The sequence below is a fragment of the Oceaniovalibus sp. ACAM 378 genome (genome assembly GCF_008085915.1).
Taxonomy (GTDB): domain Bacteria; phylum Pseudomonadota; class Alphaproteobacteria; order Rhodobacterales; family Rhodobacteraceae; genus Oceaniglobus.
Genome location: NZ_VSJK01000019.1, coordinates 1 through 57461, shown reverse-complemented (window position 1 = coordinate 57461; position 57461 = coordinate 1). Strand labels below are relative to the sequence as shown.

Here is a 57461-nt window from a genome sequence, read left to right as displayed (position 1 = left end):
TATCAGAATGACATTCCGGGTGATGTTTTGCAGCGATACTTTGCATCCGTCTATTATCATTGAGAAAAACAACGTGCAGAGACTTGATGCCCCGGTTTTGGGACGCCGTCACCAAGCGGGAAAAAAGCGTGCTCCCAATCCCTTTGCCTTGCCAATCCGGCTCAACCGACACTGCAAGTTCCGCGCCGTGTTTCCAGGCTTGAGAAAGACCTCGCAATTCGCCAATCGCGCGGATCTGACCATCAATAAACGCTCCAAAAACCAATGTATCGGCATCAATGGCGCGTTCAGCGTAACCTTTTATGAAGTCGTCTTTGACGTAAATGCCAAAGCGTGAGTGGCGGGTTCCGGTGTCGAGGCGCAGCAGATGCTGGGTAATATCAGGTATATCTCGTTTCCAGAGTTTGCGGATTTCTGGCGTGGTATCGTGAGAATACTCTGTCATTGTCTTAGGCTCCTCGACGGCACCGGATTAGGTAGATGCTAAAATAGCCTCCCAGCCATGAGATAATGCTGCATCGCAGCAAAAGCCATGCGAGTGATGGACAAGTTGAAACTTACGTCACGACAGTTTGGTCCGCCAAGTCGCCATCCTCGCCATCAACAGAGCCGCCTGCATCACCGGGCGGCCCACCGCCGCACTTGGGATTTTCCCCGGGTCACGCCGGTTTCAAAACGGTCTTGGTGACGGGTGGCGAGCATCGGGACGGGCAGTTCGAAAACACGCAGCCGAGGCCTCGGCGGGCTGCGCATCAATGGCTTGGATCCTCGCCACCCCGAAGGCATCATCGCCGTAAATCAACAGTTTGCACGCCAATTCCGGCCGTTTTGCCCGCCTCAGCCACATGACCGGGCGGGCAAGCAAGGTTCAGGCGGCAGGCAGCCTTTGGCGCACGAGGGTCGTCCAGTAAGAACAGCCCCAACCAATGACATCGTCGTTGAAGTCGTATTCCGGATGATGCAGCCCGGCAGATCGACCATTGCCGATGTTGATCATCGCACCCGGTACCATGTTCAGCATGAACGAGAAATCCTCGCCGCCCAGCACCGGCGGCATCTCGAGGTCTACACGTTCGATGCCGGCGACTTCCTGCGCGGCACGTGCGGCCAGTTCAGTTTCGCGCTCGTGGTTCACCGTCACCGGATAGTGGCGGATATACTCCAGATGCCCCTTGGCGCCAAAGCCCGCCGCCACGTTTTTTACAAGGCTGTTCAGTTGACCTTCGACATGGGTGCGGACCTCTTCGCGCAGGGTGCGCACGGTGCCGGTCATCCGCACATCTTGCGCAATCACATTGAACGCATTGCCCGCTTCAATGGTGCAAAGCGAGATCACCGCGCTGTCCAGCGGGTCGATGGTGCGCGAGGTGATGGTCTGGATCGCCTGAATCAGCGCCGCAGCAATAGGGAGCGGATCGACCGTCTGATCTGGACGTGCCGCGTGGCCGCCGCGCCCTTCGATGCGGATCTTCACCTCGTCCACCGATCCCATGATCGGCCCCGGTGCGATGGTGAATTCACCCACTGGCAGGTTTGGCCGGTTGTGCATGCCGTAAACCTCATCGCAGGGCCAGCGGTCGAACAACCCGTCGTCGATCATCGCCTTGGCCCCTGCCCCGCCTTCTTCGGCAGGCTGGAAGATCACGATGACTGTACCGTCAAACGCGCGGCTTTGCGCCAGATGCCGTGCGGCGCCCAGAAGCATTGTCGTGTGACCGTCATGGCCGCAGGCGTGCATCTTGCCGGGCACCAGTGAGGCCCAGGGCTTGCCCGTTGCCTCTTCGATGGGCAGCGCGTCCATGTCCGCGCGCAAGCCGATCGTGCGACCGCTGTTATTGCTCTGGCCGCGGATGACACCGACGACGCCCGAGCGGCCAATCCCCTCGGTCACCTCATCAACGCCGGCCGCACGCAGCGCCTCGGCGACGGTGGCGGCAGTGCGCAGGGTATCATAGAGCAGTTCAGGGTGTTGATGCAGATCGCGGCGGAAGGCGGTCAGGCTTTCGACCTGGTCGCCGACCCAATTCTCAATGGCCATGCTCAGGCGTCCTTTTTCATGCGGTAGCGGAAATCGCAGTGGCTGGCGCCCTGCATGATCGTCTGGGTGCGGGTCAGCTCGATCTCGGGATTGTAGCCGATGCAGAAATCGCCGTCGCGGTTGCACGACAGAAGGTGGCCGATGTCGCCCAGCCCCATTTCCTTGTACATCTCGGAATAGCGGCAGCGGGTGACGTTGAAATCCATCTTTTCCGCAGTCATCTCAACCGGTTCGATGCGCAGGGCGTCTTCGCGGGTCCAGTTCGGCTGAATCGCTGCGAAATCGGTCAGATCGGGGGCGCGGCCCAATGCCTCGGCCAGTTGCTGGCCCTGTTCGATGGCCGAGCGCGAGCAGGTCTCGCCGATCACGGCCTCGCCTTCCTCGCGGCTGGTCCGTTCGGTTATCACATCCAGCACATGCTTGAGGATCATCGCCTCGATCCGGCGACGCAGCAGGATTGGGATGTCGTTCAGGCCCATGCCTTCGGTGGTTTCAGCAGCGTCAGTCATGTCGTCAGTCCTTACAGCTTGGGTTCGATCTGGTCATTGCGCTTGAGCCAGGCGAGATAGGTGGGGGCCACGCGGCGCAGCAGGCCCTGTATTGGAAACGGCTTGGGTTCGGTCACAGGAAGGGCCAGTTCGCGCGGATCGGTGCCGGTCACGGCGCGGGCCAGTTCACGGCCCATGGCCGTGCCAAAAGCCACGCCGCGCCCGTTGCACGCCATCCACGCCCAGCCGTCCGGGCCAAGCTGGTGAACACGCGGAAAACGGTCCCAGTTCATGCCGATATAGCCCGACCAGACATGGGTCATTTCGGGCGTTCCAAGCGCGGGAAAGGCTTCGGCCAGACTACGCGCGGCCTTTCGACGCACGCGGTTCGCCACGTCATGCGGCCCGACGACAGCCCCACCGGTGATCAGCCGGTTGCGCGCATCATAGCGGAAGAATCGCAGATCGCCGCGCGTGTCCGAAACCGCCTGACGCCCCGGCAGGATCGTCTTGCGCAGGTTGTCACCCAGCGGCTCCGTCGCCATCTGCCAGCTCAGGACCGGGATCAGCGATTTCGCCAGACGCGGTGCCAGTTGCGGCACCAGTTCGCCGGTATAGGCGTTGGTCGCAAGGATCATCGCGCGGGCGTTGATGGTGGCATCAGCGGTGCGCAATGCCCACCCTGCCCCTTGGCGCTCAAAGCTGTGCACCGGGCTGTTTTCATGGATTGTGACGCCCAGCCCTTCGGCAGCCTTGGCCATGCCCCGCGCCAGGGCCAGCGGATTGATATGCCCGCCCGTCGGATTGAACATCCCGCCATGCCAGAATTCGGTTCCCAACATCTCGGCGGCCTCTTGCGCCGTGCGCAGTTCTGCCGGGAAGCCATATCGCTGCCATGCCTCGACCCGACGCTGTGACAGGATCATGCGGCCGGGGCTGTGAGCGGGTTGAAACCATCCAGTCTGCTCGGCCTCGGCCTGCATGTCGAATTCGCGGACCAGATCGAACAGGATGCTCGCCGAGTTTCCGATCAGATCGACGACCCGCCTGCCTGTCTCGCCATAGCGCTGAACCCAGGCGTCCGGTTCGGCCGAGGTGAGAACCGGGATCACCTGACCGTTGTTGCGCCCCGAAGCACCCCAGCCGACGGCCTTGCCCTCGAACACGGTGACGGTGTGGCCGCGCCGCGCCGCCTCGATCGCCGCCGACAGGCCGGTAAAGCCCGCGCCGATGATCGCGACATCCGTTTCAATCGGCCCTTTGGCGGCGGAGTTCATCGCGCGCGGTGGCGCGGTATCCGCCCAGAGCGATGGCGGGAACTGAACTTGCATATTCACGATGCGGCCTTGACGGACTGGGGTTTGACAGCCTCGTCGGGCATCCAGAACCAGCGCAGAGCCTCTTGCTCGGCAGTCATCGACAGCGGGTCGGCGTTACCCGGAACGCTGCGCACCACGGCGTTGGCCTCGGCCATTGCTTCGTCAAAATCAGGCGCGGACGGGGCCTTGTCAGCCGTCAGGTTCCACAGGTCCGACAGATGGCGCGGTGGCGCGTCATCGACCGCACGCTGGGCGCGCCAGACACCTTCGGCCAGATCCAGCCGGTAAAGCGGCAAAAGGTCCAGCCCATGCTTGGCGATGAACGCCACCGCCTGCGCGATCCGATCGACGTCACCGTCCTCGAAGAACCAGTTCACGCCAAGCCGCGCCCAACCGGGACGAAACGCGGAATAGCCCAGTTGAACCTGCTTTTCATGCCGCTCTGTGGTTTCGCGGTCGATCGACAGAAGGCTGTGACCATAAGGCCCAGCGCAAGAGCAGCCGCCGCGCGCCTGAATCCCGAACAGATCGTTCAGCAATGCCACGACATAATTGTGGTGCAGCATCCGCCCGCCAACCCGCAGGTTGAACGAGAAGATGCCGACCTTCGGCGCACCCTGCGGCCCCAGAAGCTCCACCCCGGGAATAGCCCGCAAGGCGTGGTCCATACGTTCGGTCATGACGGCTTCGCGGCGCTCGACCTCGTCCTCATCCATGTCACGCTTGAGTTGCAGCACCATACCGGCGCGGATGTTCTCGATGATCGCGGGCGTGCCGCCTTCTTCGCGGCGTTCGGGGTTGGTGACATAGGCGTGCGACGTCTCGGTCACATAAGACACGGTGCCGCCGCCCGTCATGGTGGGCCGCGTGGTGTCCAGAATACGCCGGTCAGCGATCAACAGCCCCGAAGCCCCCGGCCCGCCTGCGTATTTGTGCGGCGACAAAAATGCCGCGTCGATCCTGTCATTCGCCCCGGGGGCAGATTCGCTGAGGTTCACGCGCAGATAGGGACCGGCGGCGGCGTAATCGGCAATGCACCAGCCGTCATGTTCATGCATCAGGCAGGCAATCGCGCGCAGATCGGACAGCACGCCGGTCACGTTCGAGGCAGCCGAGAAGGCGCCGATCTTGATGGGCGCATCCGGGTGTGCCGCCAGCCGCGCTTTCAGCGTGCGCAGGCAGATCGCACCGGTGTCATCCAGCGGAATCCGCTCAACCGTGGCACCACATTCGCGCCAAGGCAGATCGTTGGAGTGGTGTTCGTAAGGGCCGACAAAAATCACCGATCGCGCGCACAGCCCGCCCAACACAAAGGCGCGCATCAGCTTGTCCGCCGCCGAGGTCGCGCCCGAACCGGTAAAGATCACCGCATGGCCATCGTCAGCGCCCACAGCCCGCCGCACGGCGGCCCGCGCCATTTCGCGCAGTTGCGTCGTGCGCCGCCCGGTGAACGAGGTTTCGGTGTGCGTATTGCCATAAAATGGCATCACATGGCTGCGGATCGCATCCTCGATGAACGCCAGCGACCGCCCCGAGGCCACGTAATCGCTGTAGATCAGACGGCGAGGGCCGAAGGGGCCGGGAATGGTCGCCCCTTCACCAATCAGGGCCTTGCGGATGTCAGAGATGGCGATGGTCATACGGATTGCCTCATGCAGCGTTCGTTGCGGATTTGGGCGGCGTCCAGTCCCGTCCGGGGATCGAGGACAGGAGATTGCGGGTATATTCGTGCTGCGGATCGGCAAAGATGGCGGCTGTTTCGCCGGCCTCTACGATCTCGCCGTGCTGCATGACGATGATGCGGTCGCACAGTTGGGCGGCGACGCGCAGGTCATGGGTGACGAACAGCAGCGACAAATTCATCTGATCGCGCAGATCCGCCAGCAGACGCAGAACCTGTGCCTGCACGCTGACATCCAGCGCCGATACCGGTTCGTCGGCGACGATCACCTTGGGCCGCAGAGCCAATGCGCGGGCAATGCCGATACGCTGACGCTGGCCCCCTGAAAATTCGTGCGGGAACCGGTTGGCGGCGGCAGGCGACAGTTCGACCAGTTCCAGCAGTTCGCGGGCCTGTGCGCGCGCCTTCTTGCGATTTTCGCCGTGCACGATCGGCCCCTGTGCAATCAGATCGACAACCCGCTTGCGTGGATTGAGCGAGGCCATGGGATCTTGAAACACCATCTGGATATGTTTGCGCATCGCGCGCATTTCACGTGGGCTGCAGGCCAGAAGGTCGGTGCCGTCCAGTTCAACGGCGCCGGAATCGGCCTCAAGCAGGCGCGTTACGATCCGCGATACCGTCGTCTTGCCGGACCCGCTTTCGCCCACCACGCCCAGCGTTTCGCCCCTGCGCAGCTCGAACGTCAGATTGTCCACCGCCGTGACGGATTTACGCCGTCCGCTGAACAAACCGCCGCGTGCGGCAAAGGTCTTGGTCAGGCCGGTGCCTTTCAAAACCACCGGCGCGGCATCGAAGCATTTGGCAGGGGGCGGTGTCAGCGACGGGACCGATGCGATCAACGCTTGCGTATAGGGATGCTGGGGCGCGTTCAGAACCTGACTGGCCGGGCCGGATTCGACCATCTCGCCTTGCTTCAGAACGACGACATGGTCGGCAATCTGCGCCACAACACCAAAGTCGTGGGTGATGAACAGGACGCCAGCGCCTTCCTGCTCCTGCAATTCGCGGATCAGCTTGAGGATCTGAAGCTGCGTCGTCACGTCCAGCGCGGTCGTCGGCTCATCGGCGATGATCAGGCCGGGCGACAGGCACAGGGCCATGGCGATCATCACGCGCTGGCGCTGCCCGCCCGATACCTGATGCGGATAGGCGTGATAGGCAGAGGCCGGATCGGGGATGTGCACCCGCTCCAGCATCTCGATCACGCGCGCCTTGCGTCCGGCGCGTGACAGATCGGTATGCAGGCGCAGCACCTCGTCGATCTGCCAGCCAACGGTCTTTTGCGGGTTCAGCGCGGTCATCGGCTCTTGGAAGATCATCGAGACACGCTCGCCGCGCATCGCTTTCATCTCTTTATCGCTCTTGGCCAGAATATCCTCGCCCTGAACAAAGATGGCGCCGCCCGCGACGTGTACGTGCGGTTCGGGCAAGAGCCGCATGATCGCACCAGCCGTAAGCGATTTGCCCGATCCGGATTCCCCGACAAGACAGACGACTTCGCCGCGTTTGACCTCAAGACTCAACCCATCCAGCGCAAAGGGCCGGTCCGACCCCTTGGGCAAGGCGATCCTGAGGTTCTCGATCTTCAGGGCTGGTGTAGGTGCGGCTTCGGTCATTTCTTTTGCCTCGGGTTCAGCGCATCGTTCAGGCCTTCGCCCAACAGCGAAAAGGAAAGAACGGTCAGGACGATGGCGACGCCGGGAATGGCCGCGCAGTACCACGCGCTGCGCAGCACCGCCCGCCCCTGCCCGATCATGTTGCCCCAGCTTGCATAGTTGGGATCGCCCAGCGCGAGGAATGCCAGCGCGCTTTCCAGCAGGATCGACAGGGCCATGACGACCGAGGCGTAAACGATGATCGGCGGGATGGCGTTTGGCATGATCTCCTTGAAGATCATCGCCGTGTTCGACACCCCGAGATTGCGCGCGGCATCGACAAATTCGCGGTCGCGCAGGGACATGAACTCGGCCCTGACCATCCGGGCCGGGGCGGTCCAGCTAACGACGCCGATGGCAAGGGCAATCCATTCGATCTTCGAGCCAAGGATCGCCACCAGCGTCAGCAACAAGACAAAGCTGGGGATCGTCTGAAAGGCTTCGGTGATGCGCATCAGCACATCATCCACCCAGCCGCCGAAATAGCCCGACAGCGCCCCGATCACGATACCGATCCCGATTGAAATCAGCGTCGCCACCACCCCCACCAAAAGCGATATCCGTGCACCGTAAAACAGCATCGCCAGAATATCGCGGCCAAGCTGGTCAGTGCCCAGCGGCGTATCCCAGTTGATGAACGGGGCGGTCAGCGGGACACCCGCGCGGCGCAGGGAATCGTCGGGTTCAATAAACCCGGCAGTCAGCGCCATGATAACGACGATCGCGAACAGGAACAGCCCCAGGAGTGCGGCGCGGTTACGACGGAAGCGGCGCCAGAGGATCACCGGGCGTGACGGCTCGGGCGGGGGAAGGTCGGTTGCGGCCATGGTCATTTCAATTGGATCCTGCTGTCGAGACGGGCGTAAAGAAGGTCGGTCAGGAAGTTCACCACGACGACGATGATCGAACACAGAAAGATGATCCCCATCAGCGTGTTCATGTCGCGCTGGATCACTGACTGATAGGCCAGCTGGCCAAGACCGGGCAGCGTAAAGATCGTCTCAACGACCACCGACCCGCCGAGAACGGTAGAGAATTGCAGCCCCAGCAGCGTGACGACGGGCAAAAGCGCGTTGCGCATGATGTGATGAACCATCAGCCGTGTCTCGCCCGCCCCCTTGGCCCGCGCGGTGCGCACATAGTCCAGTTCGGCCACTTCAAGCACCGAGGCGCGCATCAGCCGAAGGTAGAACGACAGATAGATCAGCGACAGTGCAGCGGTCGGCATGATGAGATGGCGCGCCACGTCAGCGACGTGGTCCCAGCCGGTATAAAAACCGGTGATCGTCTTGATCCCGCCCACCGGCAACCAGCCCAGTTTGACCGAAAACAGCAGGATCATCATCAGTGACAGGAAAAAGCTGGGCGTGGCGTAAAAGATCAGGCCCAGCGTCGAGATCAGGTTGTCGGTCAACGAATAGGCCCGGCGCGCAGCGATGGCCCCAAGGACGATTCCGATGGTGAAGGCCATGCTCAGCGACGTGGCCATCAGCAGAAGTGTCGTGCCCAACCGATCAAGCAATATCCGCGATACCGGCTGTTCATAAACGAAGGACCAGCCAAAATCGAACATCGCAAGCTTTGCCATATAGCGCCAGAGCTGCACCCAGACCGACTGATCAAGGCCGTATTCCGCGCGCAGCCGTTCGATAAAGGCGGCATCCGCGCCACCCATGTCACCGACCAAAGCATCGACGGTGTCACCGGGCGCGAGTTTCAACAACAGGAACGTGCCGATCATGATGAGAATGATCACCGGCACAGCCTGAAACAACCGCCTCAGCGCATAGGACAGGATCGGGGGAATGGGCAACGACATTGATGGACTTTCCGTTGGCCCGCCAATTGGGGAGGGCCGGTCTGAACCTGGATCGAAGAGGAATGTGGGCGAAGCCATTGCTGGCCCCGCCCACAAGGCGAATGGTTACTCGTCCAGCCAGAGATCATACCAGCTGCTGGAGTTCCAGCGTGGCGTGTTGTGGTGGTTCTTGAGCTTTTTGTTGGTCACCGAGATGAACGGATGTTCAATCGCGAAGATCACCGGCAGTTCTTCCATCGCACGGCGCTGGATCTCGTGGTACATCTCGGCGCGTTTTTCCACATCCAATTCGGATGCGGCCGCGTCGATCAACTCGTCGATCTCTTCGTTCTTCCAGCCGAACTGGTTGGTCCAGGGCGACCCCTCGGGCAGACCGGAACGCAGCCAGACCATCGTGGAAACCGCAGGGTCGGACCGGAACTGGTGCCAGCCGTTGGCGGTGTCGAAATCATGGTCGCGGTAAACACCGTTCAGGAAACCGGGCGCATCGTTGTTCAGAAGCTCGACATCGATCTCGATCACCCGCATCGCCTGTGCGAAATACTCACCCCAAAGCTGGGTGTATTCGCCCCAAGGCGCGGGGCGATGGCGCAGTTTGAACCGGAAACCGTCGTCCTTGACAGGATATCCGGCATCATCCAGCATCTTCTTGGCCAGTTCGACGTCATAGGGATAGGTCCGCACGTCGTCGGTATAGTTTGCACCACCCACCGACGGCACCGGTCCGCGACCCGGCTTGGCAAAGCCTCGCATGATCGTCTTGATCGCAAAATCGATGTCCAACCCGTGATGAATTGCGCGGCGCACATTCACGTCGGCAAGGATCGGGTTGCGATGGTTGAATTCAACAGTCGAGTGGGCGACGTTGTTCTCATAGCCCTTGGTGCCGACATCAAAGCGGTCATCTGTCGAAAGACGCTCGACGTCCGCCATTGAAACGCCGATGAAGCCGGATTCATGCACTTCCCCGGCTTCCAAAGCCGCGCCTGCGGCCGATTTGTCGGCGATGAAACGCCAGACGATCCGATCGAGATAGGGGTATCCGTCGCGCCAGTAATCCTCGTTCCGCTCGGCCATGACATACTGCCCGCGTTCGTATTCGACGAATTTGAACGGGCCGGTTCCGACGGGGGCGGTGTTGTATTCGTTCTTGAGGATGTCGGTGCCTTCATAAAGGTGCTTGGGCACAGGATGACCCAGATCGGGCATCGCGGCCACGAACAGTTCCAGCGGCATCGGCTCGGAATAGTTGAAGACCGCCGTGTGGGGATCGGGGCAATCGACCGACTCAAGATTTGCCTGAAGCGCCGATGAATAGTTCAGCAGCCCTTTCCACATCTCGATCGCGGTAAATGCCACATCGTCACAGGCGAATGCCTCGCCATCGTGCCATTTGACGCCTTCGCGCAGTTTCAGGGTGATTTTCTTGCCATCTTCGGACGTCGCCCATTCGGTCGCAAGAACCGGCACATAGCCATCATAGCTTTTGTCGATTAGCGGCTCGATGATCTTGCCCGAGATTTCGTAAACTCCGGTCGAAGCCCGCAGCGCGGGGTTCAGGATCCGTTGCTCACTCACCATATGGATTATAGCGGTTCCGCCCTTCTTGACCTCTTCCTGCGCCAGCAGCGGATTTGCGGCAAGGCCCAATCCGATGCAGCCCGCAGCAGCGGCGTACAGTATGCTAAGAGTTTTCGTCATCCACTTCTCTCCCTGCTGTTCATCTTGTCTCCGGGCGTTGTACGCGCCCCTGGATCAAAGTTTGATCTAAAGCTTGACATGACGTCAAGAAATATCTTCACATTTACATCAGAGATTAATCCTATGCTAAGTTTCGCACAATCTCTGCAAAATAATGGCGTCGATTATATGATCAGGAGAATCAAATGTCTAAAACGGTCTGGATCACCGGCGCAGGGTCAGGCATCGGCGCGGCGATGGCGCGGGCGTTTGCCGCCGCAGGCTTCCGAACGGCGCTGACGGCCCGGACCGAGCAGTCGCTGAAGGCCGTGCGGGATGAGCTTCCAGCCGATGCCGACTGCCTGATCCTGCCGGGCGATGTGACCGATCGTGAAGGGATGGCCGCCGCTGCGCAAAGCATCGCAGAATGGGGCAACGGGCTGCATATACTGTGCAATAACGCCGGGCTCAACATCCCGAAACGCAGTTGGGCCGAACTCGATTGGGCAAGCTGGGACCGGGTTTTTCAGGTCAACGTGACCGGTGCGCTGAACGTCATCGCCGCCTGCCTTCCGGCGATGCGCGCGCAGCAGGATGGGGTGATGATCCACACCTCCAGTTGGGCGGGCCGGTTTCATTCACCTGATTCGGGTGTGCCCTATGGCGCATCGAAACACGCCCTTTCGGACATGTCGGCCAGCCTTAACGATCAGGAAGGGCGCAACGGCATCCGCTCTACCGCGCTTTGCCCCGCCGAGGTGGCGACGCCCCTGCTGGCAAAGCGGCCCGGGTTCGACACCGACAAGCTGTCGCAGATGATTCAAGCCGAAGACATGGCGCGAATCGCGCTGTTTGTCGCGCAGACCCAACCCGGCATTGTACTGAACGAAATCGTGGTCGCGCCTGTCCGCCACTGACCGCCACCCCAGAAAAGGAAACCCTTCCATGACTCATCCCGTCAAAGGTATCGACCATTGCTTCAGTCTTGTTGCCGATCTTGATGCGGCCGCCGCAAAATTTGCCGCGCTCGGGTTTACCATTTCACCGCGCGGCATGCACTCCGAGGCGAAAGGTTCAGCGAACCACACGATCATGTTTCCCGATGACTATTATGAAATTCTGGGCCTTCTGCGGCCAACGCCACTGAACGCGCCACGCTATCAAATGCTGGAAGAACGGGGCGAAGGCCTGCACGCCATCGCCTGCCGCATTGACGACGCCCGCGCCGCGGAAGACGCGCTTGGCAAACTGGGCATCGCCACCCATAGCCTGAGCGATTTTGATCGCCCGGTGGACCTCCCCGGCGGCGGTCAGGGTATCGCGGCATTCTCTACCCTCAGCTTTGCACCTGACGAGGTGCCCTTTGGCATGGTGTTCATGTGCCAGCACTGCAGCCGCGACACCGTCTGGCTGCCCGACCTTCTGAAACACGCAAACACGGCCTGCGGACTGGCCGGAATTGTCGCGCAAAGCGACGCCCCCGAGGCGGACGCACAGGCCTTTGCCCGTCTCTGGGCGGACGGAACCGTCGAACCGACCGAAGGCGGCTCTATTGTGTTGACCGGTGCAAATTCAGCCCCGCTGACGTTGCTGACGCCCGACGCGTTGACCCATCGATACGCGGGGATCGACACGGGCGGGTTGCCACGCGGGGCCTTCGCGGTGTTGCAGGTGAAAATCCGCGATGAAAATGCCCTGATGACGGTCCTTGAACGCGCGAACCTGCCGGGCATCCGAACCCCGCGCGGAATCGCCGTTGGCCCGGCACATGCGGCCGGTACAATCGTCGAGTTCATTCCCGCATGACGACCCCGAAACCCCGCCGCAACGGCACCAAATCGACCGAGCAGATGAGCTTTGACAAGGTCGATCGCCAGATCCTGAAGATCATTCAGGAAAACAGCGATATGCCGATCAGCGCAATCGCGGATGCCGTCGGACTGACCGCGACGCCTTGCTGGCGACGGATCAAACGGATGGAGGAATCGGGCCTGATCTCCAAGCGCGTTGCGCTCGTGGATCAGGCGATGGCGAATGTGCCGATGACGATCTTCATCGGCCTGAGCGCCCCCCGCCACGAGAAAGACTGGATCGACAGGTTCCGCGCACTAATCGACGACATTCCCGAGATCATCGAGGCCTATCGCCTCACCGGCACCGTCGATTACATCCTGAAGGTCGTGGTTCCCGATGTCGCTGCCTATGACACCGTCTACAAGCGCATGATCGAAAAACTCGACTTCACCCGGGTCAACGGAATGATCTCGATGGAGGAGATGAAATTCACCACAGCGATTCCAACGGATTATCTATGACACCGCTGGCCACTTGCGTTACGGCGGCAGACCGCTCCAATCCGACCATCCCTGATGAACAGATGTTGGAAACCCAGTCATGCGCTTGTTTCAGGAAAGGACCGGCCGTTCGACACGGGCCTGTTGATCGCAATCCTCGCCAAAGGCGATTTAATTAAGAGTAAAATCGCCAATGCCGCAGATCAAGAACACGCCGTATCCGACTGACAGTATACGAGATTTTCGACGGGACCCACATCTAGGCAGGCCGGTCGGAAAGCTATTTTCCGACCGGGAATCCCAAAGGCGTCACGTCGTCCTGACCTTGGGGTGAAGGATCACCCGCGCCCCGATCTCCACGCGCGGATAAAGGTCTTGCACATGATCGTTGGTCAGCCGCGCACAGCCGTTCGAGACTGCGGTGCCGATCGTTCCGGGGGCGTTGGTGCCGTGGATGCGCAGATAGGTATCGCGCCCGGCATCGTCGAAAAGATACAGCGCACGCGCACCCAAGGGGTTGTCCGGTCCGCCCGCCATCCCGTCTGCGTACTGTTCGTACTTGTGTGGCTCACGCTGGATCATCGCGTTCGTCGGGCGCCATCTGGGCCATTCGGCCTTGCGCTTCATCGTGAACGTTCCGGGTTCGTAAAGCCCCTTGCGTCCGACGCCGACACCGTATCGGAACGCCATAAGGTCGGTGTGCATGAAATAGAGGAAGAAGTCGTCGGGAACGACATGGACCTCGCCCGCGCGCCATGCCGGGCTCAGGGGCTTTGCCAATTGCGGCATGAATTTTTCCGGAAACGGGTTCGCGCGGGCCTGCACGGTGCCGGTGCCCAAAGCTCCTGCGGCGCTCAGGCCGATCATGAAACTGCGTCGATTGAATATACTGGTCACTGTATCATCTCTTGTCTGTTTGATCGCCACGTATTGGCGAAACGGGCCTCGGCCGCCTTTATAATACGCGAGGCGGCGTGGTATGTGAAAGGCATAGTGTGCGGCGTCAGAATAACGCGACGTTTACCCGGATCGCGTGTCGAAAGTTACACGATCGGCGGCGGCAAACATGATCGTTACGGCGGGATCGTCCGCTCCGGTGACCAGCGCCGCCCTCCGACGCCTGAATGTGGGTAACTCACAAACCTAAAGCAGCGCGGGAAGGCACCCATGCACATCATCACGAGGTTCTCGGTCAAAAACACGAATCCCAGCGGCACGATGGACGATCCGCCCACGCAGGCGCATTTCAGTTCGCGCTTTTCAATGTAGACGGCTTTGAACACCGAGAACGCACCGACCGGACCGATAAACAGCGCCACCGGACCCGAGACCCAAGGCAACGCCCCCGCAACCATCAAAATGCCCGCCAGCGCCTCCCCGAACGGAAAGACCTTGCCGTAGGGCACCCAGCGCTGCGCCAGAAAGTCGTAGTTGAGAACCATTGTCGAGAAACTCTCGATATCCGGCAATTTCTGCACCGCCAAAAAACACATCGACAGGCCGAAGAACCATTCGACGGCCCGCAGCGACAGGAAAGGGGCGAAGCTGTACCAACTCAGCCTCAGCCCCAAAAGCGCAGCGACAGCGAAAATGGTGATCACCGGCCGATAGGCTGTCGCGTCCTCATCCGGCACATCCCTGCCGAAGTATTCGCGCAACGCATTAAAACCGCCGATCCATATCCCGCCGATGAAGGTCTGCCGTCACCTGACTGCGCAACTTCCAGAGCGACCCGCCGCAAACAATGAGCGCCTTGGCAAAGTTCGCCATGTTCATCGTCTTGTTGGAATACATCGAAACCCTGTTGAACAGCATGATGATGGCCATCGTCACCCCCATCAGCACCGCGACATAGGCACGGGTTTCAGACCAGAGCAAATGGCCGGTCAGATATTTGTTGCGGGAAAACAGACCGAACAAAATCACCCTTGAGGGCGTAATCACCGCGAAGAACCGTCCGTTTCGCAAATCTCCCTCGGTCATGCTGATCTAAGGAAGCAGCGAGGTTACAGCACTTGAGGGTCCCGATCTTTTTTGCCACTCCCCGCCTATAGGAAACGCGTGACACCGTTTTCCCCTGCCCCGAAACACCAATATTAGCGCACAGCACCCCCGCCCCGATCGCCCGAAGTCGGCCAATCGGGGTGGTTGTCGCCATGGCCGGCATGCACCGGATGCGCGGCGATCAGTTGCGTTATGGGGCGCGGAGCCGCCCCTTCATCCAAAGCCAGGGCGGCACGCCGGGCGTTACTCGCACAAGGAACGACGCCAGCGCCCTCACCGCCACCGGGTCAGTGCAATGCGTCGTTGTTTGTACCGCTTGAACCGCTGCCGCTTTCGCCTGTCCCCCTCGACGCCCGGCAAGCCCGAGACGTCATGCCGCTGAAGCCACCGATGTTACACCGGCCGCGTCAAACAGGGAATCGACGGCTGACGAACACAGAGGAAATCAACCCAGCGGCAGCACACAAAGGTCCATCACACGGCGCCAGCGACGTTGCAAAGAGTAGATGGATGGAGACCGCACCGGCTAAAGCCCCCATTCCACAAATTACCCCAATTGCGGCAATCGACGGGTGCTGAACCCGGTTTCTTCTTTGATCCAAATACTCCCGCCGGAGGCACAAATTTTCCTCGAAAATTTGTTCCCCGCTTGGTTCCGTCACCGTCGTCAAAGCCACATGGACGCCCTACATATGCGCCATGCACCCAATGCCCGCCGCCTTTCACCACTGGTTCGCCACAAAGGGCTGGTCGATCCACCCGCATCAGCAAGAGATGCTCGACCGTTCCGACGCCCCCGCGCTTTTGCTGATCGCGCCCACCGGCGGGGGCAAGACCCTGGCGGGGTTTTTGCCCACTCTCGTCGATCTGGCCGTCGAACCGCGCCCGGGGCTGCACACGCTTTATGTCTCCCCGCTCAAGGCGCTGGCCGCCGACATCCGCCGCAACCTGTCCACGCCCGTGGCGGAAATGTCCCTACCGATCCGGGTCGAGGATCGCACGGGCGACACCAGCCAGACCCAAAGGAAACGCCAGCGCGCCGATCCGCCGCATATCCTGCTGACGACGCCGGAAAGTCTGGCTCTGCTGGTCAGCTATGAGGACGCGCCGCGCATGTTTGCCGGGTTGCAGCGCGTCGTGGTCGATGAAATCCACGCGCTTGCCGAAAGCAAACGCGGCGATCAGCTGATGCTGGCGCTGGCCCGGTTGCAGACATTGGTGCCGGGATTGCGCCGTGTCGGGCTGTCGGCCACGGTGGAAGACCCCAAGGCGATCGCGCGGTTTCTGGCGCATCACCCCGACCCCTGCGAAATCCTGCGCGCCGATTCCGGCCCCGACCCCGATATCGCCATGCTGACAACCGATGAACCGCCCCCCTGGTCGGGGGGTGGCGCCGCTTACGCCATCCCTGCGGTGCTGGAACAGGTACGCGCGCACAAGACGACGCTGATCTTTCACAACACCCGCGCACAGGCCGAGATTTTCTTTCACAAACTCTGGTTGGCCAACGAGGATGCACTGCCCATCGGCATTCACCACGGCAGCCTGGACAAGACACAGCGCCAGAGAGTCGAAGCGGCGATGGTCAACGGCGATCTGCGTGCCATCGTGTGCACCGGATCGCTCGACCTCGGGATCGACTGGGGCGATGTGGATCTGGTGATCCAGATCGGAGCGCCAAAGAACGTCAAACGGCTGGTACAGCGGATCGGGCGGGCCAATCACCGATACAACGCACCGTCAAAGGCGCTGTTGGTGCCTGCCAATCGGTTCGAGGTGGTGGAATGTGTCGCAGCACTTGAAGCCGTCCGCGCCCACACGCTCGACGGCGATCCGCGTGGCCCCGGCCCGCGCGATGTGTTGTGCCAGCATATTCTGATCGCCGCCTGCGCCGCACCGTTCGACGCCGACGCCCTGTTTGCCGAAGTCACCGGCGCTGGCCCCTATGCCGCCCTGACCCGCGCGGCATTCGATGCCTGTCTCGATTTCGTCGCAACGGGTGGCTATGCCCTGCGCGCCTATGATCGCTGGCAGCGGCTGAAGCTGACGGAAGGGTTGTGGCACCTGCGTGATCCCCGTGCCGCACGTCAGATCCGCATGAACATCGGCACGATTCAGGACACAGACACGCTCAAGGTGCGGCTGAAAAACCGCTTCGGCGGTCAGCCCTTGGGCGAGGTCGAAGAAGGCTTTGCCGCAACCCTGACACCCGGCGACACCTTTCTGATCGGCGGCCAGATCGTGCGATACGAGAATCTGCGAGAAATGACGGTCGAGGTGACCCGCCGCGCCGACAAACCGCCAAAGATCGCGACCTTCATGGGCACCAAGTTTGCCACATCGACGCAACTGTCGCACCGCATCCTGACCATGTTCGGGCAGGACGACTGGCCCGCCCTGCCCGACCACACGCGCGCCTGGCTGCATCTGCAGCGCGATCGTTCGCGCCTGCCCGAACCCGGTCGCCTGTTGATCGAAAGCTTTCCGTGGAAAGGCCGTGAACATGCAGTGATCTATGGGTTTGCCGGGCGCAATGCAATGCAGACGCTGGGCCTGCTGACCACCCAGCGGATGGAGGCGCTGGGCCTGCACCCCATGGGCTTTGTCGCCACTGACTATGCGGTGATGGTCTGGGGGCTGGATCCGCTGACCGATCCCGAGCCGCTGTTTGCCGCAGAAAACCTGCGCGCGGGGTTCGAGTCCTGGCTGGCGGGCAATGCGGTGATGAAACGCACGTTCAAGGCCAGCGCGATCATATCCGGCCTGATCGACCGACAGACAGCCGGGGCCCGGAAATCCGGGCGTCAGGCGGCGTTTTCGTCCGATATCCTGTATGACACCCTGCGCAAATACGACCCTGACCATGTGCTAATGCAGATCACCCGCGAAGAAGCGCTGAAAGGGCTGGTCGATTTTGGGCGGATCGAAGAAATGTTGTCCCGCACCGCCGGGCGCATCGACCTGCTGCGCCTTGATGGCATCACCCCCCTGTCGGCACCGCTGTTTCTGGAAATGGGCCGGGTTCCTGTTCAGGGGGCCGCGAATGAGCGGCTGCTTGGGGAAGAGGCCGCGCGCCTTCTGGAAGAAGCGGGGTTGGGAGCGGTCGATAAAGCCTGACAGGAGGCCAGTCAGGGGATTGCAGCCGCTTCCCGCTTCGTGCACGAACAGAGCATGAACGCGCAACCCTTCACCCTTGCGGGACACCACCTGATTGCCCGCGCCAGCGGTGCGCTGTACTGGCCTGCCCAACGGCTGCTGTGCATCTCGGACCTTCATCTGGGTAAATCCGAACGGATTGCCCGCCGGTCTGGCACATTGTTGCCACCCTATGAGGTGCACGACACCCTGACCCGGCTGGAATCCGAGATCACCGCAACCGAGGCGCGCCATGTGGTTTGCCTTGGCGACAGTTTCGATGATCTGGATTCGATGCTGTCCCTGCCAGAAGACGCGCGTCTGTGGCTGACACGGCTGATGGCCGGGCGGGACTGGACGTGGATCGAGGGCAACCACGATCCCGGGCCGGTCACCATCGGTGGCACGCACCGCGCGGCGCTCGCACTAGACGGGCTGACGTTTCGCCACATCGCATCGGCGCAAAAGGGCGAGATTTCCGGCCACTATCATCCCAAGGCAGTGTTGACGCCCAAAGGACGGCAGGTGTCACGCCCCTGCTTCCTGATCGATTCCGTGCGGGCAATTCTTCCGGCCTTTGGCACCTATACGGGTGGTTTGCGCTGGTCGGATCCGGTGTTCGGCGCGCTGATGGAACCCGGCGCGCGCGCCTACCTGACGGGCGCGGCTGTTCATGTGGTGCCGATGCCCGCGCGGCGTCCCACTTAATCCGGGACATTGTCGGGGCCTGAGGCAAACCAGCACGGGACAACGCCGGAAAAGATCCTATCGCTGTGAAATCTGTGCGTCCACCGCGCCCATTGCCGCCGTCACGCCGCGCAGGGAAAAGGCGGCCATGCCATCCCCATCGCTCGCCGGGCCATAGCCCAGCGTCACCCACGCACCCGGCCGCATCAACGTGACCAGACGGTCGGTCACATCAGCTCCGGTAATGTACAGCGAATCGATTGCATTGTCATCGGGCGTGCGGGACGGGGTCCAGTCGTCAGCGCCCACCGGGATGGCGGTGCCGTCGACACTCAAGGTGACGGCGCGCACATCGGAGTTGATCAGGCCCCGGTCCATCAATTCGACTGTCCAGCCGGAACCCGAGTCGCGGCGCAGCAGGGACAGGCGCGAATCGAAGAATGCGTCGGATCCCGGATTTTTCTGCGTCTGCACCACCCGGCAGTCCCCCGCCCCCGCGTCATTGCAAACGGCGATCCAGTCCCCGTGAAACGCACGCAACTCGCCGTATTCGTGCAGGAACCAGTCATCCGCGTGGGCCGGAGCGGCCAAGGCCAGGGCGAAAGCGGCGGCGCGAAATTTCATGGGCGGTCATCCTGTCAATATCGCCCCTTGGTGGGACGGATGCGATGGCGTGATGCGGGGCTCTGCAGTTTCTTTGCCCGTCAGGGAACCAGAATGCCGCCCGCGGGTTGGTTAGGCAACACGAGGAGTTACACGATGCGTACCGCAACACTCGCAATCCACGGCGGCCTGATATTGGGCCTCACGCTGGCAACCGCTCTTCTGATCTGACGGATTTCCCTCCCGAAAGTTTCTGAAGGTCCGAAAAGGCCGGGCATTACGCCCGGTCTTTTCACGTTTGGAGCCTTTTCACGTTTGGAGGCTTTTCGCGTGTGGGGGTCTGTCAGGTCGGGTTTCCCTGCCATTCGCGCTGATCCGGGATATGCAGGGTCAAAACATCGCCAAGCCGCAGGGTGCCCGGGCGCTCGACCCAAGCGGTCACACCGCGTTTGCCTTTGGCGGCGGATTTGAACCGCACGCCCTGGCCCGGATGCACCATGTTGATCGTCTTGGCCGGAAGCTGGCAAGGTTGGTTCAACATATCGACCGTCAGCGTAGCCCCGTCCGGCCCCTGAAGCCGGGAAGACGGCGGAATATGGGTGAAATCCTCTAACCCCGACACGACCACCGACGCGCCCAACCAAGTGGGATCTATTCGCTCAAGCGCCATTTTGGCTGCTATTTGTTCCAGTTCCTCAGCACTGACGAGTGACAGTTGGCGGGTGTTGCGGATTTCGGTATTGCGTTTGTATTGCGACACCACGCGAGAACAGGACGGGCGCGTGACGCCGCTGTGACAGTCGGGCGCATATCCCCCCCAGTCCAGCGGCATTTCGGTCAACCGGATCGTTTCGATCTCGGAGCGGTCACGGTGCGCCACATGGCCAAGCCACGTGATGCGGCCGGTCAGTCCGGTGGATATCAAGGCTGGCATGGAAACTCTCCCGAGACGGAAACGGCCGCCCGAAGCATTGGGGCGGCCGTAAAAGCTTGATGATCAAGGGATCAGGCGGTCGGTTCAGGCTCCAACCCGCCGTCGGGCGACTTCGGCCGCTTCGTCTTCGGGATCGCGGTGACCGAGGGTGAATTGCCCTGATCGGGCCGGTCATCGTTGTCGTCGCCCCGGTTCAGCGCTTCGCCGTTCACCACTTTCATGATCTCGGGCCCGGTCAGGGTTTCATACTCCAGCAAGCCCTGCGCCAGCCGCTCCAGATCTTCGGACTTTTCAGTCAGGATCCGTTTGGCCGTCTCGTATCCGGTATCGATGATCTGCTTGACCGTCTGGTCGATGATCCGCTGGGTATCTGCCGAATGGGTGGTCCCACCGCCATATGCGCCCAAATGCGATTGCTGCTCATTCGCATAGTCAACGAAGCCCAGTTCTTCGGCATAACCAAACTGGGTGACCATGGCGCGGGCAATCCGGCTGACCTGCTGAATGTCCGATGCCGCACCCGAGGTCACGTTTTCCTTACCAAAGATCAGTTCTTCGGCGACGCGCCCCCCCATCGCCATGGCGATTTTCGAGGTGTACTTGGTCCAGCTGACCGAAAGCTGGTCACGCTCGGGCAAAGACAGCACAAGCCCAAGAGCACGGCCGCGCGGGATAATCGTCGCCTTGTGGATCGGATCGTGCTGCGGAACGTTCAACCCGACGATGGCATGGCCGGCCTCGTGATAAGCGGTCAGTTTCTTCTCGTCTTCGGACATCACCATTGACCGGCGTTCGGCGCCCATCATTACCTTGTCCTTGGCGTTTTCGAAATCTTCCATCACCACAAAGCGGCGACCGATACGCGCGGCGGTCAATGCCGCCTCGTTAACCAGGTTGGCCAGATCAGCACCCGAGAAACCGGGGCAACCACGGGCAATGATTCGCAGATCCACATCGGGGCCCAGCGGCACCTTGCGAGCGTGAACGCCAAGGATCTTCTCACGGCCCTTGATGTCCGGGTTCGGAACCTGAACCTGACGGTCAAACCGGCCAGGTCGCAGCAAGGCGGGATCAAGAACGTCGGGACGGTTTGTTGCCGCAACGATGATAACACCCTCGTTCGCCTCAAACCCGTCCATTTCGACCAGAAGCTGGTTCAGCGTCTGTTCGCGTTCGTCGTTGCCGCCGCCATAACCCACGCCACGGGACCGCCCGACAGCATCGATTTCATCGATGAACACGATGCACGGGGCATTCTTTTTCGCCTGCTCGAACATGTCGCGCACCCGGGATGCACCGACACCCACAAACATTTCCACGAAATCGGAACCCGAAATGGTGAAGAACGGCACACCGGCCTCACCCGCGATTGCACGGGCCAGCAGTGTTTTACCGGTGCCCGGAGGGCCAACGAGCAGCGCACCCTTGGGGATCTTGCCACCAAGACGCGAGAACTTCTGCGGATTGCGCAGGAATTCAACGATCTCTTCAAGCTCTTCCTTGGCTTCGTCGATGCCGGCGACATCATCGAAGGTCACACGCCCATGCTTTTCCGTCAGCAGCTTGGCGCGGGATTTGCCGAATCCCATGGCACCGCCTTTGCCGCCGCCCTGCATCCGGTTCATGAAATAGATCCACACCCCAATCAGCAGAAGGAACGGCAGGAATGTCATCAGGATGGTGGTGAACCCGCTCTGTTCCTGCGCTTTGGCGTTTACGGTGACGTTTTTGTCGATCAGGCGTTCGGTCAGTTGATCACCGTTATCGGGGCGGATCGTGACATAGTCATTGCCATCGGTGCCCCGGAACAGCACCCGCTCGCCGTCGAGAGTGACCGCATTGACGTTGCCGTCATCGACCGCCTGGACGAACTCTGAATAGCTGATCGAACGGGATGAAATCGACGACTGACCGCCTGAAAACAGATTAAACAGGGCCACGACCAGAAGGATCAGGACGGCCCAGAAGGCGAGGTTTCGCGCGTTACCCAAAAGAAAGCTCTCCCAAACTGGCGGGTGTTTTTCGACCCCGGCCGGTGATTGCGTTGACCCTAAAATAGAGACGATGACGATTTCTTCAATGCGATAACAGGAAACGAGTGAAATCGTCGCGGTCTTTCGCCAGTTGTGCGGTCCAATCGCCGTTCAAACCGGCCAAAGGTGCCGCAATCAGTGTGTCATCCCGCCAGACAGCGGGACTGACAATCAAGCTGGGTTGAGGTTGACCGGTTGCGCGCCAGCCGGGACATTTCTGCAACCCTTGTGGTCCCAGTGCTGCCACATGCAGATCTGGCGCATGGGGGCCGGACAGAATCCAGCGGTTGTCCCACGGTTCGCTTGTCGGGCTGCGCAGATCTTTGACGGCGTTGTATTCGCGGCAAAGGCGAATCGTCTCGCCTTCGTGGCTCAACAGGCAACCGGCAAGCGTATCCGCCACCCCATTGCGGCCAAATCGCCGGAGCGCGTCATAGCGCGGGCGATAGCGGCCCGAGGCAATCCACATTACGGCAGCGGCCAGTAGCCGGTTCTGTAGCTCGCTCAAGGCGCTCTCGAGCCCCGCCCTGTCAAAGAGCAGGTCACCCCCGTCCTGAACGACGATACGCGTCGCAAGGGCCTGTGTGTCGTGGCGCAGAACCTCGCGCGCATTTCCCATGTGATTGGCCAAGGTCGCAAGGCGTTCAGGGGTCAGGCCGAGTTCCGACAGATGGGTCTGCATTTGCCGCGCACGCACGCGATCGAATCGCGGATCGTCATTGCTTGGATCGTCGAACCACGAAATATCATTGTCGCGCAGCCAGCCGCGCAAATCCTCACGCGACAAACGCAGCAAGGGGCGCAGCCAGACCGGAGACTGCCCCGAAACCCCGGCCATCCCCGCCAAGCCGTCCACGCCCGAACCCCGCGCAAGACGCAAAAGCACGGTTTCGGCCTGATCGTTGCGGGTGTGGCCGGTTGCCACGCAGTCGATTCCGCGATCTCTGGCCCAGCCGCCGATCAGATCTCGGCGGGCTGTGCGTGCGGCAGATTGCAAATTGCCGCGTCCGTCCCAGCCGGTCCATCGTAGGGTATCATGTGGCAGGTTCAGCGCGCCGGCCCAGATTGCAACCGTCGCAGCCTCTGCTGCCGAATCGCCACGCAAACCGTGATCGATGGTGACAACATGCAGGCGCACCTGCGCACCCTGTGCCCAGCGGGCGGCCAGATGCATCAGGGCAAGGCTGTCGCCGCCCCCCGAGACCGCCAACCCCAGATTGGCAGGCGGTTCATTTTGGAAAATCTGGTCCAGCGCCGTGTGAAACGCCTCTGCGATCACCCGCAGTTCAGACTGACCAAGGCGGTCTGTGCCTCCAGGCTGGCGGGGTCGGACGGATAGCGCGCGGTGACTTCGCCAAGGATTGCACAGGCATCGGCGGGCTGGCCCAGTTCGCCCAGCTTCTGACCAAGTTTCAGCAGGGCCAATGGCGCCTTCGCGCCGTTCGGCGAGCCGGAAAAGGATTCCAGATATGCACGTGCGGCTTCTTCGCCCTGGCCCAGTTCGGCCAAGGCTTCGCCACGGTAAAAATGCGCCTCGCCGGTCAGCGCACCGGCTGTGTAGGTTTCGGCAAAGGTCGCAAAGAGGTCAGCGGCGGCGCGAAAGTCACCTTGATCGAGCACCTCCCGGGCCCGATCAAAGTCTGTCTTTTCACCGACGGCAAGCTCGGAACCGCCCGGGTTTTCGGGCGGAGGCGGAGCGGCGACCGGGACAGCATCGCCGCCTATGGGTTTGGTTTCCCCCAACGCACCGATGTCACAGCCTTCTTCAATCTCGCACACCCGGAACTGAAGGTCGCCGATGCGATTTGTGCCATCGGTGACAACCCGGTTGACCCGGTTCTCAAGCTCTTCGGTCTTGTTGGTCAGACGGCGCAGCTCGGACTCCATCGTGTCGATCCGCTGGAGCGCACTGGTGCCCGACAGATCGACCGACGGGGTGCCGGTGGTGGACAGTTCTCGGCGCAGTTTCTGCACCTCGACCAGCAGGATCGAAAGCTCTTGCCGAATGTCTGCCAGGGTGCTGTCCTGCGCATGCAACGGCGCAGCCAACAGTGTGGTTGCCAGAAGGAAGGCGCGCAACATGGTTACGAAGTCGCCCCGGCGGCGATCACGGTGACCGCGCGGCGGTTCTTGGTGTAACACTCTTCAGTTGAACAGACCTCGATCGGGCGTTCCTTGCCATAGGTTACCGTGCGCAGCCGTCCCGAGGACACGCCCTGACTGACGAGATAATCGCGAGCCGATGAGGCACGGCGCGCGCCAAGCGCAAGGTTATATTCCCGCGTGCCCTTTTCATCGGCGTGACCTTCGATGATCGCCGTATAGGCCGGATTGTTCGACAGCCACAGCGCCTGACCGGCAAGGGTGGCCCGCCCGTCATCGTTCAGCGTGGACGTGTCGTTGGCAAACAGAACCCGGTCGCCGATGGTCTCTTTGAAATAGGCAGGGGATGCGGGATCCAGGCTGCCTTGGCCGATCATTTCGCTGCCCAAAGGCTGGCCCGAGCCGAAGCCACCGTTCGGATCGCCTGCGCCGCCGGGCCCGCCCGCGCCAAAGCGGTTCGCGTTGGTACAGGCGGAAATCGCCAGAACCGAGGTGATTAGCACCACTTTGCCGAGATGTTTCATGAACATGTCCTGTGTCTGCCCGTTCCGGGCGAGTCTAGCATTGAGTTTCCGGTTTGGAAACGGCTGGTGATAGGGGCGCGTGCGCCCATCCGCGGGCTGGCCGTGTGGGCCGGTGGAAAGGTCGGAACCGTCATGGATCATTTAAGCAGTGGCGACCATGCCGGATCGGACGCCGCGCCCTCCAGAGGCACCTTTTTCAGGTTACGACCGGAAATATCGACGGAATACAGCGATGACTCGCCGCCTGCCCCCGAACTTTCGCGCATGAACATGATGACACGTCCATTCGGCGCCCAGGTCGGACCCTCGTCCAAAAACGACGATGTCAGCAGCCGCTCTTCGGATCCGTCGGTGCGCATCACGCCGATGTGAAAACGGCCCTGATTCTGTTTGGTAAAGGCGACAAGATCGCCCCGCGGCGACCAGACCGGCGTGCCATAGCGGCCCGCACCAAAGGAAATCCGCGTCGACTCGCCGCCGTTCGCAGGCATTATGTAAAGCTGCGGTGAGCCGGAACGGTCGGATTCAAACACGATCCGGTTGCCGTCTGGGGAATAGGACGGCGCTGTTTCGATGCTGGGCGAATTGGTCAGCTGTTCAGGCGACCCGCCCGGACGCAGGCGATAGATATCAGTATTGCCGCCTTGGGACGCGGAAAACACCACCGTCTGCCCATCCGGGGCATAGCGCGGTGCAAAGGTCATGCTGTCGGCAGGCACTGGGATGGCGACACGGCTGACGTTCCCCACATCCAACTGATAAATCTGCGGAAATCCGGTCTCATAGCTGGTGTAAAGTATCCGGTCACCGGTGGGCGAGAACCGCGGCGCCAGCACAATGGACGCACTGTCGGTCAGATATTGAACGTTCGCGCCATCGTAATCCATGACCGCCAGCCGCTTTTTGCGTTCGTTCTTCGGGCCGGTTTCCGCCACATACACCACGCGGCTGTCGAAATATCCGCCCTCGCCGGTGATCCGGCTGTACACCGCATCGGCGACTTTGTGCCCCATCCGACGCCAGGCATTCGTGGTGCCCTCCAGTTGCAGCCCCTCACCCATCTGCGCCTCGGAGAACACGTCGAAAACCCGGAATTTGACCGTCAGGCGGCCATCGGGGCTGGCCGATACCGCGCCGGTGATCAGTGCCTGCGCATTGATCGCCTTCCAGCTTGGGTAATCCGCCGAGGGGGAAAAGGTGCTCACCTGAGTGATGAAGGCATCCGATGGAATCTCACGGAACAGGCCGGTGCCCGCCAGATCGGCGGCGATCAAGCGTGACAACTGCGCCGCATACTCGGCCCCGGCGGGGTTTTCTGCGATAAAATCGGGCACGGCAAAGGGCAGCGGTTCGATCACGCCTTCGGTGATGTCGATCCTCAGCGGGCCGTTCTGCGCCGTCACTGCCGTGGCAAGCGATGTGAGCGCAAGGGCCAGCGCAACGGCAAACATGCGAAGCGGAGTGATGAAGGGGGTCATGGCGATCCTCTTTCTGTCGGGATGCGATCCCGGGGCGACAGGGTAACGCCCGTTGGCGCCCTGTGGTCGCAAACAAAGTGCAGGGAATTGAATGTGTGACATCAGTGCAACCCGACGGCGGAAAATGAGAGGTAGGAAATTCAACATCACCGCATCCTCATCCCCGAGGGGTCAAACGTCATTTCGATATTCTGCCACTGGCCGTATTTTTCCGCCGGAAGCGGAAATCCCGAGGAGCCACAGCGGATCACGGCGCGGCGCGCTGCCTCATATGCCTGACGCGCGGCGGTTTCGTCGCCGCCCGAAAATGACAGCATGCGCAGCGAATTTCCCACCGGCGTGCCGTCGCGCTCCATTGACAGAGCCACGATCACCGTCGTGTTCAGCGCGGCAGAGCTGAGCGATCCGACGTTCCAGCATTTCTGCACAGAGACGCGCAGCGCATCTTTTTCGCCCGCGGTCAGCGGTGGCCCGGATGGCTCGGCGACGACAGGCGCCCGGTCGGGCTTGGCGGTGTCGCCGGTTTCGGCTTCGCGCAGCGCTGACTCGATACTGTCGGATCGGGCTTCGCTGCTGTTGCCGGGCGTGCGCGGTGTCTCGGGTTTCGCCGGAGTCTCGTTTTTCACCGGAGTCTGGGGTTTCGCCGGTGTCTGCGGTGCGGCCGGTTTTTCAGGCGTGGCGGCGGCCACCCGTTCGGGGCGCGTCCGGGGCCGTGACGACGTTGTGGGCGCAGTCGCCACTGGTGCGGCTGCGGGGGGTACGGCAGGCTCGTCTGTCGGCTTTTCTGCCTCGGTCACGATTTCAGTCGTCGCTTCCTCGGGCGCCGCGGCGGGCTGTTCCGGTTGCGGCTCCACCGGCGGTTCAGGCGTCGGCTCGGGGGTGACGTCTTCCACCACCTCGGGCGCGGTTTCCACGTCGGGGGGCGGAGCGGGCGTCGGGGTGCTGTCGACCCGCCGGGCCGGGCGGGGCGTGGATGTGGGCGCGACCGGGCGCGTCTCGGCCACCGGCGGTGCCGGAGTTGGCGGCGGTGGCGGCGCCTCGGTCACCTCGGGGTCGGGCAATGCGGCAGGTGGCGGGGTAGGTGCGGGCTCTGGTGCAGGGGCCGGCTCGGGCTCCGGTTCGGGCGCGGGCGCAGGTTCCGGCTGGGGTGTCGGTTCCGGTTCGGGTGCGGGTGTCGGTTCAGGCTCGGGTGCCGGTTCGGGCTCCGGGGCAGGTGCCGGTTCTGGTTCAGGCTCTGGCTCCGCTTCGGGCTGTGCCGGCGGATCGGGGGTGGTTTCGGGCGCTGGCTCCGGCGCCTCCGCTTCGGTTTCGGGCGGGACTGTGCCGGGCTCGCCCTCTTCGGGGCGTGTCAGGGCCGCAAATTCCTCTTCGCTCAGCATGGTGACATTCGCCACCTCGGGCGGGGGGGGCGGATTGGACGCAAACATGCCGCCGAACAACGCAAAGGCGATCAGAGCAAGGTGGGCGGCGCCCGAAATGGTCGTGCCGGTGTTCACCGCAAGCCTCTCAGTTTCCGGTCGAATCGGTGCCGTCAAGGCGCGGTCCGCCGCTCTCGGTCACAAGGCCGATGTCGGTAAACCCGCCCGCGTTCAGCGCGCCCATCACCTGCACCACCCGCGCATAGGGGATCGTCCCGTCCGCGCGCAAAAACACCTTTGGACTGGTGCGTTCGGTTGCGATCGCACGCAACTGGCCAATCAGATCTCCGCTTTCGGTCTCGTTGCTCATCAGCAGAACACGGCCATCGGCGGTCAATGTGACAGTCAGCGGTTCCTCACGCTCTGTCGGCAGCGACTGGGCACTGGTTTTCGGCAGTGCAACCGGCACACCCACGGTCAGCATCGGGGCTGCGACCATGAACACGATCAACAACACCAGCATCACGTCAACAAAGGGCGTGACGTTGATATCGCTCATCGGCTTGCGCTTGCCACCACGGCGACGCCTGCCCCTTCCACCTTCTTTTGCAACGACACCGGCCCCCATGTCAGGCGTCCAACTGGCGCGAAAGGATGGTGGCGAATTCGTCGGCAAAGCTTTCGTAACCGCGCACGATCTTTTCGGAATCGCTGCTCAGTTTGTTATAGAAGATGACGGCGGGAATGGCCGCCAGCAGACCCAGACCGGTGGCCAGCAGCGCCTCGGCGATACCGGGGGCGACGACGGCAAGATTGGTGTTCTGCTGCTCTGCGATTTCGATAAAGGCGTTCATGATGCCCCAAACGGTGCCGAACAACCCGACAAAGGGTGCGGTGGACCCGACCGTCGCCAACAGCCCCAACCCTTTTTCCAGATCCTCGGTCTCTTTCGCGATGGCGACATCCATGGACCGGTCAATGCGCGACTGCGCACCGGGAATCAGCGCACCGTCCTGCCGGTGGCTTCGCCGCCACTCGGTCATACCGGCGGCGAATACGCTTTCTGATCGCCCGGCGGGCTCGGGGCCGACCTTGTCAAACAGTTCATCCAGCGGCTCGCCCGACCAGAAAGCCGTCTCGAACCGGGTCTGTTCACGCCGCGCACGGGCAAAGATCAGGTGTTTCTGAATGATGGTTGCCCAGGCCCAGAACGACGAAATCAAAAGCAGGAGCATCACCAGCTTGACCGTCAGGGTTGAGCGGGCAAAAAGCCCCCACAGCGAAAAATCGATTTCTTGCGCGAGCGCAAGCGTTTCCGTTTCCATGTTACCTGCTCATGCTTATTCGACCGCTCTACGTCGGCCTTACAAGCTGAGGAGTCTAGACGAATGCAACAGGGAAATCCAACACCATCGCGTCACCATCCCGTCAGAACGTGGCGTTTGCGTGATCGGATGAAATGTTCCGGCCGGTTCAGCCCCTTGATCGGCGGAGTTCCGCCGGAAGCCGCACCGGACGCCCCGCCATATTCATCGCCACCAGAACCACACGGGCGGTGAACAGAACGCAGTCACCGCGCCGCACATCCTGAGCGAGAGTCAGCCGGACCCCGCCGGTTTCGGCCAATCCGGTCTCAACGGTCAGCAGATCGTCGAACCGGGCGGGTGACAGATAATCGGCCTCGATCCGGCGCACGGCAAACACAATGCCATGCTGTGCCCTCAGCGTCACCTGATCGATACCCAGAGCGCGCACCCATTCGCTGCGCGCGCGCTCGATATATTTCAGATAGTTGGCGTAATAGACGATGCCCGCCATATCGGTGTCTTCGTAATAAACCCTGACATCGAAACGGTGCGCCGTCATCGGATCAGGACGATCCCCATGGCCCGTGGAACCCCTTGCCGTCGCGATCAGTCCGCTCAAACCCATGCGCGCCAAAGAAATCACGCTGGCCCTGAATCATGTTGGCGGTGCTTCGCGCGGTGCGCATCATGTCGAACCAGTTCAGCGCAGCAGCCAGCGCGGGCACAGGCAGACCGTGCGCCATCGCCGTGGCCACGGTCTTGCGCAGCGCGGGCGTGTGAGTCTCGATCAGATCGCGAAAGAACGGCGCGAAGATGAGCGTGTCGTCGGGCGCTTCGGTCAGCGCTGATGCCATGTCGTTCAACATCGTCGAACGGATGATGCACCCCTCACGCCAGACGCGCGCCACCTCGGGCATGGGCAGCGACCAATCATAATGGGTGGATGCCGCGTGAAGCAGTTCGAACCCCTGCGCATAGCACATGATCTTACCGGCGATCATCGCGCCCTCAAGCGTGGCATCGTCCAGCGCGCCATCGGGCAGTGTCATGGGCGCGGCACCGAATACATCCTGACCCCGCGCGCGCAACGCCACGCGCGATGAAGCATTGCGTGCGAACACCGCCGCCTCGATCACCGGGATGGCGGAGGCCAGCACCTGCGCTTCGATCACTGTCCAGCGGCCCGTGCCCTTTTGACCCGCCGCATCAAGAATGATGTCGAGCATGGGTTCGCCCGTGTCCGGATCCGTGGCATGGGCCACCTTGCCGGAAATCTCCACCAGATAGGATTGCAGCACACCGTCATTCCAAGCCGCGAAAGTGTCGCCGATCTGTGCGGCCTTGTGCCCCATGCCATCACGGAAGATGCCGTAAACCTCGGCGATCATCTGCATGTCGGCGTATTCGATGCCGTTGTGCACCGCCTTGACGAAATGCCCTGCCCCGCCAGTGCCCATCCATGTGGCGCAGGGCTCACCCTTGTATTTAGCCGCGATGGCCTCAAGCATTCCCGAAACGCGGTCCCAATGTTCTTTCGGGCCACCGCCCATGATTGCGGGACCGTGGCGCGCGCCCTCTTCGCCGCCCGAGACGCCCATGCCGATGAACGGCACGCCCTGTTCCACAGCCGCCGCCGCCCGGCGGTTGGTGTCGTGGAAATTGGCGTTGCCCGCATCGATGATCAGGTCGTCGTCGTTCAACAACGGGCGCAGGGATGCGATCACCTTGTCCACCGGATCGCCCGCATCCACCATCAGGATGATCGCGCGTGGGGTGGCCAGAGCGTCAACGAAGCCTTCCAGCGTTTCGGCCGGGGTCAGGCGCTCGGCCAGTGCCGGTTCATTGGCCTTTGTGTGGGCGATGAAATCGTCGGTCTTGGCCGTGGTGCGGTTATAGACGGCCAGCGGCTCGGCGTTTTCGGCGATGTTCAGCGCCAGCGCGCGCCCCATGGTGCCAAGGCCGATCAGGCCGATACGCGGTTTGGTCATGGTTTCTGGATCCCTCGGCAGTTGAGTAAAGTGGCATAAAGGCTGGTCATTCCAAGGATGGGCAGCCGGTGTTTCGTCTGCACCCCGAAATGGTCGTTGGATACGATCTGCATATCGCGGGCCGGATAGGGGAATTGCAAGCTCATGGTCTTGTTCCGTGCTGGCCCTTGGGCATGGGTCTTGGTATCGCTGTGACGATCAAGGGTAAATGCGAAAAGGGTATATCATGGCGGACAACACTGGCTCGGGCGGAGCATTCACGGCGGGCACGACGCGGCTGACACATGCGGGAGTGCTGGCAATGCTCGCGGCTGCTGCCGACAAAGCCGAGGCGATGGGACAGCACCAGTGCATCGTGATCGTCGACGCCAGCGGCGTATCTTTGGGCGAGTTGCGGATGGACGGCGGCAAATACCTGAGCCAGAAATCCGCCCGTGCCAAGGCGCGCACCGCAGCCAGCATCCGCGCACCCAGCGCCAATGTCCCCGAGGCGATCCGCGCCGGAATTCCGGCCGCAACCGAAGGTGACGTGACCGCTCTGCCCGGTGGCCTGCCCATCGTGTTCGACGGCGTGGTGGTCGGCGGGATCGGCATCGGATCGGGCTCGGGCGTGCAGGATGTCGAAGTGGCCAACGCCGCCCTGTCCGCCATCGGTGCCGATCTGTTCGAATAAGTCATATACTCGGCGATTGTCGGGAAAGTGCAAGGCAGCGGTGAATTTCATTACCACACTGCTTTGCAATACCAAATTTGTGCAATTCCATACCGGACGAAAATGGCCAACCTCACAACCCGTCAATTCAGCGCGATCTGCACTTTCATCGCGCGACTGCGGTCACCGGCCAGATCGAATGCAGCCACAGCATCTTCCAGCGGCAGGGTGTGAGAGATCAACGGCTCGACCTTGATCAGCCCCTTTTGCATCAATGCAACACCGGTATGAAACTCCTCGTGAAAACGGAATGATCCGGTCCAGCGGATTTCCTTGGCCGTCATCGCCTGCAGAGGCAGGGTCATGTCGCCACCCATCCCGACCTGCATGATCGCCGCACCGGGGCGCAGGGCATGCACCGCGCCGGCCAGGGCAGCAGGCGAACCCGAACACTCGAACAACACGTCGAATTGCCCCTTGTCTGCATGCCAGGGGGCCAGTCCATCAGGATTTTCGCGGGTGTTCACCGTGGTGTCCGCACCGCTCAAGGATGCCATGCCAAGCGTGTAATCCGAAAGATCGGTTGCCACGATTTCTTCGGCGCCCGCCCGCCGGGCCGCCAAAAGGCACAGAATGCCGATCGGGCCGCAGCCGGTGATCAGCACCCGCTTGCCAAGCATTTCACCCACGCGCCGGACGGCATGCAGACACACAGCCAGTGGTTCGGCCATGGCCGCCTGCGCCGGAGTGAGCCCGTCAGCCGGGGCGCATTGTGCCGCATCAGCAATCAGATGTTGCCGGAACGCGCCCTGAATATGCGGAAACGGCATCGCCGAGCCGTAAAAGCGCATATTAAGACAATGGTTGTGCTGACCCCGGTCGCAGAACCGGCAGTCGTGGCAGGGGCGCGACGGCGATACGGCAACCAGTTGCCCCACCGTCAAATTCGACACACCGTCACCCAAGGCTTCGATATGGCCCGAAACCTCATGCCCCAGAACCATCGGCTCTTTCAGACGCACCGTGCCGAAACCGCCGTGCTGGTAATAATGCAGATCCGATCCGCAGATTCCTCCGACCGCCATCTTCAGCCGCACCTGCCCCGGGCCGGGTTCACCGACATTCTGCTGCTCAATGCGCAGATCCTTCGCCCCATGGGCAATAATCATCCGGGTTTCGATGGCCATACGACAGCTTCTCCGACGTGGTTGACAGGGTGTGTTACCGTTATCATAAGTGTCCCGAAACCGCATTGTCGAGATCGAAATAGGGGTGGGTCGGATGACCGAAGGTTTGGAAATGTTCGCGCTGACGGGCAAGCGCGCGCTGATCACCGGTTCGTCGCAAGGCATCGGTTTTGCATTGGCGCGCGGTCTGGCTGCCGCAGGAGCCGAAGTGGTGATAAACGGACGTGACACCGGCAAGATGAACGCGGCCGCCGAACGTTTGCGCGATGGCGGCGCAACGGTGCACACCCTTGGTTTTGACGTGACGGATGCGGCGGCGGTCGGCTCGGCCATCAACAGCTTCGAGGCCGACCACGGTGCAATTGATATCCTGGTCAACAACGCAGGCATGCAGCACCGCACCCCGCTTGAGGATTTTCCGCCCGAAGCCTTCGAGTTGCTGATGAAGACCAACGTCACCTCGGTTTTTCTGGTCGGTCAGGCGGTCGCACGGCACATGATCAAACGCGGCGCTGGCAAAATCGTGAACATCGCATCGGTCCAGACCGCGCTCGCCCGCCCCGGTATTGCACCGTATACGGCGACCAAGGGCGCGGTGGCCAACCTGACCAAGGGCATGGCAACCGACTGGGCGAAATACGGGTTGCAGTGCAACGCCATTGCGCCCGGGTATTTCGACACGCCCCTGAACAAGGCGCTGGTCGATGATCCGGCATTTACCGAATGGCTGTCCAACCGCACCCCGGCCGGACGCTGGGGCAATGTCGGCGAGCTTGTCGGCGCCTGCGTCTTTCTGTGCTCGGGCGCATCCAGCTTTGTGAACGGGCATACATTGTTCGTCGATGGCGGGATCACCGCGTCGCTTTGACCGCAGGCGCGACGCAAGCGATCGCTTGACTTTCCGCAGCGCAGCAACGATATCCCATGCAACCGCCGCCCCTGCCGCGTGAGCAGACGATTCCTGTTGGGATCACACGGGCCGCGACCATTCCAGTTTCCCACATCACGCAGGGGGGCAGCATCAGGACGGCCATAGGGCAATACGGCCCCGCTGTCAGTTCCGGATGCAACCTCGCCGACGCCGCCGGATTCCGGTGGCGCGTCCCGTTTCATGCGGCCGGGCAAAAGTCCTGTCGCGACAAAGGATATCCTATGGATTTCGACATGCTGGGCCTGTCGCCCAAGATCGTCTCTAACCTCACCTCTCTTGGCATCACCGAACCGACGCCAATTCAAAAACAAGCCATTCCCCATGCCATGAACGGGCGTGATGTGATGGGTCTGGCTCAGACCGGAACGGGCAAAACTGCTGCTTTCGGGCTGCCGCTGATCCACGCGCTCAGCTCGATCGGCGCAAAGCCAAAGCCGAAATCGGTGCACGGCCTGATCCTCGCCCCTACGCGTGAACTGGCCAACCAGATCGCCGAGAACCTGCGCAGCTATACCGGCGGATCGCATCTGTCGGTGGCTATTGTCGTCGGCGGTGTCAGCATCAACCGACAGATCAACCGACTGGAACGCGGTGTCGACCTTTTGGTTGCGACACCCGGACGTCTGATGGACCTGCTGGACCGGCGCGCGGTTTCGCTGTCGGAAGCGCGGTTTCTCGTGCTCGACGAGGCGGACCAGATGCTCGACCTTGGGTTTATCCATGCCCTGCGCAAAATCGCGCCGCTGTTGGCAAAAGAGCGCCAGACGATGCTGTTTTCCGCCACCATGCCCAAGCAGATGAACGAGATCGCATCGGCCTATCTGACCGATCCCATCCGCATCGAGGTCGCCCGCCCCGGCCAGACAGCCGACAATATTGAACAATCCGTGCATTATATCGCCCAAACTGAAAAGCAGACCCTGCTGATCGATCTGCTCAAAAAGCACCCGGGCGAACGTGCTCTGGTCTTTGGACGTACCAAACACGGCAGCGAAAAGCTGATGAAGAACCTCGATCGTGCCGGGCTGTCGACCGCATCGATTCACGGCAACAAAAGCCAGGGTCAGCGCGACCGCGCCATCGCCGCCTTCAAGGCCGGTGATATCAAGGTGCTGGTTGCAACCGACGTGGCCGCCCGTGGGATCGATATCCCCGAGGTGATGTATGTCTATAACTACGATCTGCCGAACGTGGCCGAAAACTATATTCACCGGATTGGCCGCACGGCCCGGGCCGGAGCCAGCGGACAGGCAATCGCATTCTGCGCGCCGGACGAGATGTCATACCTGAAAGACATCGAAAAAGTGGTGAAACAGAAGATCGACGTGGCCTCCGGCCGCCCGTGGGAGGTTCCCGCCGGCATGAAACCTGCAGGCAGCCAGCGTCGTGGCGGCGGTGGTGGCGGCGGTGGCAAGCCGCAACATGGCGGCGGGCGCAAACCGATGGGCGCAAAACCGGCGGTCAGCGGCGCACCAAAGCGGCGCCGTCGTCGCGCGGCCTGACCGCGTCTCGCGGTCACTTCACCGCATTACAACAGTATTGGCTGTCCCCACGGGGGCGGCCTGCAAGCTCCTTGCCACACCCCGCTTTGTGCGTACCCTAGGTCTGGCGTGTCAGATATCCGACAGGAGCGGTTTCGCTGCGTTCGAAATCGACAGGGGCGGTGCCCGTCACCGGCCTGTTGTACTTGAATTCGCAGACGAGTTCTCCGTTGTCCTCGGCGCTGGCCACGACCAGACAGCGGCGCAAGTGTTTTGCGCCATCGTAGATGTCAACCAATCCGCGCATGGCAGGTGCTTCGGCTGGATCAAGGCTGAACCCCGTGTCCCAATATCGAAGGATGGTGAATTGGTGTCCGCCGATGTCGACGCGCATTCGACTTCTCCGCCCGCGCGCCGCATTCTGCGCGGCGACCAGACCATCGCGCACATCCTTTGGTAGAAATTCTTCCATCGCATTCCCCCCAGCCGATTCTTACCTACATTCAAGATGCAGCAGCTTAAGAATACGTCAAGTTTTTCGGCCAATCGGGCAGAGATCCTGCGATATATTCTCGCCAGATCGCCAGATTGCCGACCTTGGGCTGCAATATATGCCGAAGATGGGTCTGGTCCTTATCCCGCAGCATCGAATCACCGAGCGCGCTCAACGCAAGCGACAGACCTGTCCGGCGATTCCGCCATGCATTGGCAGATCGCCGGAGCCGACGATCCTGCGCCATAGGGGACGGCATCGCCATTCAGTACGGCATCGGATGCGCTTTGTGTGCCTCTGCAATATCACTCAGCACCTCGGCGCTCAGCGTGACATCAAGACCGGCCAATGCGGTGTCGAGTTGTTGCAGCGTCGTCGCGCCAAAGATCGGAATGGTGCGGAACGGACGCGACCGGGTCCAAGCCAGCGCCATGTGCACCGGGTTCAGCCCATGCTTTTCAGCAACCTTGATATAGGCATCGACAGCGGTGAACGCCCGATCGGTTTTCCGCCCGCCAAGCTCGGCGTTCAGCGACATGCGGGATCCGGTCGGAATATCGCCTTTCTGATACTTTCCGGTCAACAGTCCTGCTGCCATAGGTGAAAATGCGAGTAATGTGATATTTTCATGGTGGGCCATCTCGGCCAGATCGCTGTCGTACTGGCGGCAGAGCAGCGAATATTCGTTCTGCATCGTCGCCACTCGGGGCCCGCCACTGGCCTGTGCGGCATCCAGCCATTTCATCGTGCCCCAGACGGAATCGTTGGACAGGCCAAAGGCGCGGATCTTGCCCTCGGTCACCAGCGCGCGCGCGGTGTCCATGATCTCGGCCATGTGATCCAGCGTTTCCTGAGTGTTCTGACCCGATGGATCGAATCCCCAGATCTGGCGAAAATGGAACGACCCGCGGTTGGGCCAGTGCATCTGGTATAGATCAACGTAGTCGGTGTTGAGCCGCTTCAGTGACCCATCGAGTGCGGCGCGCATCGTTGCGCCGGAAATCGGTTGGCCTTCGCGCACGAATCGGTCGTTGAACCCGCTGCACTTGGTGGCCAGCACGATGTCGTTGCGCCGCCCGGTCTGTGCAATCCAGGCGCCGATTACCGATTCGGTTTGCCCGACGGTTTCTTTTGCCACGGGGTTGACCGGATACATCTCGGCGGTATCGATGAAATCGACCCCCCGTTCCAGCGCGCGGTCGATCTGGGCATGGGCCTCGGATTGCGAAGTTTGACTGCCCCAGGTCATCGAGCCAAGGCAGTATTCCGACACCATGATCCCCGTGCCGCCCAGTTCCAGTCTGTTCATCGCATCCTCCTTATGGCCGGACACACAAGTATCGCCTGACGCGGCGAAGGCAAGACTGGATCCGTGCCAATCCGGGGTTGGGAACATATCAAGAACATGCTAGGGATGTGGGATGAATATCGCATCCTCTCTGTTGTCCCGCAGGCCAAGCCGGGCCGATGACGGGACCGGCTTTCTTGGCGATCTGACCCTGCGCACGGGGCGGGTGCATGAATTCTGCGGGACGGCGCGGCGCACGCTGGCGATGATTCTGGCAGGGAAAACTGCTGGCCCGGTGTTCTGGATCGCGCCAAGCTGGGCCGTTGGCGGCCCCAACCCTGACGGATTCCACACCTTTGCCGACCCGTCGCGCTTTACCTTCGTGACCCCGCGCCGGCCCGAAGATCTGCTGTGGTGCATGGAAGAGGTGCTACGCGCCGGGGTGGTGCCGCTGGTGGTGGCCGACCTGCCCGCGCCCCCGGCGATGACCCCGGTGCGCCGCTTGCACTTGGCGGCGGAAACCGGGGCGGCGGCGGGCGGCACTGCCCCGTTGGGCATCCTGCTGACGCCCGAAGGCGCCGCACCGGGCATCGAAAGCCGCTGGTCGCTGACCCCGCGCCACGATGGCGATACCACCGACCGGTGGCACCTGACCCGCCTGCGCGCCCGCACCGCTCCCGAGGCCGCCTGGCCGCTGATCGCCGCGCCCAGCGGCACCCCGCCCTGTCTGGGAGGATGATGCGTCGGCCAAGGACAGGTGCCGATCACCCTATACAATGCCGTCCGATAGGCGTATGCCGCACGCTTCCCTGTCTCAGAAAGCCCCGCCTGTGCTCAAGACTCTTGCCGACGCCCTTGCCCTTCGCGGCTATGACACGCTGACCCCGGTGCAGCAGGCGGTGACCGATTCCGCACTGGATGGCGCCGATCTGCTGGTCTCGGCGCAGACCGGATCGGGCAAGACGGTGGGCTTTGGCCTGGCCATCGCACCGACAATCCTTGAGGAAGACGGACGGTTTGCCCCCGCCGCCGCGCCGCTGGCGCTGGTCATTGCCCCCACACGCGAGTTGGCGATGCAGGTCAAGCGCGAGCTTCAGTGGCTTTACGCCAGCACCGGCGCACAGATCGCATCCTGCGTCGGCGGCATGGACGCGCGCGACGAACGCCGCGCATTGGACCGGGGCGCGCATATCGTCGTCGCCACCCCCGGCCGTTTGCGCGACCACATCATGCGCGGCACGATGAAAACCGGGGCTTTGCGCGCCGTGGTGCTGGACGAGGCGGACGAGATGCTCGACCTCGGCTTCCGCGAGGATCTTGAGTACATTCTGGGTGAAGCACCCGAGACGCGCCGCACCCTGATGTTCAGTGCGACAGTGCCCAAGGCAATCGCCACACTTGCAAAAAACTATCAAAAAGACGCTGTTCGCGTGTCGACCACGGCCGAAAAACAGCAACATTCCGACATTACCTATCAGGCGATGACCGTCGCCGCCGAAGATGGCGAAAACGCGATCATCAACGTGCTGCGCTATCACGAGGCGCCCAATGCGCTGGTGTTCTGCAACACCCGTGCGATGGTGAACCGGTTAACCACGCGTTTTTCCAACCGGGGCTTTCCGGTTGTGGCTCTCTCGGGCGAGTTGACACAGGGCGAGCGGACCCATGCATTGCAGGCGATGCGCGACGGGCGGGCCCGGGTCTGTGTTGCCACCGATGTGGCGGCGCGGGGAATCGACCTGCCGAACCTCGAATTGGTGATCCATGCCGATCTGCCGACCAACTCGGAAACCCTGCTGCACCGTTCGGGACGTACCGGACGCGCCGGGCGCAAGGGGATCAGTGTACTGATCGTACCGCCAAAGGTGAAAAAGAAGGCCGAGCGCCTGCTGGCCACCGGCAAGATCAAGGCCGAATGGACCGTTCCCCCCAGTGCCGATGAAGTGCGCGAAAAGGACGAAGACCGTCTGCTGACCGATCCCGTCTGGGACGAGGACATCACCGAGGCCGAGGCAACCTTTGCCGACCGCCTGCTGGCTCTGCACGGTGCCGAACACATCGCCGCTGCCTATGTGCGCATGTTCAGCGCACGTCAGGGCGCGCCCGAGGATCTGGCCGATCCGGGTGCCCCGCCGCCGCCCCGCGCGCCTTTCGGCCCCTCGGTCTGGGTGTCGATCAACGTCGGACGCACGCAGAATGCCGAGCCCCGCTGGATTCTGCCGATGCTGCTGCGCGCCACCGGCATGACCCGCGAGGATGTGGGCGCGATCCGCATTCAGCAGGCGGAAACCTTTGTCGAACTGCGGCAGGCTGCGGCGGGCACTCTGGCCGCTGATATCTCACTGGAAGGCGGTGCACGGATCACCCGTCTGGCACAAGCGCCCGATCTTGCACGCGGACCGCGCCCGGCATCACCCCGGTACGAGCGGCCTCAGTCTGCGCCAAATGACGCAGCATCCGCACCCGCACCCGATCACAAACCGCGCGCGGAATACAAACCCCGCAGTGAGGGACCGAAAAGCTGGAAAGACAGCGACGCTGCGCCGGCAAAACCGGCCACGGAAAAACCGTGGTCACCCGTTGGCGACTCCGGTGCCGAAGCGCACACCGGGTCTGATGGCGACACCGGCCGGGCTTCGCATGGCAAACCCGCACGGGCGAGCGGCCAAGAGGATACAGCGCACAAGCCATATTCCGCGAAACCCGCGGGTAAGCCCTATGGAAAACCGGGTGCCAAACCCGGCGCCAAGCCGTTTGGCAAACCCGGTCCCAAACCCGGCGTGAAACCTTGGCAGAAGCCCGCAGACAGCGCCGCTCCGGGCGAACGCACCGCCAAACCCTTTGGCAAACCGGGCGGTAAACCCGCGGGCAAATCTTATGGCAAGCCGGGCGAGAAACCAGCGGGTAAACCCTTTGGCAAACCGGGCGGCAAGCCAGGTGGTAAACCCGGTGGCAAGCCTTATGGCAAACCCTCGGATGGCGCAAAACCAGGCGCACGCCCCACGGCGAGTGACACATCCAAACGGTTCTCGCCGCCAAAATCTGCCGGACGTGGTCCCGACGGCTCACCCAAGCGCAAGGGCTGACACCGCAGCGCGATGGCTGGCCCTTGGCCACGCGCTGCGCTAACACCACCCGGCAAACGGCAAAGGCGCAAGACATGGCACGCATCCTGATCACTTCGGCGATTCCCTATATCAACGGAATCAAGCACTTGGGAAATCTGGTGGGCAGCCAGCTTCCCGCCGATCTCTATGCCCGCTACATGCGCCAGCGCGGCCATGAGGTGCTGTTCCTCTGCGCCACCGACGAACACGGCACACCCGCGGAATTGGCCGCCGCCAAGGCGGGCGAACCCGTGGCTGAGTTCTGCGCCAAAATGCACGCTGTTCAGTCCGAAATCGCCGCCGGGTTCCGCCTGTCTTTTGACAAGTTCGGACGTTCGTCATCGCCGCAGAACCGCAAATTGACCCAACATTTCGCGGGCAAGCTGGATGAGGCCGGGCTGATCGGTGAAGTGTCGGAAAAGCAGGTCTATTCCATCACCGATGGTCGGTTTCTGCCGGATCGCTATATCGAAGGCACCTGCCCCAACTGCGGTTATGACAAGGCGCGGGGCGACCAGTGTGAAAACTGCACCAAACAACTGGATCCGATCGATCTGATTGAGCCGCGCAGCGCGATTTCCGGATCGACCGACCTTGAAGTGCGCGAGACAAGACATCTTTACCTGAAACAGTCGCAGATGCGCGGCGCTTTGACCGAGTGGATCGAGTCCAAGACCGATTGGCCGATCCTGACCACCTCGATCGCCAAGAAATGGCTGAACGACGGTGAGGGCTTGCAGGATCGGGGCATCACCCGCGATCTGGATTGGGGCGTTCCCGTGCGCAAGGGCGATCAGCCCTGGCCGGGGATGGAGGGAAAAGTGTTCTATGTCTGGTTCGACGCCCCTATCGAATATATCGCCTGCGCCGCCGAATGGGCCGAAGAAACCGGGCAGGACGATGCCGCCTGGGAACGCTGGTGGCGCACTGACCGGGGCGCGGATGATGTCCGATATGTGCAATTCATGGGCAAGGACAACGTGCCGTTTCACACCCTGTCTTTTCCCACAACAATCATGGGTGCCAACAGGATAGAGGGTGAAGCCTGGAAGCTGGTCGATTACATCAAGGCGTTCAATTACCTGAATTATGATGGCGGACAGTTTTCAACGTCTCAGGGCCGCGGCATCTTCATGGATCAGGCCCTATCGATCCTGCCCGCCGATTACTGGCGCTGGTGGCTGCTGTCCCATGCGCCCGAAACCTCGGACAGTGAATTCACCTGGGAAAATTTTCAGGTCAGTGCGAACAAGGATCTGGCCGATGTGCTGGGCAACTTCGTGTCACGAATCACCAAATTCTGCCGCTCGAAATTCGGCGAATCTGTGCCTGACGGCGGCACTTTTGGTCCCGAAGAACAGGCGCTGACCGAGGCGCTGACCGCCCGCATCCGCGCCTATGAGGCACATATGGAGGCGATGGAGGTCCGCAAATCCGCCGCCGAATTGCGCGCGATCTGGTCGCTTGGCAACGAATACCTGCAATCCTCTGCACCCTGGACGGCGTTCAAGACCGATCCCGATCGCGCCGCCGCCATCACCCGCCTGTCGCTGAACCTTGTGCGGATCTATGCCGTCCTGTCACGCCCCTTCCTGCCCGATGCGGCTGCCGAAATGCTGACTGCGATGCATACGGAGGATGACAGCTGGCCTGACGACGTGCCCGCCGCGCTTGCCGCCCTGCCCGCCGGTCACGTCTTCACGGTGCCCGAAGTCGCGTTCAGAAAGATCACCGATGACGAGCGTGACGAATGGCAGGCGCAATTCGCGGGCACCCGCGACTGAACATCACTGCGCCCGGTTCATCCGGGCGTAAAGCCGAAGCGCATGTGTCGGATCGTTGGAGTACGCGGGCAGCACCGGGTCATGGGCGGCGCGGATCAACGCACCGACCTCGGGCCGCAGAATGGTGACGCCACCCGCCAGGGCCAGCGGCGATCTGTCGGCAAAAGCGCGATCCGACCACAGCAGAATTGTCTGAACCGCCTGCGACAGGCACAGGACCTCTGCGGGCAGTGCCGACAGTTCGCCGTCCATCCGCAGAAAGACAAACGCTGCCCGGATCGCCCCGTTCTCATCAAAGCGGAAGATCCGGTATTGGTTGGCACCGGCCTCCTGCAACCGTTCGATCAACGGAGCCAGATCGGGAATCATCCGGTCAAGATCGCGCACCTCGGCCAGTTCTGACCAGTCACGCAGGAAAAACCACATCTGGTTGACGCCAAGTTCGGGATCGAGCTCGGCCAGATCCTGCCCGCTCAGCGCCGACACCGCCTGTAACGCGTCCTTGAGGGTGACCAGAGTGGTATCGTCGACGCCAAACGCCACGGGGGCGATCGGGCGCCCCCAACGGGCAAAGGCAAATTCACCCGTTGACCGGGTGAACAGCGCGGCAATGTCCTCAGGCGTCAAGAGCCGCCGCCACCTCGTCGGACATGTCGAAATTGGCCGTGACCGTCTGCACGTCTTCGTCATCTTCCAACGCGTCGATCAGGCGCATCAATTTCTGCGCGTCCTCAAGCCCCAGTTCCGTGCGGGTTTGCGGCTTCCAGACCAGTTTAGTCGTTTGGGATTCGCCCAGCGCAGTTTCCAGCGCCGTCGATACATCGTTCAGGTCGGTATCGGCGCAAAAGATCCAATGGCCGTCCTCATCGGATTCAACATCTTCGGCACCGGCCTCGATTGCGGCCATCATGATGTCGTCTTCCGATCCGGCGGCGGCGGGATACATGATTTCCCCCTTGCGATCGAACATGAACGACACGCTGCCGGTTTCGCCCAGATTGCCGCCGTTCTTGGCAAAGGTCGAGCGGACGTTGGATGCGGTCCGGTTGCGGTTGTCGGTCATCGCCTCGACGATCAGGGCGATGCCGTTCGGCCCGTATCCTTCATAGCGGATTTCGTCATAGTTTTCCGCTTCGCCGCCCGTTGCCTTGGCGATGGCGCGCTGGATCACGTCTTTTGGTACGCTGATCGATTTTGCCTCTTTCACCGCAAGGCGCAGACGCGGGTTCTTGTCGGGATCGGGGTCGCCCATCTTTGCGGCAACGGTGATTTCCTTGGACAGCTTGGAAAACACCTTGGCGCGGGCGGCGTCCTGCCTGCCTTTGCGATGCTGGATGTTTGCCCATTTGGAATGGCCTGCCATGGCTCCGTCTCTCCGATCCTGATGTGATGCGCGTTTTCTAGCCTCTGGGATGGCGGCACACAAGCGGTCACCGTGAACCCGTTCGTCAGACCCCCGGCGCCAGCCCGTACCGCGCGGCCTGCAACGTAAGCACCGCGGTGCCGCCATCGCCCAACTGCACCAGCACCCGGCGCGGCGCAGGTCGTCCCGGAGGCAGTGCGACAGAAAACGGCAAGGGATGAGCGCAGCCCGCCAGTGTGCCCGACCATTGCGCCGCGCGACCCGGGCGCGGTGCGACGCACAGGGCACCGTCACTGAACTGCACCGTGACCGTATCGCGGTACAGGATCGCCTGACGCGGCTGCGCCACCGGCGCCGGTACGGGTGCGATGGCAGGAGCCGCAGCACACCCAGCCAGTGCCAGGATTACAACGGCCAGATAAGCGGGATAAAAAGACATGCGCTGAGTCCCAGAATGATGTTCAACGGAATACCGACCTTCAGATAGTCGGTGAATTTATACCCCCCCGGCCCATAGACCAGCATATTTGTCTGATACCCGATCGGCGTGGAAAACGCAGCCGACGCCGCGAACATCACCGCCACGACCAACCCGCGTGGATCCAGTCCAAGAGCATGGCCCAACTCAATCGCGATGGGGGTAAAGATCACCGCAACCGCGTTGTTCGATACCAGTTCGGTCAGAGTGGAGGCCAGCAAGTAAACGCACAGTATCACCACCACGGGCGGCAGGGTGGCAAGAAAGGGTTCGATTGCGCCAACCAACAACGCCACCGCCCCCGACGCCTGCATCGCGGCACCAACGGCCAGCATGGCAAAGATCAGCGCCAGAAGCCGACCCTCGATAAACGAAAACGCCTCATCCGCATCAATGCAGCGCGACAGCAGGATCACCGTCACCGCAAGCACGGCCAAGGCAAAGATCGGCGCGACGTTGAAGGCCGCCAGAATCACCACGGCCCCCAGCGAGCCGATGGCAATCGGTGCCTTGGACCGTCGGAACGCCTGTGCCGCAGGACGGGTAATATTCACCAGATCCATGTCCGAGGCCAGCCGCTGGATATCTGCGGGCGCACCTTCCAACAACAGCGTGTCGCCGACCCGCACGACCACATCGTCCAGCTTGCGGCCGATGTTCTGGTTTCGCCGATGCACCGCCAGCGGATAGACACCATACCGTCGGCGCAGCCGCATCGCGCCCAGACTGCGCCCGACCATCCGCGCCCCGGGGGTGATCAGCACTTCGACAGTCTCGGTCTCGACCGACGACAACTGGTCGACGGGGCGCAGGTTCGGGTCTTTCTGAAGGCCCAGCAGCTCGGCCATTTCGGTGCGCAAGACCACCCGGTCACCCGCCGCCAGAACGACACTCGCCAAATCACGGCGCAGGGACGCATCGCCGCGCAACACGTCGATAACCCGTACGCCTTCCGGCTTGAACAGCGCGACTTCCAAAGGGTTCTCGCCAATCAGATCACTGTTGCCCGGCAAAGCGACCTCGGTGAAATACTTCATCTTGCGCCGGTCGCTCAGCATGCCGCCCATGGTCTGACGATCCGGCAACAGACGCCGCCCGATCAGCGCCAGATAGGCCCCCCCGATGGCGACCTGCAACAGCCCCAGCGGCGCAATCTCGAAGATCGAAAAAGGCTTCATCCCCTGGGTGCGCGCAACCCCATCGACCAAAAGGTTGGTGGAAGTGCCGATCAGCGTGATCGTGCCGCCCAGAATCGCGGCATAGCTCAGCGGGATCAGCAGTTTCGACGGCGACACCCCCATCCGTTTCGCCAGCTGGACGAAAACCGGAATCATCACCACCACAACCGGCGTGTTATTCATGAAGGCCGACCCGATGGCGACCACGATCAGGCTGATCACCACGGTGCGCACCGGATGGCTGGCCGCCGTGCGGTCGGCCTGTTCAGTCAGCCATTGCAAGGCACCGGTCCGCACCAGCCCGCCCATCACCAGAAACATCGCGGCAATGGTCCAGGGTGCCGAGTTCGAGAACACCGCAATCGCATCCTCATAGGGCAACAGCCCCAGAACAAACATCAGCGAAGCGCCTGAAATCGCCACCACTTCGGTCGGGTACAATTCACTGGCAAACAGCACCAACATGCCCAGAATGATGGTGAACACCAGCACTGCCTGTGTGGTCGGCCCGAAGTCGAACAGTTCCATTGGGCGAAATTCTCCTGCCTGGCACCTGCCGGGTCCGGAGGTTGACATTAAAAGCACCGACGCGCGGCCACAAGTGTTATGTCCGCATCGCGCACCAGCCGGTCTGCCACATAACAGAACCGCCCCGGCTTCTTCTTTGAAAAAATACTCCCGCCGGAGGCATCCGCGCTCTGCGCAGGCGCCCTCGCTGGTTCAGGGAGTGGAGCTCTGCAACCGCCCGCCCTCGCGGACCGCCACGACCCGCAGCGCCTTGCCCGTGGCGTCGTCGGTCTCGACATACAATCCGGCCAGAGTCGCCTCGCCCGCCGCAGGGGTGAAACGCGCGCGGGGCATGCCGGTGATAAAACGGTTCATCGGCTCGGCCTTGTCCATGCCGATGACCGAATCGTAATCTCCGCACATCCCGGCATCGCTTTGATAGGCGGTGCCGCGCGGCAGGATCATCGCATCCGCCGTGGGCACATGGGTGTGGGTGCCGACAACGATGCTGGCCTTGCCGTCGCACCAGTGGCCCATGGCCATCTTTTCCGACGTTGCCTCGCAATGGATGTCGACCAGCGCGGCGTTCACCTGTGCGCCCAGTGGTGCGGCCTTCAGCACCGGTTCGATGGCACTGAACGGATCGTCGAAGGGGCGCTTCATGAACACCTGACCAAGCACCTGCGCCACCAGCACCTTGCGCCCGCCGGGTGCTGCAAAGACCCGCGCGCCACGTCCCGGCGCGGATTTTGAAAAGTTCAGGGGCCGGATGATACGCGGCTCGGTTTCGGCGAACTGCAACATGTCCTTCTGGTCGAACGCATGATCGCCCAGAGTGACCACATCGGCACCGGCCTCCAGCAGCGCCTTGGCGTGCTCTGCCGACAGTCCCGCGCCGTTTGTCGCGTTTTCACCGTTGACCACGACAAAATCCAGCCGCCAGTCCGCCCGAAGCTTTGCCAGCCGTCCGGTCACCGCCGCGCGTCCCGCACGGCCCATCACATCGCCCAGAAATAGAATTCTCATGCCGGTTGGTTAGGCGGGGTGCGGCGCAGGTGCAAGCTCTCATCGCCAGGAAGCCGGACACCGAATTGTAGCGGCGCATCTTTGGGCAGGAGATTTCCGACCGGGACGGACCCGTCTGCCTCAGGCTCGGAAATCAACGACACCCCGCTCGGTCACGATCATGTCAAGCCGTTGATCGGTCGGCTCCAGCGGCAGGGCATCATCTTGTTGGGCCGCGAAGGCAAAGCCGATGGCAAGGATCGGCCCATTGGCGCGCAACCGTTCCAGCGTCCGGTCATAAAACCCGCCGCCATACCCCAGACGCCCGCCCTGCCCGGTAAACGCCAAAAGCGGCAGAATCACCAGTTCGGGCACCATCCACACCGGTCGGTCCGGGATCATCACGCCAAATTCACCCGCGATCAGCTCGGTTTCCGGGGTCCAGCAGGCAAAGTGCAGCGGCTGGTCCGCACCCATGATAACCGGAACGCCGACCGGCCCATGTCCCACCGCCTGTGCCATCGCGGGCGTCGGATCGATTTCGGTGCGGATCGGCAGGAAACCCGCGATTGGCACGCCGCGATATCCGGCCAGCAGTGCCGAAAGATGCGCCGCCGTGTCCACGGCCCTCGTATCATGCGCAACCTTGCGGCGCGCAAAACCCGCGCGGCGTGCTGCAGATTTATCCAGTGTGCCGGTCACAGCAAAACCACTGTTGCCAGCCCGAGGAAGGCAAAGAACCCCACAACGTCCGTCGTCGTCGTCACAAATGTGCCTGAGGCCAGCGCAGGATCGACGCCAATTTTCTCCAGTGTCAGCGGCACCAGCGCCCCGGCCAGCCCCGCCACCATCAGGTTGATGACCATGGCGACTCCCAACACAACCCCCAGCATCGGCATGTTGAACCAGAGTGTACCGACCACACCCATGATCAGCGCGAAGGCCAGACCGTTCAGCATCCCGGCGAAAATCTCGCGGCGGATCACCCGAAAGGCGTTGGATGCCGTCAGGTCGCGGGTGGCCAGAGCGCGCACGGCGACGGTCATTGTTTGCGTGGCTGCGTTGCCACCCATCGAGGCGATGATCGGCATCAAGACGGCCAGCGCGACAAGGGCGGACAACGATTCCTCAAATTGCGAAATCACGACAGCAACAAGATTGGCGGTGCACAGGTTGACCAGCAGCCAGGGAAACCGCCGCCGAACGATCTCGAAGGTGCTGTCCGACAGGCTTTCATCGCCGACACCGGCCAGTCGCAGGATGTCTTCCTCGTGTTCTTCGTCCAGAACCGCCATCGCGTCGTCGATGGTGATGATCCCGACCAAACGCCCATCTTCATCCACCACCGGGGCCGAAATCAGGTGATACTGGTTGAAAGCATAGGCAACATCGGCCTCGGCCTCGTCCACTTCGAAGGTGCGAAAGCTGGCTTCGGTGATCGCGGCCAGCCGCACCGCGCGATGCGATGACATCAGCTTGCCCAATGTCACATAGCCGATGGGACGCAGGCGCGGATCGACAAGGACCACATGATAAAACTGGTCCGGCAGATCGTCGTGGTCGCGCATGAAATCGATCGCTTCGCCGACGGTCCAATGCTCAGGCGCCATCACCACCTCGCGCTGCATCAGTCGACCGGCGGAATACTCCGGGAACGCCAGTGCGCGCTCGACGGCCAACCGGTCGGCGGCTTCAAGCACCTGCAAAATCGCGTCCTGTTGCGGCTTTTCCAGATCCTCGAGCAGGTCAACGACATCGTCGCTTTCCATTTCGCGCACGGCATCCGACAGCACCTGCGGCGAGAGGGCCGAAATCACATCCTCGCGGATCGCCTCGTCAAGTTCCGACAGGATTTCGCCGTCGAATTCCTTGCCATACAGCGTGACCAGCGCACGGCGATCGGCGCTGTCGACCTGTTCCAGAAGGTCGGCGATGTCGGCGGGGTGCAGCGGCTCCATCAGTTCAGTCAGGCGGGTGGCATTCCCCGCCGCGACCGCATCAAGGATAGCGGTCACCGCCCTGCGAGTCAGCACATAGGCGTCTTCGTCGTCGTCCACAGCTTCGGTGTTGACGTCCTCATCGCTCATTTGCGTATCCCTGCGGCTTTGTGTCACGACATAGGGCACAGGCGGGGCCTAGACCAGAGTATTTGGGCGATTTACCCGCGCCTGAAACCGGCGTAATCACGACGGATGACAAATAAAACCCTGATCACCGGTCAACTTTTGACCTTTCATGCCAATCCGTTTTCCGAGGCGCCGCAGGATGCCGTGCGCCACGAACGGCAGGGTGCGATTCTGGTCGAGGGCGGGATCATCCGCGCCACCGGCCCGGCCGAAATCCTGCGTGCCGCCCATCCGCAGGCACGTGTTGCCGACATGGGTGCCGCGCTGCTGCTGCCCGGCTTTGTCGATGCCCATGCGCACTATCCCCAGACGGAAATCATCGCCAGTTGGGGCAAGCGGCTGATCGACTGGCTGAACACCTATACCTTCCCGGCCGAGATGGAATTCGGCGATCCGGCCCATGCCGCACGGATTGCCGAGCGGTATTTTGACCTGACGCTTTCGCACGGCACCACGACGGTGTGCAGCTTTGCCACGTCACACCCCGGATCGGTCGACGCATTCTTTGCCGAGGCACAGAAACGCGGCTTGCGCGCCGTGACCGGCAAGACCTGCATGGACCGGAATGCGCCCGACGGTCTGATGGACACCGCGCAATCCGCCTATGACGACAGCAAGGCGCTGCTGGAGCGTTGGCACGGGGTTGACCGGCTGGAATATGCCATCACCCCGCGTTTCACCCCCACGTCAAGCCGCGCGCAATTGCATGCGCTGGGGGCGCTGTGGACAGAATTTCCGGACTGCCTGATGCAGACACATCTGAGCGAACAGATCGACGAAATCGCCTGGGTCCGCGATTTGCATCCGCAGGCGCGCGATTATCTTGATACCTATGAACAGGCTGATCTGTTGGGACCAAAGGCGGTGTTTGGCCATTCGATCCACCTTGAACCGCGCGAGATTGACCGCATTGCCGAGGCGGGCGCGGGGCTGGTGCATTGTCCGACTTCGAACACTTTTATCGGGTCGGGGTTGTTCGACATGGGTCTGGCGCGAAGGCTGACTGTCGGTCTTGCCACGGACACCGGCGGCGGGTCGTCGTTTTCCATGCTGCGGACCATGGCCGCCGCCTATGAGATCGGACAGTTGCGCGGCAACCCTCTGCATCCGGCCCAATTGTTGTGGCTTGCGACCGAAGGGTCGGCGCGCGCAATGCATATGGTTGACCGGATCGGCACGCTGGAGGTCGGAAGCGAGGCGGATATCATCGCGCTCGACCTCGGCTCGACCCCCGCCATCGCCCAACGGGCGGCGCGGGCAGATGACATCTGGGAACAGGTTTTCCCAACGATCATGATGGGCGACGACCGGGCTATCGCCGGAGTCTGGACCGGCGGCAACAGGTGCTGAGATTCGCCGGTCACCAGACCGGCTGACGCGGCACAACCGGCGACGTCAGATCATCTGCATGTGCCCCCTAACCGGGGGTATGAAGCATGCTAAACACCTCGACGAAAGCGGCGGCAACATGAGATGCCACCAGCGGCGGCGATGTGATGGGTCAGGACGGCGCGAAATCCATCAGGTGCGATACAGGGTCCGGCGCGCCGCGCCCCAAGTCATCCGATCTCACACATCTCTGAAAAGCGGTAGCGTCACCGTCGCACGCAGCCCGCCTTTGGCCCGGTTGTCCAATGCGATCCGTCCGCCATGGGCGATAATGATCATGCGGGCAATGGACAGGCCCAGCCCAGCGCCGCCGGTGTCCGTGTTGCGGCTTTCCTCGCCACGCCGGAAAGGTTGAAACATCGCCTCCAGACGTTCGGGCGGGATGCCGGGGCCGGTGTCATCTATCGTCAGAACCGCATTTTCCCCGTCCCGCGACAGGGTGACCAAAGCATCGCCGCCATAACGCAGGGCGTTGTCGATCAGGTTTCCAACGGCCCGGCCAAGGCCCACGCGGCGGCCACGCACCTGGATGTCCGGCGCGACGTTACAATCCGCATCGCGATCCGCGCAAAGCTGCTCGATCAACTCGCCAAAGTCGAGCGGCGCCATCTTTTCGCCCTCCTGCCCTTCCTTGCCATAGCTGACCAGACCGTTTGCCATCACCGCCATCTCGTCCAGCGTGCGGATCATCGCGTCGCGCTGCTCCGCGTCATCAACCAATTCGGCGCGAATGCGCAGCCCGGTCATCGGCGTGCGCAGATCATGCCCGACTGCGGCCAACATGCGCATCCGTTCGGCGTCAAACTGTGCGATCTCGGTCTGCATCGCGTTGAACGCGCGGGCCGCCTCGCGCATTTCCCGCGCACCGTCCTCCGGCACCCGCGCGCTGCGGTCGCCCCGTCCGGCCGCCCGGGCCGCATCGGCCAAACGGCCCAACGGTTTAGCCAGACGCCGTGCAAAGAGGATCGCGACGCTCAGCACAAGCACCAGAGACAGGGCAAGAACCGTCAGGAACGCCCCCTGCTCCACCCCGCCCGGGCGCGGAGTGATGCCGCGTGTCATGACGTTCAGATATTGTGTCCGGACACCCGGCGCGGCCAGCGGAATCGTCAGCGCGATCACCTGACTGTGCCCGGGATCGCGTTCATGCCGGTCGGTTGTGCCCGGACGATCCACCATGGCGACGGCAACATCCTTGCGCCCGATGGCGTCAGACAGCCGTGCCGCGATGCCCCGGGACCGTCGATCCGGCGCGGTTTCGCGCAGCAGCGGCACATCGCCGACAGTCACCCTCGCAAACCGGGTCGACGCGTCGCGGGCGATGACGCGGCGGATCGGCGGCGCGACCGCCTCCATCGCCGGGATCAGGGCGACGATCCGCTCGATCTCGCGCTGTTCGCCCGCCTGTTGATCGTGGCGGTTCTGCTGGACGCTGAAAATGGCGAGCGCAATGAAATTCGCGGCAATGATTGCGACGGTCAGCAGCAACACGATACGCCCGGCCAGCGCATCGGGCATCAGGCGTGCAACACGCTGCATCATCGCGCCGATTCCACGTCTGCCGCCAGCCGGTATCCCCCGCCCCATTCGGTGACAAGGATGCGCGGATCCTTGGCGTCCGTCTCGATCTTGCGGCGCAAGCGGCTGATCTGATTGTCGATGGCACGGTCGTAGACCTTCGCCTCGCGCCCGGCGGTCAGGTCCAGCAGGGTCGCGCGGCTGAGCACCGTGCGGGGCTGGTCAAGAAAGATACCAAGCAGCCGGTTCTCAGCGCTGGTCAGATCGACCGATCCGCCCTCGCCGCTCAGCTTCATCCCATCAGGATCATGGGTCCAGCCGGCGAAAGTTCTGCGTCCGCTGGGTGGCGGTGCGATTTCCGGCGGGGCACGGCGCAGGATCGCACGCACCCGGGCCAGCAATTCGCGCGGGTTGAACGGTTTGACAAGGTAATCGTCAGCCCCAAGTTCCAGCCCGACGATGCGGTCCGTCTCATCCGCCATCGCCGTCAGCAACAAGACCGGCGGACCGCCCTGCGCCACCAGCCAGCGGCACAGGCTCAGCCCATCCTCGCCCGGCATCATGATGTCGAGAACCACCAGATGAATCGCGGCCTTGGCGACGATCACCCGCGCCTCGGCGGCATTCGCAGCCAGTGCCGTGCGAAACCCCTGCTTGCGCAGATACTGGCCCAACGGCTCGCGGATGTCGCGGGCATCGTCGACGATCAGGATTTGCGGCGCAATCGGATCGGTCATTGGCTGGCTCCCGGCTGAGTGACCCGACCTTGATAGCCCTTGCCAGACCCAGAAAACCAGCGCTCTTGCGCCCGGATCGGACGGGAACTTGTCGCAGACTGTATCAGGGCCGCAGGTTGCGACAGATGGCGACAATGCGGTGGTCGTGCTGACAAACCTCCCGCGTCGATCCCCCTTAGGTGACTGTTGCAGGGGCGATACCCGCCTCGGCCTCCACCGAGAAGGACAAGTCATGAAAACCTCCAAACTCCTCCCCGTCGGCGCGCTGATCATCGGCACGGTTCTGTCCGGCCTGACCATCGCCACGGCACAGACCGCACCCGAGCCGACAACCGAGCCAACCGAAACTTCGGCCACGGCGACCCCCGGCGCGTCACACGGCCACAAGGGCGGACGCGGCGGACCGGGGATGTTCGGCGCGATGATGCAAAAAGTAGACGCAGACGCTGACGGAGCGGTGACCCAAGCCGAGATCGACACCTTCCGCGCAACCCTCGTGACCGGTGCCGACACATCTGGCGAGGGCGACATCTCGCTGGATGAGTTCGAGACGATCTATCTGGAAATGATCCGCGACCGGATGGTCGATGCATTCCAGAATCTCGACAGTGACGGCGATGGCGTTGTGACACAGGCCGAGATGGATCAGCGGTTTGGCAATGTGGTCGAGCGGATGGACCGCAACGACGATGGCAAGATCGACGCCGACGATCGCGGCGGGCACGACCGCGGGGACGGCAAGCGCGGCGATCGTGGAGACCGTGGGGATCGTGGAGATCACGGCAAGCGCGGCGACCGGCGCGGCTGATTGGTGAAACGGCGGGGGGACGTATCCCCCGCCGCAAACTCGTTTCCCGGCCTGCGCAACAGGAAACAGTTCTACTGTCGGCGGCCCGCCATTTCCAACCGCAGACCCATACGCTGATCGAAAATATGCAGGCTATTCGGGTCGGGGTCACGGTGACGCCCGGACGTTGCATCACCTGTTCGCGTGCAACGATTGTGACCGAATTTTGCGCAGCCGCGCCGAAATCAGCGGTTCAGCACCGCATCGCTCACGCACTCTATCTGCGCGTTCAAGCCTACGGGGCCGATGGAAAGCTGTTCCGGCTGTATGCCCGCAAAAAGCCCCTGCCCTTCGGTCACGCCAAAAGCCCGTCAGTCTGTCATCGCGCGGGCAAGGCGCCGGATCCGCAGCGCGCGGTTAAGCTCTCCGCCGAAGATCAGGATAAGGGCCGAGAGATACATGAAATAGAGGGCGGCGATGATCCCGGCCATGCCGGCGTAATAGCTTGCGTAGGTGCCAAAACTGCGCACGTAAAACGAAAAGACAACGGCAAGAAGCGTCCATGCGGCTGCGGTAAAGACGACACCCGGCCAAATGTTGGAAAACTTGGTCCGACGCGCCGGGAGCAACACATGTGCCGCAAAAAGCGCGATCACGAACAGGGCCGCTGAGGCAGGAAAACGGATCAACCTGACCGTAACCGATGCGGGATCAAAGCCCGGTATGAGGGTGTGTAGCCACGATCCCGCCCGCGGCGCGAGGACCAGAAGGTAGCCGACCAGCGCAAGAACCAGACTGGCAAGAACGACCATCAAGATCTGGACGCCATAGATCATGACCAGCGACCGGGTTTCACGGATTCCATAGGCGCGGTTCAATCCGACACGCACGCCGTCTACGCCGCCGACCGCGAACCAGATCGTCAGCAGGATCCCGATACTGAGAACATCGCCGCGCGGCACCTTCATCACCTGCTCGACCTCCGAGACGATCGGTTCGATCAAAGCTGGCGGCACGATGGCGATCAGGAAATCGATCAGATCATCGGCCATGGACCGGTCGCCGATGAAAGCCGTCATCGCACTTGTGAAAATCAGAAACGGAAAGATCGCCATCAAGGCACGGAAGGCGACGTTGCCCGCCAATCCGAACGCATCGTCACCCCGGAGCCTCAGGAACGCCTCTCGCAGGACCGCGCGTCCGACGCGCCACCCTTTGCCATAGAACAGATCTTCGGGGTCTTTGCTGAGAACCCCGTGGGTCATAACGACCTCGCGTCCCGGATTCTCGGTCGACTTAGAATTCATGCTCTGACCCCGCCGCCAATTTATGCCCCCAAGCTCAAGGGCACAGGCTGACGAAACGATAGCTTCGTCGCAGCCGACGCACCACAGAGAAGTCTGCAGGGGCTACCAACGCAGGGCGTCGAAACGCACGTTGAGCGAAGCCTGCGCATAGTCAAAGAAATCGACGCTCGAGTGGTTGGTCATATAGCCGAGTTGCGCCGTCAGACCAGGACGCAGCTGATATGAAAAGCTGATCCCGGTTGCCATGTCAGTGCGCGGTGTGCCGAGAAAGGCACCGCCAGAGGCGCGTTGATGCCACAGCCCCACCCCCACCGGGCGCCCGTCCCACAGCCATTGCACATCGGCAGCGATCCGGCTGTTCAATGCGGTTTCCCCGTTGATCGGTGCCGCTTTGGTCAGCGAGAGCTTTGTTGCAGCATGGTTCCAAACGGCACCCCATGACAGCGTGACCGAAGGTTGATGCCCGGTGTCATACTGCGCCTGAGCAACTTCGGCGCTCACCTCGTGATATCCTGCTGTTGTCTGAAACAACTGCGTCATCGCAAGCGCGGTTTTCTGCGACGTGTTTGACCCAAGTTCGCGCTCCACCACCGAGGCGGTCTGGCACAGATCAAGAAAGGTCCAGCCGGTCACATGATTGCGGCTGCACAACGCAAGCTCGGCATTGCTGCGACCGATGCTGTGTTCGGGCGACCAGACCGCCTCGCCGCGCAACCGTCCTTCGACATAGCGCCCATTGGCCCATGCCAGCCGCGCAACAGCCCCTGCGGCAAGCCCCATGACGACACCTGATTTGGCGCGGAATGCGGGATCAGCCTCGAAGACGAAGCCATTGAAGGTAAAACTGTCCTGCAGCGCCCCGCCGTTGATGTTGCCGTCATAGCTGAGGATTGGCGCAGCCCAGGCTTCGGTGGCAATCACACGGTTTGCGCCGGGCTCAAAGTAAAAGCCTTGGCTGACCATGTTGCGTTTCACCTGCACAACCACGGCCCTTGGGGCCGAGCCAGTCTCCAGCAGCTTGCCATAGGTAAACACCCGCAAGCGTTCAGACCCGGCGATGCTTGCAATTCGGGCACGGTCGAGTGCGTCAGCTTGGGCGGCAGAGCCCAGCATGAGGCACAGCAACGCGCCGTAAAGGCTAGGGCAGCGCATTTGGATCAGCACCAACAAAGACGCCATCGACCATAACGGCCGTACCCTCGACGGTGCCCTCTGCGGTATAGACGCCCGATGTTGTCATGCCATGCAGACTATCTTCATAGGCAGGCGTGCCGCCGATATTGCCGCGCAGGCTGCCGTCGATTGCAAAGATTGTGCTGCTGTCGGGGTCCCAGACCTGCACCGTAATATCGCCACCATAGGCGCCGGACCGGATGTTGAATGGCAACTTGTCGGCTGCAATCTCGGTGCGGACCTCGGATGTGCCGGTGACGCCGGTCCGCAGGTTGATGTCGGCGGTCTGGGTGTCGAAATTCAGAACCAGATCAACAAGGCCGTTGCTGTCGCTGCCACTGCGGATGGGTTCACCGTCAATCGCGGCCCAGACAAAGTTCTGCCCGCGCAGGTAATAGGTGCCCGTCGCCGAAACCAGCTTGCCGTTCTGTTCATTCTGGAACGGGGCCTGGTCGGCGGTCAGACGCAGCACGCGGGTGACCGTTTCGGTTCCCCCAGTGCCCGCGACCTCGGCAAGCACCTCAATGGTCATTGACCCCGCATAGACCTTATCCGACAGGGCGATCAGGCTTCGATACCCTGCTGGATCGTTCGGGTTTGCATCCTCGAACTGCGCAATCACAGTGGCATCTGCGTCGGTCGAGTTGTCACGACGCACACGACTGAAACCACTGTCATTCGTCGTATAGCTTTCAAATGCAGGCGTCGTCACCTCCGCACCTTCCGGCAAGGGCGCCTCATCCCCTTGCCCACCGCAACCGCTCAGCAGAGCGAGGAGGATCGGTCCCATAGCTGCCCAGATCAAACGCATTTTACACCTATAGGTTGATTCGACGTCAACGCATGGCTTAGCTGACATGCGCGTCTCTCACCATAATTCTGGTGGACGGGGACGGTAAATTTACGCGAGTCGATACTTGAAGGGAACAGTTTTCCCCAAACCTGTTGGCCCTGTCGCGGTGCGTTGCGGCCCCTATGACAGCCTCAGGCAGCCATTTCCCATGTTGGAAACCGGAAACGACAGCTTTCGCATCAAGGCAAGCGCAGTCGGAGCAGTCAGAAAAAAAGAAATAAGGCCACCAAACCGCTTGCCCGACGCATGAACCGTGAGAAATCCATTTTGGATGACTCACATCCTGATGGAGAGCGCGGCTGACTTCTGCGTGAAAATGAACATTACTATTCTTGGAAAGAACTCGCGCTCTGTTCACTCAGCCCACGGCAAACGGACTTACGCGCCTTTTCTCATCAGAATAACGGCGATGGTACGCCAGGCAATCCACGAATCGAACCTGATGGATGCGTTCCGGAGGTAGTAGTGATCTGCCGCGACCTTTCGGTTGATGCCGTCCAGCCCATCCACATATCCGACCATCACCTGAGCATAGCCGCTGATGCCCGGACGAACAGAATGGCGATCGCGATAGCCCGGGATCTCCAGCAGATAGACCGACGCATGAGACAGCGCGTCGGGACGCGGGCCGATAAGGCTCATGTCACCACGCAACACATTGATGATCTGCGGAAGTTCATCAATACGGCTCTTGCGGAGGATACGCCCCAACTTGGTGATTCGGTCGTTCTCCAGCGGATCAAACGGTCCGCGCTCCATCACAGAGGCCGACACCATCGAGCGAAATTTCCAAGCGCGGAAAGGTCGGCAATCGCGCCCCATTCGGTCCTGAACAAAGAACAATCCACCCCTGTTCAGGCAGGGGAATCGCGTTTGGAACTGAAGGCGTGAACGGTCGCTCTTGCCTGTGAGGGCGAGATGGATTCTGAATTGGGGATTGCGTTCACGGAGTCCTCATCCTCATGCAGATTTTTCTATCCGCCTTC

General features: G+C 61.9%; 53 protein-coding genes and 1 pseudogene (1 of these 54 running past the window's edge). 13 read left to right on the top strand and 41 right to left on the bottom strand.

Annotated features, from left to right (window positions below; all coding sequences use genetic code 11):
- The 9 genes from FQ320_RS20645 to FQ320_RS20605 all read right to left on the bottom strand — a co-directional run.
- A protein-coding gene (locus tag FQ320_RS20645; RefSeq protein ID WP_148475215.1) for a GNAT family N-acetyltransferase crosses the window boundary here: on the bottom strand, positions 1 to 445 show its 5' portion. Its footprint begins 140 nt before the window's first position; 445 of the gene's 585 nt are visible here — the first part of the coding sequence; its start codon is at positions 443 to 445; its stop codon lies beyond the left edge, outside the window.
- Between the two features lie 423 nt (positions 446 to 868).
- The gene (locus FQ320_RS20640; RefSeq protein ID WP_148475214.1) at positions 869 to 2038 is read right to left on the bottom strand and encodes a M20 aminoacylase family protein; all 1170 of its coding nucleotides are present in this window, start codon (positions 2036 to 2038) and stop codon (positions 869 to 871) included.
- 2 nt (positions 2039 to 2040) lie between these two features.
- Positions 2041 to 2547 (bottom strand): L-2-amino-thiazoline-4-carboxylic acid hydrolase, encoded by a 507-nt coding sequence (locus FQ320_RS20635; RefSeq protein WP_222861673.1) that lies wholly within the window; start codon positions 2545 to 2547, stop codon positions 2041 to 2043.
- 11 nt (positions 2548 to 2558) lie between these two features.
- Positions 2559 to 3857, bottom strand: coding sequence for an FAD-binding oxidoreductase (locus tag FQ320_RS20630; RefSeq protein ID WP_148475246.1), 1299 nt, complete (start codon positions 3855 to 3857; stop codon positions 2559 to 2561).
- Positions 3858 to 3859: 2 nt separating this feature from the next.
- The gene (locus FQ320_RS20625; RefSeq protein WP_148475213.1) at positions 3860 to 5485 is read right to left on the bottom strand and encodes an aminotransferase class V-fold PLP-dependent enzyme; all 1626 of its coding nucleotides are present in this window, start codon (positions 5483 to 5485) and stop codon (positions 3860 to 3862) included.
- A 10-nt stretch (positions 5486 to 5495) separates the two neighbouring features.
- On the bottom strand, positions 5496 to 7145 hold the full coding sequence (locus tag FQ320_RS20620; RefSeq protein ID WP_148475212.1) for an ABC transporter ATP-binding protein: 1650 nt from the start codon (positions 7143 to 7145) through the stop codon (positions 5496 to 5498).
- Positions 7142 to 8017, bottom strand: coding sequence for an ABC transporter permease (locus FQ320_RS20615; protein WP_148475211.1), 876 nt, complete (start codon positions 8015 to 8017; stop codon positions 7142 to 7144). The genes FQ320_RS20620 and FQ320_RS20615 overlap by 4 nt, the downstream gene beginning before the upstream one ends.
- Positions 8014 to 9003: an ABC transporter permease gene (locus FQ320_RS20610; RefSeq protein WP_222861671.1), complete on the bottom strand. Its 990-nt coding sequence runs from the start codon at positions 9001 to 9003 to the stop codon at positions 8014 to 8016. The genes FQ320_RS20615 and FQ320_RS20610 overlap by 4 nt, the downstream gene beginning before the upstream one ends.
- A gap of 105 nt (positions 9004 to 9108) precedes the next feature.
- Positions 9109 to 10704, bottom strand: a complete 1596-nt coding sequence (locus FQ320_RS20605; protein ID WP_148475210.1) for an ABC transporter substrate-binding protein — start codon at positions 10702 to 10704, stop codon at positions 9109 to 9111.
- A 185-nt stretch (positions 10705 to 10889) separates the two neighbouring features.
- On the opposite strand from FQ320_RS20605, the gene FQ320_RS20600 reads away from it, so the two are divergent.
- The 3 genes from FQ320_RS20600 to FQ320_RS20590 are packed head-to-tail and all read left to right on the top strand — an operon-like array spanning position 10890 to position 12998.
- Complete coding sequence (locus FQ320_RS20600) at positions 10890 to 11600, top strand: SDR family oxidoreductase (RefSeq protein ID WP_148475209.1); 711 nt, start codon at positions 10890 to 10892, stop codon at positions 11598 to 11600.
- Between the two features lie 28 nt (positions 11601 to 11628).
- Entirely contained in the window at positions 11629 to 12489 is an 861-nt protein-coding gene (locus FQ320_RS20595; protein WP_148475208.1) for a VOC family protein, read from the top strand.
- The gene (locus tag FQ320_RS20590; RefSeq protein WP_222861670.1) at positions 12486 to 12998 is read left to right on the top strand and encodes an Lrp/AsnC family transcriptional regulator; all 513 of its coding nucleotides are present in this window, start codon (positions 12486 to 12488) and stop codon (positions 12996 to 12998) included. Before FQ320_RS20595 ends, FQ320_RS20590 begins: the two co-directional genes overlap by 4 nt.
- 288 nt (positions 12999 to 13286) lie before the next feature.
- Here FQ320_RS20590 and FQ320_RS20585 read toward each other — a convergent pair whose 3' ends face one another.
- The 3 genes and pseudogenes from FQ320_RS20585 to FQ320_RS20575 all read right to left on the bottom strand — a co-directional run bounded on the left by FQ320_RS20585 (position 13287) and on the right by FQ320_RS20575 (position 14960).
- On the bottom strand, positions 13287 to 13865 hold the full coding sequence (locus FQ320_RS20585) for a L,D-transpeptidase (RefSeq protein ID WP_255509647.1): 579 nt from the start codon (positions 13863 to 13865) through the stop codon (positions 13287 to 13289).
- Positions 13866 to 14050: 185 nt separating this feature from the next.
- Positions 14051 to 14677 (bottom strand): annotated as a pseudogene (locus FQ320_RS20580) (MauE/DoxX family redox-associated membrane protein); the annotation flags it as partial.
- Positions 14640 to 14960 (bottom strand): hypothetical protein, encoded by a 321-nt coding sequence (locus FQ320_RS20575; RefSeq protein ID WP_148475207.1) that lies wholly within the window; start codon positions 14958 to 14960, stop codon positions 14640 to 14642. The pseudogene FQ320_RS20580 and the gene FQ320_RS20575, both read right to left, overlap by 38 nt.
- Before the next feature lie 720 nt (positions 14961 to 15680).
- Between FQ320_RS20575 and FQ320_RS20565 the strand changes: the two genes are divergently transcribed.
- Complete coding sequence (locus tag FQ320_RS20565; protein ID WP_148475206.1) at positions 15681 to 18098, top strand: ligase-associated DNA damage response DEXH box helicase; 2418 nt, start codon at positions 15681 to 15683, stop codon at positions 18096 to 18098.
- Between the two features lie 54 nt (positions 18099 to 18152).
- A complete protein-coding gene (pdeM, locus tag FQ320_RS20560) occupies positions 18153 to 18824 on the top strand; it encodes a ligase-associated DNA damage response endonuclease PdeM (protein WP_148475205.1) in 672 nt (223 codons plus the stop codon).
- A 57-nt stretch (positions 18825 to 18881) separates the two neighbouring features.
- On the opposite strand, the gene FQ320_RS20555 is transcribed toward pdeM, so the two are convergent.
- The 13 genes from FQ320_RS20555 to FQ320_RS25830 form a co-directional block, all read right to left on the bottom strand.
- On the bottom strand, positions 18882 to 19427 hold the full coding sequence (locus tag FQ320_RS20555; protein WP_148475204.1) for a hypothetical protein: 546 nt from the start codon (positions 19425 to 19427) through the stop codon (positions 18882 to 18884).
- A gap of 322 nt (positions 19428 to 19749) precedes the next feature.
- The gene (locus FQ320_RS20550) at positions 19750 to 20340 is read right to left on the bottom strand and encodes an MOSC domain-containing protein (protein ID WP_148475203.1); all 591 of its coding nucleotides are present in this window, start codon (positions 20338 to 20340) and stop codon (positions 19750 to 19752) included.
- Positions 20341 to 20411: 71 nt separating this feature from the next.
- Complete coding sequence (gene ftsH / locus FQ320_RS20545; RefSeq protein ID WP_148475202.1) at positions 20412 to 22331, bottom strand: ATP-dependent zinc metalloprotease FtsH; 1920 nt, start codon at positions 22329 to 22331, stop codon at positions 20412 to 20414.
- 85 nt (positions 22332 to 22416) lie between these two features.
- On the bottom strand, positions 22417 to 23652 hold the full coding sequence (gene tilS, locus FQ320_RS20540; protein ID WP_255509643.1) for a tRNA lysidine(34) synthetase TilS: 1236 nt from the start codon (positions 23650 to 23652) through the stop codon (positions 22417 to 22419).
- The gene (gene ybgF, locus FQ320_RS20535; RefSeq protein ID WP_148475201.1) at positions 23649 to 24455 is read right to left on the bottom strand and encodes a tol-pal system protein YbgF; all 807 of its coding nucleotides are present in this window, start codon (positions 24453 to 24455) and stop codon (positions 23649 to 23651) included. Before ybgF ends, tilS begins: the two co-directional genes overlap by 4 nt.
- A 2-nt stretch (positions 24456 to 24457) precedes the next feature.
- Positions 24458 to 25000, bottom strand: a complete 543-nt coding sequence (gene pal, locus FQ320_RS20530; protein WP_148475200.1) for a peptidoglycan-associated lipoprotein Pal — start codon at positions 24998 to 25000, stop codon at positions 24458 to 24460.
- A gap of 137 nt (positions 25001 to 25137) precedes the next feature.
- Positions 25138 to 26478, bottom strand: coding sequence for a Tol-Pal system beta propeller repeat protein TolB (gene tolB, locus FQ320_RS20525; RefSeq protein ID WP_148475199.1), 1341 nt, complete (start codon positions 26476 to 26478; stop codon positions 25138 to 25140).
- Between the two features lie 146 nt (positions 26479 to 26624).
- Positions 26625 to 28013, bottom strand: a complete 1389-nt coding sequence (locus tag FQ320_RS20520) for a hypothetical protein (RefSeq protein ID WP_370513088.1) — start codon at positions 28011 to 28013, stop codon at positions 26625 to 26627.
- Positions 27985 to 28464: a protein TolR gene (tolR, locus tag FQ320_RS20515; RefSeq protein ID WP_148475198.1), complete on the bottom strand. Its 480-nt coding sequence runs from the start codon at positions 28462 to 28464 to the stop codon at positions 27985 to 27987. Before tolR ends, FQ320_RS20520 begins: the two co-directional genes overlap by 29 nt.
- Position 28465: 1 nt before the next feature.
- Entirely contained in the window at positions 28466 to 29161 is a 696-nt protein-coding gene (tolQ, locus tag FQ320_RS20510) for a protein TolQ (protein WP_148475197.1), read from the bottom strand.
- Positions 29162 to 29309: 148 nt separating this feature from the next.
- Positions 29310 to 29702 (bottom strand): tol-pal system-associated acyl-CoA thioesterase, encoded by a 393-nt coding sequence (gene ybgC, locus FQ320_RS20505; RefSeq protein ID WP_148475196.1) that lies wholly within the window; start codon positions 29700 to 29702, stop codon positions 29310 to 29312.
- A gap of 4 nt (positions 29703 to 29706) precedes the next feature.
- Positions 29707 to 31131, bottom strand: coding sequence for an NADP-dependent phosphogluconate dehydrogenase (gene gndA, locus FQ320_RS20500; RefSeq protein ID WP_148475195.1), 1425 nt, complete (start codon positions 31129 to 31131; stop codon positions 29707 to 29709).
- Positions 31128 to 31277, bottom strand: coding sequence for a hypothetical protein (locus tag FQ320_RS25830; RefSeq protein ID WP_187394006.1), 150 nt, complete (start codon positions 31275 to 31277; stop codon positions 31128 to 31130). Before FQ320_RS25830 ends, gndA begins: the two co-directional genes overlap by 4 nt.
- Before the next feature lie 80 nt (positions 31278 to 31357).
- Between FQ320_RS25830 and FQ320_RS20495 the strand changes: the two genes are divergently transcribed.
- Entirely contained in the window at positions 31358 to 31804 is a 447-nt protein-coding gene (locus FQ320_RS20495; protein WP_148475194.1) for a heme-binding protein, read from the top strand.
- 122 nt (positions 31805 to 31926) lie between these two features.
- On the opposite strand, the gene FQ320_RS20490 is transcribed toward FQ320_RS20495, so the two are convergent.
- Positions 31927 to 32970, bottom strand: a complete 1044-nt coding sequence (locus tag FQ320_RS20490; protein WP_148475193.1) for an L-idonate 5-dehydrogenase — start codon at positions 32968 to 32970, stop codon at positions 31927 to 31929.
- 94 nt (positions 32971 to 33064) lie between these two features.
- Here FQ320_RS20490 and FQ320_RS20485 point away from each other — a divergent pair, with 94 nt between their 5' ends.
- Both FQ320_RS20485 and FQ320_RS20480 read left to right on the top strand, forming a co-directional pair.
- The gene (locus FQ320_RS20485; RefSeq protein WP_148475192.1) at positions 33065 to 33838 is read left to right on the top strand and encodes an SDR family oxidoreductase; all 774 of its coding nucleotides are present in this window, start codon (positions 33065 to 33067) and stop codon (positions 33836 to 33838) included.
- Between the two features lie 284 nt (positions 33839 to 34122).
- Entirely contained in the window at positions 34123 to 35403 is a 1281-nt protein-coding gene (locus FQ320_RS20480) for a DEAD/DEAH box helicase (protein WP_148475191.1), read from the top strand.
- Between the two features lie 97 nt (positions 35404 to 35500).
- On the opposite strand, the gene FQ320_RS20475 is transcribed toward FQ320_RS20480, so the two are convergent.
- On the bottom strand, positions 35501 to 35854 hold the full coding sequence (locus FQ320_RS20475; protein ID WP_148475190.1) for a hypothetical protein: 354 nt from the start codon (positions 35852 to 35854) through the stop codon (positions 35501 to 35503).
- Positions 35855 to 36140: 286 nt separating this feature from the next.
- On the bottom strand, positions 36141 to 37184 hold the full coding sequence (locus tag FQ320_RS20470; protein ID WP_148475189.1) for an aldo/keto reductase: 1044 nt from the start codon (positions 37182 to 37184) through the stop codon (positions 36141 to 36143).
- 118 nt (positions 37185 to 37302) lie between these two features.
- Between FQ320_RS20470 and FQ320_RS20465 the strand changes: the two genes are divergently transcribed.
- The 3 genes from FQ320_RS20465 (at position 37303) to metG (ending at position 42054) form a co-directional block, all read left to right on the top strand.
- Positions 37303 to 37902 (top strand): ImuA family protein, encoded by a 600-nt coding sequence (locus tag FQ320_RS20465; protein WP_370513089.1) that lies wholly within the window; start codon positions 37303 to 37305, stop codon positions 37900 to 37902.
- Between the two features lie 55 nt (positions 37903 to 37957).
- On the top strand, positions 37958 to 40249 hold the full coding sequence (locus FQ320_RS20460; RefSeq protein WP_148475188.1) for a DEAD/DEAH box helicase: 2292 nt from the start codon (positions 37958 to 37960) through the stop codon (positions 40247 to 40249).
- Positions 40250 to 40323: 74 nt separating this feature from the next.
- On the top strand, positions 40324 to 42054 hold the full coding sequence (metG, locus tag FQ320_RS20455; RefSeq protein WP_148475187.1) for a methionine--tRNA ligase: 1731 nt from the start codon (positions 40324 to 40326) through the stop codon (positions 42052 to 42054).
- A 3-nt stretch (positions 42055 to 42057) separates the two neighbouring features.
- Here metG and FQ320_RS20450 read toward each other — a convergent pair whose 3' ends face one another.
- The 7 genes from FQ320_RS20450 to mgtE all read right to left on the bottom strand — a co-directional run bounded on the left by FQ320_RS20450 (position 42058) and on the right by mgtE (position 48672).
- On the bottom strand, positions 42058 to 42681 hold the full coding sequence (locus FQ320_RS20450) for a hypothetical protein (protein ID WP_148475186.1): 624 nt from the start codon (positions 42679 to 42681) through the stop codon (positions 42058 to 42060).
- A complete protein-coding gene (locus FQ320_RS20445; protein WP_148475185.1) occupies positions 42671 to 43417 on the bottom strand; it encodes a YebC/PmpR family DNA-binding transcriptional regulator in 747 nt (248 codons plus the stop codon). The genes FQ320_RS20450 and FQ320_RS20445 overlap by 11 nt, the downstream gene beginning before the upstream one ends.
- An 85-nt stretch (positions 43418 to 43502) precedes the next feature.
- Positions 43503 to 43856 (bottom strand): hypothetical protein, encoded by a 354-nt coding sequence (locus FQ320_RS20440; RefSeq protein WP_148475184.1) that lies wholly within the window; start codon positions 43854 to 43856, stop codon positions 43503 to 43505.
- Positions 43823 to 45601 (bottom strand): SLC13 family permease, encoded by a 1779-nt coding sequence (locus tag FQ320_RS20435; RefSeq protein WP_148475183.1) that lies wholly within the window; start codon positions 45599 to 45601, stop codon positions 43823 to 43825. Before FQ320_RS20435 ends, FQ320_RS20440 begins: the two co-directional genes overlap by 34 nt.
- A gap of 192 nt (positions 45602 to 45793) precedes the next feature.
- Entirely contained in the window at positions 45794 to 46606 is an 813-nt protein-coding gene (locus tag FQ320_RS20430) for a TIGR00282 family metallophosphoesterase (protein ID WP_148475182.1), read from the bottom strand.
- A gap of 120 nt (positions 46607 to 46726) precedes the next feature.
- Complete coding sequence (locus FQ320_RS20425) at positions 46727 to 47287, bottom strand: 5-formyltetrahydrofolate cyclo-ligase (protein ID WP_148475181.1); 561 nt, start codon at positions 47285 to 47287, stop codon at positions 46727 to 46729.
- Positions 47284 to 48672, bottom strand: a complete 1389-nt coding sequence (gene mgtE / locus FQ320_RS20420) for a magnesium transporter (protein WP_148475180.1) — start codon at positions 48670 to 48672, stop codon at positions 47284 to 47286. The genes FQ320_RS20425 and mgtE overlap by 4 nt, the downstream gene beginning before the upstream one ends.
- 105 nt (positions 48673 to 48777) lie before the next feature.
- Between mgtE and guaD the strand changes: the two genes are divergently transcribed.
- On the top strand, positions 48778 to 50061 hold the full coding sequence (gene guaD, locus FQ320_RS20415; RefSeq protein ID WP_148475179.1) for a guanine deaminase: 1284 nt from the start codon (positions 48778 to 48780) through the stop codon (positions 50059 to 50061).
- Between the two features lie 219 nt (positions 50062 to 50280).
- Here the strand turns inward: guaD and FQ320_RS20410 are convergent, their stop codons facing one another.
- Positions 50281 to 51642: an ATP-binding protein gene (locus tag FQ320_RS20410; protein WP_187394005.1), complete on the bottom strand. Its 1362-nt coding sequence runs from the start codon at positions 51640 to 51642 to the stop codon at positions 50281 to 50283.
- Entirely contained in the window at positions 51639 to 52355 is a 717-nt protein-coding gene (locus FQ320_RS20405; protein ID WP_148475177.1) for a response regulator, read from the bottom strand. The genes FQ320_RS20410 and FQ320_RS20405 overlap by 4 nt, the downstream gene beginning before the upstream one ends.
- Positions 52356 to 52587: 232 nt before the next feature.
- On the opposite strand from FQ320_RS20405, the gene FQ320_RS20400 reads away from it, so the two are divergent.
- Entirely contained in the window at positions 52588 to 53163 is a 576-nt protein-coding gene (locus tag FQ320_RS20400; protein ID WP_148475176.1) for an EF-hand domain-containing protein, read from the top strand.
- Between the two features lie 350 nt (positions 53164 to 53513).
- Here FQ320_RS20400 and FQ320_RS20395 read toward each other — a convergent pair whose 3' ends face one another.
- From FQ320_RS20395 to FQ320_RS20380, 4 genes are all read right to left on the bottom strand, one after another.
- Positions 53514 to 54449, bottom strand: coding sequence for a YihY/virulence factor BrkB family protein (locus FQ320_RS20395; RefSeq protein ID WP_148475175.1), 936 nt, complete (start codon positions 54447 to 54449; stop codon positions 53514 to 53516).
- A 102-nt stretch (positions 54450 to 54551) separates the two neighbouring features.
- Positions 54552 to 55601 carry a hypothetical protein gene (locus tag FQ320_RS20390; protein ID WP_148475174.1) on the bottom strand — a complete coding sequence of 350 codons (1050 nt, stop codon included), beginning with the start codon at positions 55599 to 55601 and terminating at the stop codon, positions 54552 to 54554.
- Positions 55588 to 56334 (bottom strand): viral aspartic protease, encoded by a 747-nt coding sequence (locus FQ320_RS20385; RefSeq protein WP_148475173.1) that lies wholly within the window; start codon positions 56332 to 56334, stop codon positions 55588 to 55590. Before FQ320_RS20385 ends, FQ320_RS20390 begins: the two co-directional genes overlap by 14 nt.
- A 519-nt stretch (positions 56335 to 56853) precedes the next feature.
- Entirely contained in the window at positions 56854 to 57318 is a 465-nt protein-coding gene (locus tag FQ320_RS20380; protein WP_255509640.1) for a sugar transferase, read from the bottom strand.
- Between the last annotated feature and the right edge of the window lie 143 nt (positions 57319 to 57461).

What these genes read in the sequence shown, in the direction of transcription:
- FQ320_RS20640 (WP_148475214.1), bottom strand. Translation starts at nt 2,038, where the DNA reads ATGGCCATTGAGAATTGGGTCGGCGACCAGGTCGAAAGCCTGACCGCC.
- FQ320_RS20635 (WP_222861673.1), bottom strand. Translation starts at nt 2,547, where the DNA reads ATGACTGACGCTGCTGAAACCACCGAAGGCATGGGCCTGAACGACATC.
- FQ320_RS20630 (WP_148475246.1), bottom strand. Translation starts at nt 3,857, where the DNA reads ATGCAAGTTCAGTTCCCGCCATCGCTCTGGGCGGATACCGCGCCACCG.
- FQ320_RS20625 (WP_148475213.1), bottom strand. Translation starts at nt 5,485, where the DNA reads ATGACCATCGCCATCTCTGACATCCGCAAGGCCCTGATTGGTGAAGGG.
- FQ320_RS20620 (WP_148475212.1), bottom strand. Translation starts at nt 7,145, where the DNA reads ATGACCGAAGCCGCACCTACACCAGCCCTGAAGATCGAGAACCTCAGG.
- FQ320_RS20615 (WP_148475211.1), bottom strand. Translation starts at nt 8,017, where the DNA reads ATGACCATGGCCGCAACCGACCTTCCCCCGCCCGAGCCGTCACGCCCG.
- FQ320_RS20610 (WP_222861671.1), bottom strand. Translation starts at nt 9,003, where the DNA reads ATGTCGTTGCCCATTCCCCCGATCCTGTCCTATGCGCTGAGGCGGTTG.
- FQ320_RS20605 (WP_148475210.1), bottom strand. Translation starts at nt 10,704, where the DNA reads ATGACGAAAACTCTTAGCATACTGTACGCCGCTGCTGCGGGCTGCATC.
- FQ320_RS20600 (WP_148475209.1), top strand. Translation starts at nt 10,890, where the DNA reads ATGTCTAAAACGGTCTGGATCACCGGCGCAGGGTCAGGCATCGGCGCG.
- FQ320_RS20595 (WP_148475208.1), top strand. Translation starts at nt 11,629, where the DNA reads ATGACTCATCCCGTCAAAGGTATCGACCATTGCTTCAGTCTTGTTGCC.
- FQ320_RS20590 (WP_222861670.1), top strand. Translation starts at nt 12,486, where the DNA reads ATGACGACCCCGAAACCCCGCCGCAACGGCACCAAATCGACCGAGCAG.
- FQ320_RS20575 (WP_148475207.1), bottom strand. Translation starts at nt 14,960, where the DNA reads ATGACCGAGGGAGATTTGCGAAACGGACGGTTCTTCGCGGTGATTACG.
- FQ320_RS20565 (WP_148475206.1), top strand. Translation starts at nt 15,681, where the DNA reads ATGCACCCAATGCCCGCCGCCTTTCACCACTGGTTCGCCACAAAGGGC.
- pdeM (WP_148475205.1), top strand. Translation starts at nt 18,153, where the DNA reads ATGAACGCGCAACCCTTCACCCTTGCGGGACACCACCTGATTGCCCGC.
- FQ320_RS20555 (WP_148475204.1), bottom strand. Translation starts at nt 19,427, where the DNA reads ATGAAATTTCGCGCCGCCGCTTTCGCCCTGGCCTTGGCCGCTCCGGCC.
- FQ320_RS20550 (WP_148475203.1), bottom strand. Translation starts at nt 20,340, where the DNA reads ATGCCAGCCTTGATATCCACCGGACTGACCGGCCGCATCACGTGGCTT.
- ybgF (WP_148475201.1), bottom strand. Translation starts at nt 24,455, where the DNA reads ATGTTGCGCGCCTTCCTTCTGGCAACCACACTGTTGGCTGCGCCGTTG.
- pal (WP_148475200.1), bottom strand. Translation starts at nt 25,000, where the DNA reads ATGAAACATCTCGGCAAAGTGGTGCTAATCACCTCGGTTCTGGCGATT.
- tolB (WP_148475199.1), bottom strand. Translation starts at nt 26,478, where the DNA reads ATGACCCCCTTCATCACTCCGCTTCGCATGTTTGCCGTTGCGCTGGCC.
- tolR (WP_148475198.1), bottom strand. Translation starts at nt 28,464, where the DNA reads ATGGGGGCCGGTGTCGTTGCAAAAGAAGGTGGAAGGGGCAGGCGTCGC.
- tolQ (WP_148475197.1), bottom strand. Translation starts at nt 29,161, where the DNA reads ATGGAAACGGAAACGCTTGCGCTCGCGCAAGAAATCGATTTTTCGCTG.
- ybgC (WP_148475196.1), bottom strand. Translation starts at nt 29,702, where the DNA reads ATGACGGCGCACCGTTTCGATGTCAGGGTTTATTACGAAGACACCGAT.
- gndA (WP_148475195.1), bottom strand. Translation starts at nt 31,131, where the DNA reads ATGACCAAACCGCGTATCGGCCTGATCGGCCTTGGCACCATGGGGCGC.
- FQ320_RS25830 (WP_187394006.1), bottom strand. Translation starts at nt 31,277, where the DNA reads ATGAGCTTGCAATTCCCCTATCCGGCCCGCGATATGCAGATCGTATCC.
- FQ320_RS20495 (WP_148475194.1), top strand. Translation starts at nt 31,358, where the DNA reads ATGGCGGACAACACTGGCTCGGGCGGAGCATTCACGGCGGGCACGACG.
- FQ320_RS20490 (WP_148475193.1), bottom strand. Translation starts at nt 32,970, where the DNA reads ATGGCCATCGAAACCCGGATGATTATTGCCCATGGGGCGAAGGATCTG.
- FQ320_RS20485 (WP_148475192.1), top strand. Translation starts at nt 33,065, where the DNA reads ATGACCGAAGGTTTGGAAATGTTCGCGCTGACGGGCAAGCGCGCGCTG.
- FQ320_RS20480 (WP_148475191.1), top strand. Translation starts at nt 34,123, where the DNA reads ATGGATTTCGACATGCTGGGCCTGTCGCCCAAGATCGTCTCTAACCTC.
- FQ320_RS20475 (WP_148475190.1), bottom strand. Translation starts at nt 35,854, where the DNA reads ATGGAAGAATTTCTACCAAAGGATGTGCGCGATGGTCTGGTCGCCGCG.
- FQ320_RS20470 (WP_148475189.1), bottom strand. Translation starts at nt 37,184, where the DNA reads ATGAACAGACTGGAACTGGGCGGCACGGGGATCATGGTGTCGGAATAC.
- FQ320_RS20460 (WP_148475188.1), top strand. Translation starts at nt 37,958, where the DNA reads ATGCCGCACGCTTCCCTGTCTCAGAAAGCCCCGCCTGTGCTCAAGACT.
- metG (WP_148475187.1), top strand. Translation starts at nt 40,324, where the DNA reads ATGGCACGCATCCTGATCACTTCGGCGATTCCCTATATCAACGGAATC.
- FQ320_RS20445 (WP_148475185.1), bottom strand. Translation starts at nt 43,417, where the DNA reads ATGGCAGGCCATTCCAAATGGGCAAACATCCAGCATCGCAAAGGCAGG.
- FQ320_RS20440 (WP_148475184.1), bottom strand. Translation starts at nt 43,856, where the DNA reads ATGTCTTTTTATCCCGCTTATCTGGCCGTTGTAATCCTGGCACTGGCT.
- FQ320_RS20435 (WP_148475183.1), bottom strand. Translation starts at nt 45,601, where the DNA reads ATGGAACTGTTCGACTTCGGGCCGACCACACAGGCAGTGCTGGTGTTC.
- FQ320_RS20430 (WP_148475182.1), bottom strand. Translation starts at nt 46,606, where the DNA reads ATGAGAATTCTATTTCTGGGCGATGTGATGGGCCGTGCGGGACGCGCG.
- mgtE (WP_148475180.1), bottom strand. Translation starts at nt 48,672, where the DNA reads ATGAGCGATGAGGACGTCAACACCGAAGCTGTGGACGACGACGAAGAC.
- guaD (WP_148475179.1), top strand. Translation starts at nt 48,778, where the DNA reads ATGACAAATAAAACCCTGATCACCGGTCAACTTTTGACCTTTCATGCC.
- FQ320_RS20410 (WP_187394005.1), bottom strand. Translation starts at nt 51,642, where the DNA reads ATGATGCAGCGTGTTGCACGCCTGATGCCCGATGCGCTGGCCGGGCGT.
- FQ320_RS20405 (WP_148475177.1), bottom strand. Translation starts at nt 52,355, where the DNA reads ATGACCGATCCGATTGCGCCGCAAATCCTGATCGTCGACGATGCCCGC.
- FQ320_RS20400 (WP_148475176.1), top strand. Translation starts at nt 52,588, where the DNA reads ATGAAAACCTCCAAACTCCTCCCCGTCGGCGCGCTGATCATCGGCACG.
- FQ320_RS20395 (WP_148475175.1), bottom strand. Translation starts at nt 54,449, where the DNA reads ATGAATTCTAAGTCGACCGAGAATCCGGGACGCGAGGTCGTTATGACC.
- FQ320_RS20390 (WP_148475174.1), bottom strand. Translation starts at nt 55,601, where the DNA reads ATGCGCTGCCCTAGCCTTTACGGCGCGTTGCTGTGCCTCATGCTGGGC.